The organism is Sphingomonas sp., assembly GCF_051962185.1.
GTDB lineage: Bacteria > Pseudomonadota > Alphaproteobacteria > Sphingomonadales > Sphingomonadaceae > Sphingomonas.
In genome coordinates this window covers 1-43,439 of record NZ_JBQCCN010000059.1, presented here as the reverse complement: position 1 = coordinate 43,439, position 43,439 = coordinate 1, and the positions used below count along the sequence as shown (strand labels likewise).

Annotated in this window: 46 protein-coding genes and 1 pseudogene; 36 read left to right on the top strand and 11 right to left on the bottom strand. The window is 65.0% G+C overall.

Translation table 11 applies throughout. The features are described 5' to 3' along the window. From ACTHJR_RS03950 to ACTHJR_RS03905, 10 genes are all read left to right on the top strand, one after another. On the top strand, positions 1 to 243 hold a 243-nt coding region (locus ACTHJR_RS03950; RefSeq protein ID WP_440521820.1), incomplete at its 5' end, for a hypothetical protein. Positions 244 to 340: 97 nt separating this feature from the next. Then, positions 341 to 535 (top strand): hypothetical protein, encoded by a 195-nt coding sequence (locus ACTHJR_RS03945; RefSeq protein WP_440521819.1) that lies wholly within the window; start codon positions 341 to 343, stop codon positions 533 to 535. A 4-nt stretch (positions 536 to 539) separates the two neighbouring features. Further along, positions 540 to 1,103, top strand: coding sequence for a head-tail connector protein (locus ACTHJR_RS03940; protein WP_440521817.1), 564 nt, complete (start codon positions 540 to 542; stop codon positions 1,101 to 1,103). After that, positions 1,097 to 1,591 carry a hypothetical protein gene (locus tag ACTHJR_RS03935; RefSeq protein ID WP_440521816.1) on the top strand — a complete coding sequence of 165 codons (495 nt, stop codon included), beginning with the start codon at positions 1,097 to 1,099 and terminating at the stop codon, positions 1,589 to 1,591. Before ACTHJR_RS03940 ends, ACTHJR_RS03935 begins: the two co-directional genes overlap by 7 nt. Next, positions 1,588 to 2,016 carry a hypothetical protein gene (locus tag ACTHJR_RS03930; protein WP_440521815.1) on the top strand — a complete coding sequence of 143 codons (429 nt, stop codon included), beginning with the start codon at positions 1,588 to 1,590 and terminating at the stop codon, positions 2,014 to 2,016. The genes ACTHJR_RS03935 and ACTHJR_RS03930 overlap by 4 nt, the downstream gene beginning before the upstream one ends. A gap of 19 nt (positions 2,017 to 2,035) precedes the next feature. After that, positions 2,036 to 2,275, top strand: a complete 240-nt coding sequence (locus ACTHJR_RS03925) for a hypothetical protein (protein WP_440521814.1) — start codon at positions 2,036 to 2,038, stop codon at positions 2,273 to 2,275. A gap of 67 nt (positions 2,276 to 2,342) precedes the next feature. Beyond that, a complete protein-coding gene (locus ACTHJR_RS03920) occupies positions 2,343 to 3,110 on the top strand; it encodes a hypothetical protein (protein ID WP_440521812.1) in 768 nt (255 codons plus the stop codon). 1 nt (position 3,111) lies between these two features. Next, entirely contained in the window at positions 3,112 to 3,486 is a 375-nt protein-coding gene (locus tag ACTHJR_RS03915) for a hypothetical protein (RefSeq protein ID WP_440521811.1), read from the top strand. Between the two features lie 53 nt (positions 3,487 to 3,539). Beyond that, positions 3,540 to 3,797 (top strand): hypothetical protein, encoded by a 258-nt coding sequence (locus ACTHJR_RS03910; RefSeq protein WP_440521810.1) that lies wholly within the window; start codon positions 3,540 to 3,542, stop codon positions 3,795 to 3,797. After that, positions 3,794 to 6,715 (top strand): hypothetical protein, encoded by a 2,922-nt coding sequence (locus tag ACTHJR_RS03905; protein WP_440521809.1) that lies wholly within the window; start codon positions 3,794 to 3,796, stop codon positions 6,713 to 6,715. The genes ACTHJR_RS03910 and ACTHJR_RS03905 overlap by 4 nt, the downstream gene beginning before the upstream one ends. Here the strand turns inward: ACTHJR_RS03905 and ACTHJR_RS03900 are convergent. Beyond that, positions 6,712 to 7,299 (bottom strand): hypothetical protein, encoded by a 588-nt coding sequence (locus tag ACTHJR_RS03900; protein WP_440521807.1) that lies wholly within the window; start codon positions 7,297 to 7,299, stop codon positions 6,712 to 6,714. The two genes, ACTHJR_RS03905 and ACTHJR_RS03900, sit on opposite strands and share 4 nt — an antisense overlap. Positions 7,300 to 7,391: 92 nt before the next feature. Between ACTHJR_RS03900 and ACTHJR_RS03895 the strand changes: the two genes are divergently transcribed. The 13 genes from ACTHJR_RS03895 (at position 7,392) to ACTHJR_RS03835 (ending at position 21,641) form a co-directional block, all read left to right on the top strand. After that, the gene (locus tag ACTHJR_RS03895) at positions 7,392 to 9,026 is read left to right on the top strand and encodes a DUF2460 domain-containing protein (protein ID WP_440521806.1); all 1,635 of its coding nucleotides are present in this window, start codon (positions 7,392 to 7,394) and stop codon (positions 9,024 to 9,026) included. After that, on the top strand, positions 9,023 to 9,883 hold the full coding sequence (locus tag ACTHJR_RS03890) for a DUF2163 domain-containing protein (RefSeq protein ID WP_440521805.1): 861 nt from the start codon (positions 9,023 to 9,025) through the stop codon (positions 9,881 to 9,883). Before ACTHJR_RS03895 ends, ACTHJR_RS03890 begins: the two co-directional genes overlap by 4 nt. Next, on the top strand, positions 9,880 to 10,308 hold the full coding sequence (locus ACTHJR_RS03885) for a C40 family peptidase (RefSeq protein ID WP_440521803.1): 429 nt from the start codon (positions 9,880 to 9,882) through the stop codon (positions 10,306 to 10,308). Before ACTHJR_RS03890 ends, ACTHJR_RS03885 begins: the two co-directional genes overlap by 4 nt. Then, positions 10,308 to 13,322 carry a phage tail protein gene (locus ACTHJR_RS03880; protein ID WP_440521802.1) on the top strand — a complete coding sequence of 1,005 codons (3,015 nt, stop codon included), beginning with the start codon at positions 10,308 to 10,310 and terminating at the stop codon, positions 13,320 to 13,322. The genes ACTHJR_RS03885 and ACTHJR_RS03880 overlap by 1 nt, the downstream gene beginning before the upstream one ends. Before the next feature lie 28 nt (positions 13,323 to 13,350). Continuing rightward, positions 13,351 to 14,595, top strand: a complete 1,245-nt coding sequence (locus ACTHJR_RS03875; protein WP_440521800.1) for a hypothetical protein — start codon at positions 13,351 to 13,353, stop codon at positions 14,593 to 14,595. Positions 14,596 to 14,623: 28 nt separating this feature from the next. After that, positions 14,624 to 14,914: a hypothetical protein gene (locus ACTHJR_RS03870; RefSeq protein ID WP_440521799.1), complete on the top strand. Its 291-nt coding sequence runs from the start codon at positions 14,624 to 14,626 to the stop codon at positions 14,912 to 14,914. Further along, a complete protein-coding gene (locus ACTHJR_RS03865) occupies positions 14,911 to 15,147 on the top strand; it encodes a hypothetical protein (protein WP_440521798.1) in 237 nt (78 codons plus the stop codon). Before ACTHJR_RS03870 ends, ACTHJR_RS03865 begins: the two co-directional genes overlap by 4 nt. Before the next feature lie 31 nt (positions 15,148 to 15,178). Then, positions 15,179 to 15,457 carry a DUF7940 domain-containing protein gene (locus ACTHJR_RS03860; protein WP_440521797.1) on the top strand — a complete coding sequence of 93 codons (279 nt, stop codon included), beginning with the start codon at positions 15,179 to 15,181 and terminating at the stop codon, positions 15,455 to 15,457. Next, positions 15,450 to 15,956, top strand: a complete 507-nt coding sequence (locus ACTHJR_RS03855) for a lysozyme (protein WP_440521796.1) — start codon at positions 15,450 to 15,452, stop codon at positions 15,954 to 15,956. Before ACTHJR_RS03860 ends, ACTHJR_RS03855 begins: the two co-directional genes overlap by 8 nt. A 4-nt stretch (positions 15,957 to 15,960) precedes the next feature. After that, a complete protein-coding gene (locus ACTHJR_RS03850; RefSeq protein WP_440521795.1) occupies positions 15,961 to 16,416 on the top strand; it encodes a hypothetical protein in 456 nt (151 codons plus the stop codon). Next, complete coding sequence (locus ACTHJR_RS03845; protein WP_440521794.1) at positions 16,349 to 16,639, top strand: hypothetical protein; 291 nt, start codon at positions 16,349 to 16,351, stop codon at positions 16,637 to 16,639. Before ACTHJR_RS03850 ends, ACTHJR_RS03845 begins: the two co-directional genes overlap by 68 nt. A gap of 270 nt (positions 16,640 to 16,909) precedes the next feature. Then, the gene (locus tag ACTHJR_RS03840; protein WP_440521793.1) at positions 16,910 to 20,281 is read left to right on the top strand and encodes an autotransporter domain-containing protein; all 3,372 of its coding nucleotides are present in this window, start codon (positions 16,910 to 16,912) and stop codon (positions 20,279 to 20,281) included. A 220-nt stretch (positions 20,282 to 20,501) separates the two neighbouring features. Beyond that, on the top strand, positions 20,502 to 21,641 hold the full coding sequence (locus tag ACTHJR_RS03835) for an SET domain-containing protein-lysine N-methyltransferase (RefSeq protein ID WP_440521792.1): 1,140 nt from the start codon (positions 20,502 to 20,504) through the stop codon (positions 21,639 to 21,641). 10 nt (positions 21,642 to 21,651) lie between these two features. Here the strand turns inward: ACTHJR_RS03835 and ACTHJR_RS03830 are convergent, their stop codons facing one another. Beyond that, positions 21,652 to 22,605: a hypothetical protein gene (locus tag ACTHJR_RS03830; protein WP_440521791.1), complete on the bottom strand. Its 954-nt coding sequence runs from the start codon at positions 22,603 to 22,605 to the stop codon at positions 21,652 to 21,654. A gap of 100 nt (positions 22,606 to 22,705) precedes the next feature. Here ACTHJR_RS03830 and ACTHJR_RS03825 point away from each other — a divergent pair, with 100 nt between their 5' ends. Together ACTHJR_RS03825 and ACTHJR_RS03820 are read left to right on the top strand one after the other, a co-directional pair. After that, positions 22,706 to 23,377, top strand: coding sequence for a hypothetical protein (locus ACTHJR_RS03825; protein WP_440521790.1), 672 nt, complete (start codon positions 22,706 to 22,708; stop codon positions 23,375 to 23,377). Between the two features lie 73 nt (positions 23,378 to 23,450). After that, positions 23,451 to 25,475, top strand: a complete 2,025-nt coding sequence (locus tag ACTHJR_RS03820; protein WP_440521789.1) for an SPFH domain-containing protein — start codon at positions 23,451 to 23,453, stop codon at positions 25,473 to 25,475. Between the two features lie 52 nt (positions 25,476 to 25,527). On the opposite strand, the gene ACTHJR_RS03815 is transcribed toward ACTHJR_RS03820, so the two are convergent. Further along, positions 25,528 to 25,995 (bottom strand): hypothetical protein, encoded by a 468-nt coding sequence (locus ACTHJR_RS03815; protein WP_440521788.1) that lies wholly within the window; start codon positions 25,993 to 25,995, stop codon positions 25,528 to 25,530. 233 nt (positions 25,996 to 26,228) lie between these two features. Between ACTHJR_RS03815 and ACTHJR_RS03810 the strand changes: the two genes are divergently transcribed. The 5 genes from ACTHJR_RS03810 to ACTHJR_RS03790 all read left to right on the top strand — a co-directional run bounded on the left by ACTHJR_RS03810 (position 26,229) and on the right by ACTHJR_RS03790 (position 29,420). Continuing rightward, entirely contained in the window at positions 26,229 to 26,663 is a 435-nt protein-coding gene (locus tag ACTHJR_RS03810) for a DUF983 domain-containing protein (protein ID WP_440521787.1), read from the top strand. Then, complete coding sequence (locus tag ACTHJR_RS03805; RefSeq protein WP_440521786.1) at positions 26,656 to 28,014, top strand: PLP-dependent aminotransferase family protein; 1,359 nt, start codon at positions 26,656 to 26,658, stop codon at positions 28,012 to 28,014. Before ACTHJR_RS03810 ends, ACTHJR_RS03805 begins: the two co-directional genes overlap by 8 nt. Positions 28,015 to 28,130: 116 nt before the next feature. Next, positions 28,131 to 28,265 carry a hypothetical protein gene (locus ACTHJR_RS03800; protein WP_440521784.1) on the top strand — a complete coding sequence of 45 codons (135 nt, stop codon included), beginning with the start codon at positions 28,131 to 28,133 and terminating at the stop codon, positions 28,263 to 28,265. Between the two features lie 126 nt (positions 28,266 to 28,391). After that, complete coding sequence (locus ACTHJR_RS03795; RefSeq protein WP_440521783.1) at positions 28,392 to 28,886, top strand: DUF421 domain-containing protein; 495 nt, start codon at positions 28,392 to 28,394, stop codon at positions 28,884 to 28,886. A gap of 138 nt (positions 28,887 to 29,024) precedes the next feature. Next, on the top strand, positions 29,025 to 29,420 hold the full coding sequence (locus ACTHJR_RS03790; protein WP_440521781.1) for a hypothetical protein: 396 nt from the start codon (positions 29,025 to 29,027) through the stop codon (positions 29,418 to 29,420). Between the two features lie 21 nt (positions 29,421 to 29,441). On the opposite strand, the gene ACTHJR_RS03785 is transcribed toward ACTHJR_RS03790, so the two are convergent. From ACTHJR_RS03785 to ACTHJR_RS03765, 5 genes are all read right to left on the bottom strand, one after another. Further along, complete coding sequence (locus tag ACTHJR_RS03785; protein ID WP_440521780.1) at positions 29,442 to 29,813, bottom strand: hypothetical protein; 372 nt, start codon at positions 29,811 to 29,813, stop codon at positions 29,442 to 29,444. 76 nt (positions 29,814 to 29,889) lie between these two features. Then, positions 29,890 to 31,752, bottom strand: a complete 1,863-nt coding sequence (locus ACTHJR_RS03780; RefSeq protein WP_440521779.1) for a sensor histidine kinase — start codon at positions 31,750 to 31,752, stop codon at positions 29,890 to 29,892. Continuing rightward, the gene (locus ACTHJR_RS03775; protein WP_440521778.1) at positions 31,752 to 33,632 is read right to left on the bottom strand and encodes an EAL domain-containing protein; all 1,881 of its coding nucleotides are present in this window, start codon (positions 33,630 to 33,632) and stop codon (positions 31,752 to 31,754) included. The genes ACTHJR_RS03780 and ACTHJR_RS03775 overlap by 1 nt, the downstream gene beginning before the upstream one ends. Positions 33,633 to 33,754: 122 nt before the next feature. Beyond that, positions 33,755 to 34,633 carry an ROK family protein gene (locus tag ACTHJR_RS03770; protein ID WP_440521777.1) on the bottom strand — a complete coding sequence of 293 codons (879 nt, stop codon included), beginning with the start codon at positions 34,631 to 34,633 and terminating at the stop codon, positions 33,755 to 33,757. Beyond that, positions 34,630 to 35,442, bottom strand: a complete 813-nt coding sequence (locus ACTHJR_RS03765) for an HpcH/HpaI aldolase/citrate lyase family protein (protein WP_440521775.1) — start codon at positions 35,440 to 35,442, stop codon at positions 34,630 to 34,632. The genes ACTHJR_RS03770 and ACTHJR_RS03765 overlap by 4 nt, the downstream gene beginning before the upstream one ends. Positions 35,443 to 35,502: 60 nt before the next feature. Here ACTHJR_RS03765 and ACTHJR_RS03760 point away from each other — a divergent pair. After that, a pseudogene (locus ACTHJR_RS03760) lies at positions 35,503 to 36,687 on the top strand (acyl-CoA dehydrogenase). Positions 36,688 to 36,800: 113 nt separating this feature from the next. Further along, the gene (locus ACTHJR_RS03755) at positions 36,801 to 36,992 is read left to right on the top strand and encodes a hypothetical protein (protein ID WP_440521773.1); all 192 of its coding nucleotides are present in this window, start codon (positions 36,801 to 36,803) and stop codon (positions 36,990 to 36,992) included. Positions 36,993 to 36,997: 5 nt separating this feature from the next. On the opposite strand, the gene ACTHJR_RS03750 is transcribed toward ACTHJR_RS03755, so the two are convergent. Further along, a complete protein-coding gene (locus ACTHJR_RS03750; protein WP_440521772.1) occupies positions 36,998 to 37,369 on the bottom strand; it encodes a protease inhibitor I42 family protein in 372 nt (123 codons plus the stop codon). A 100-nt stretch (positions 37,370 to 37,469) separates the two neighbouring features. On the opposite strand from ACTHJR_RS03750, the gene ACTHJR_RS03745 reads away from it, so the two are divergent. Next, a complete protein-coding gene (locus ACTHJR_RS03745; RefSeq protein ID WP_440521771.1) occupies positions 37,470 to 38,579 on the top strand; it encodes a CaiB/BaiF CoA transferase family protein in 1,110 nt (369 codons plus the stop codon). Positions 38,580 to 38,582: 3 nt separating this feature from the next. Here the strand turns inward: ACTHJR_RS03745 and ACTHJR_RS03740 are convergent, their stop codons facing one another. Then, positions 38,583 to 39,953, bottom strand: coding sequence for a sugar MFS transporter (locus ACTHJR_RS03740; RefSeq protein WP_440521822.1), 1,371 nt, complete (start codon positions 39,951 to 39,953; stop codon positions 38,583 to 38,585). 108 nt (positions 39,954 to 40,061) lie between these two features. After that, positions 40,062 to 40,862, bottom strand: a complete 801-nt coding sequence (locus ACTHJR_RS03735) for a DODA-type extradiol aromatic ring-opening family dioxygenase (protein WP_440521770.1) — start codon at positions 40,860 to 40,862, stop codon at positions 40,062 to 40,064. Between the two features lie 77 nt (positions 40,863 to 40,939). Here ACTHJR_RS03735 and ACTHJR_RS03730 point away from each other — a divergent pair, with 77 nt between their 5' ends. The 3 genes from ACTHJR_RS03730 to ACTHJR_RS03720 all read left to right on the top strand — a co-directional run bounded on the left by ACTHJR_RS03730 (position 40,940) and on the right by ACTHJR_RS03720 (position 43,284). Beyond that, positions 40,940 to 41,479, top strand: a complete 540-nt coding sequence (locus tag ACTHJR_RS03730; protein ID WP_440521769.1) for a (2Fe-2S)-binding protein — start codon at positions 40,940 to 40,942, stop codon at positions 41,477 to 41,479. 141 nt (positions 41,480 to 41,620) lie between these two features. Beyond that, the gene (locus ACTHJR_RS03725) at positions 41,621 to 42,517 is read left to right on the top strand and encodes an RcnB family protein (RefSeq protein ID WP_440521768.1); all 897 of its coding nucleotides are present in this window, start codon (positions 41,621 to 41,623) and stop codon (positions 42,515 to 42,517) included. Between the two features lie 83 nt (positions 42,518 to 42,600). After that, a complete protein-coding gene (locus ACTHJR_RS03720; RefSeq protein ID WP_440521766.1) occupies positions 42,601 to 43,284 on the top strand; it encodes a prolyl hydroxylase family protein in 684 nt (227 codons plus the stop codon). The last annotated feature ends 155 nt before the right edge of the window (positions 43,285 to 43,439 follow it).

Below are 43,439 nucleotides of genomic sequence, written 5' to 3'. Positions count from 1 at the left end.
CCGATCCGCCTGCACCCGAACGTGTCGGCGGGGACGATCCTGGGCTGGGCGGGCGATCTGCCGGTCCAATACCAGTCGAGCGAAGTGCCCAATGTCGCGGAGATGAAGGTGCGCCGCGACTATTACCAGATCGACTGGCCGATCACGACGCGCGCCGAGATGTCCGGGGTCTATGTCGAGGAAACGCTGGCGGTCTACGCCCCGTTCGCGATGGGCGTGATCGCCAATATCGCCAACGGCTGACGCCTCTCCCTCCCGGGCGCCACCCCTTGCCCCGGGCTTTCCTGGCCCCGCCGCGACAACCGGCGGGGCCATTTCATTTCCGATCAGGAGATAGCGCATGGCCGACAATCCTTCCCCGCGTCGCGCGCCCAAAGCGGCCGCCGGCGACACCGTGGCGATGCGTCACGAGGACGGCGCCGGATGCAGCTGGGGCGGCCGATCTTTCGCGCCGGATGCGAACGGCATCGTGACGGTACCCGCTATCGCGGCGGCCGAGCTGATCGAGCACGGCTTCGGCTTCGTGGCGGAGTGAGGCGATGGCAGCAGGCGACCTGACCAATTTGCCGGCGGTCAAACGCTGGCTGAACATTTCGAGCGACAATGACGACGCCTTGCTGAGCGATCTGATCGGCCAGGTCTCGGCGTTCGTCGAGAACAGCATCCAGCGCAGCATCCTGACCGCGACGCATGTCGAGACCTATCGCGGTACCGGCGGATCGCGCTTCCTCCTGCGGAACTGGCCGGTCCAGTCGGTGCTCGCGGTCGAATGGGGCGAGACGCGGATCGACAATGCGGTCGACGCGGTCGGCAACGCGTCGGGCGTCGCGACCGACGGACGCAGCTTGATCCTGATCGGGTCGCGGATGCCGTACGACCGGCCGGTACGGGTGACCTATGTCGCCGGCTACGATACGGTGCCGACCGACCTGATGCTGGCGGCGACCGAATTGGTCGGCGAGGCCTATTCGGCACGTACGCATATCGGCGAGACCAGCCATGCGAGCTCGGGTACCACCACCGTCGCCTTCAGCCGCGAGGCGATGCACCAGGCGGTGCTGGCGCGGCTCAACAATTACATGCCGGGAGCGCCATTATGCTGAGCATGACGATCGACGCCGATGGCGTGCTCGCCGGAATGGAGGCGATGCCATCCCAAGTGACCGCCGCCGTCGTGACGCGGATGGCCGAGCTCACCACCGAGCTGCAACGCCATGTCATCGACGACAAGCTGCAAGGACAATTGCTCCACCAGCGCTCCGGCCGGCTGGCGGCGGCGATCGAGCGGAGTCAGCGGATCAACGGCGACATCGTCGAGGGCGAAGTGTTCGTCGCCGGCGATGTGCCCTACGCTGCGATCCTGGAGCATGGCGGCAGCACGCCGCCGCACGAAATCGTGCCCGACAAGGCCAAGGCCCTGGCGTTCGTCGCGGGCGGCAAGCATGTCTTCGCGCGTGTCATCCATCATCCGGGATCGACCTTCCCCGCGCGACCCTATCTGGAAAGCGCGTTGGCCGACCAGGCGGCGGAGATCAGCGCCTCACTGAAATCGGCTGCGCTCGAGGCGGCGGCGAAGGCGGCGGGCCAATGATCCGCAACCAGGTGTTCGACGCGCTGCTCGAGCTGGCCGACGCGGCCTGGGGCGACAACGAGCGCTTCGCCGAACGCTCGCGCCGATTGAAGATGTGGGACAAGGCCCCCGCCCCCGCGCTCTATCAGGTCGAGGGAAGCGAGACCGTCGCGTCGATCGACGGGCAGCGCGACACCCGGACGTTGCGGGCGAGCTGGATCGTCTATCATCGCGGCGGCAAGGATCAGTCGGCAACGCCGGCGGAAACCAGCAATGCGATCCTCGACGCGCTCGAAGCGGCATTTCGCCCGGCCTTGCCGGGAGCACGCCAGACGCTGGGCGGACTGGCCTATCGCGCGTTCATCGACGGCACGATCCACAAGGACAATGGCGACCTGGATGGCCAGGCCATGCTGATCGTTCCCATCACCATCATCCTTCCCTGACACCAACGGAGACCAACGAATGGCACGATCGCAATCCGCGGCCGATCCCGATTTCCCTACGCCGACGGCGGACGGCGATCCGGCGGCGGCCGTCATGACGCCGAAGCCCGTGCGCTTCACCGCACCCGACCATGTCAGCGCCATCATCCTGTCGACCGGGCGCGACATCGCCGTCGTGGACGGCATGCTGACCGTGCCCGACGACCTGAGCGACGACGAACGACGCCAGATCGTTCGGGCGGGGTTCACCGCCGCCTGATCCGCGGCCCGATTTAACGACGAACGCCAAGCCCGCTTTCCGCGGGCTTTTTTATTGGAGAATTGGCATGGCCATGTACAATTTCGGTGCCGGAGTGCTGTGGGGCACGCCGACCTTTGACGCGACGGGAGCGGCGATCGCCAACCCGACCCCGCTGATGCTGGCGGTGACACAGGAAGTCTCGATCGACATCCAAGGCGACATCAAGGAGCTCTATGGTTCCAACCAGTTCCCGGTCGCGGTCGGCCGCGGCAAGATGAAGATCACCGGCAAGGCCAAATACGGCCAGTTCAACGGCTCGGTGCTCAACAGCCTGTTCTTCGGACAGACCGTGACCTCGAGCCTCTACAGCATCGTCAACGACGTGACGGGCGCGACCATCCCGACCACGCCGTTCGCGATCACGCCGAGCATCCCGGGCAGCGGCTCGTTCGCGCAGGACCTGGGCGTGCGCGACGCGGTCGGCAATCCGATGACGCGCGTGTCGGCGACGCCCTCGACCGGACAATATTCGGTCAACACCACGACCGGCGTCTATACCTTCGCCTCGGCGGACACCGGCAAGCTGGTCTTCATCAACTATGGCTACACCGGGACCTCGACGGTCGCGAAGACGTCGGTCGTGCAGAATATCCAGATGGGCCAGGCGCCGACCTTCCGCGCCGACTTCTTCAACCAGCTGGGCGGTAACGGCCTCGCGCTGACCCTGTTCGCCTGCGTGTCGAACAAGCTGGCGCTGCAGACCAAGATCGACGACTTCCTGATCCCGGAGCTCGATTTCTCGGCCTTCGCCGACCAATCGGGCAACGTCCTGAAATGGGGGTCGGCGCAGTAAGATGGCGACCATCCACCTGCTGGGCCGCGATTTCGCGATCGCGCCCTACAAGCTCGGCGAACTGCGCCGGGCCGCGCCCTATATCGACAACATTCAGCGCAAGACCGACGGCACCGGGTCATTGACCGACCTGATGGATTCGGCGGTCGACCTGCTCCACGTCCTGTCGATCGGGCTGGTCAAGATCGATCCCCTGCTGACTCCCGATTATCTGGAAGCGAACGTGTCGATGGACGAGTTCGTCGGGTTGCAGACCGCATTCCTGGACCTGAGCGAGGAATCTGGGCTGAAGCGCACGGGGGAAGCGGAGGCTCCCCCGGCAGCGACGCCGGCGGGAGCCTCGAGCGCGGACTCGCCGAGCTCGTCCACGACCTGATCGCGGCGGGGATCGAAGGCGGGTCGAAGCGCGCGATCGAAACCGACTGGGGATTGTCCGACGTCGAGGCGCAGCGGCGCGTGTGGCGCCGGAGCGGCCCGCCCCTCAACATCGCAGCAGTCGCGATCGCGCGATCGCTGGGCGTCGATTTGATCCAATCCGACAGCGCCACGGAAACGGAAACCAAGGATATCGATCCCGGACAGCCGACCCTGGCCCGACTGGCCGCGGATGTCTCGATGCCGGTCGCGGGCGGAGATACGCAAGCGGCCTCGCGCGCGATCCTGATGAAACTGAAGGAGACGACATGACCGACGCGGTGTTCATCCGGATCGTCGCCGACACGTCCGGCGTGGGCGCCGCGTTGGATGGGATGAGAAGCGACCTGGGCGAGCTGAAGAGCGTCGTTCAGGCGATGGCCGACAATTTCACTCAGGGCTTCGACGGGATCCGCGATGCGGCGGCGCGGGGCGCGCAGGCGATCGACCAATTCAGCGCCAGCCTGCGCGCCGCCAAACCCGAGGAATTCGCCAGCGCTCTCAACAAGGCGACCGAGGCCGCCGTCGATCATGCCAAGGCCTTGCGAGAAACCGCCGAGACATCACGGGAGGGCGAAAGCGGGATCGCCGCATTTGGCGGCGCGCTGGGCAAGGCGTTCGAAATAGGGGAGAAGCTGTTCGAAGCGGGCAAGAAGGTCGCCGACATCGCCGTGGAAATGGGCAAGGCGTCGGAAGAGACGACCCTGTTGGCCGAGCATCTGGGGTTGTCGACCCACCAAGTGCAATTGCTTCAGGCGATGTCGAAAGCCACCGGGGTCGATTTCGGTAAATTGGCGCAGAGCACGGCCACGCTCGGCAAGAATTTCAGCAAGAGCCCCGAGGGGTTCAAGAAGCTGGGCATCGACATCAAGGCCGGGTCGGATCAGATGACGATACTGGCGGCGGTAGCCGACAAGTTCGCCAAGACCGCCGACGGACCGCAAAAGACCACCATGGCGATCAAGCTGATGGGCAAGGCTGGCGCCGAGATGGTGCCGCTATTGAACCAGGGCGGCGCAGCGATCGCCGGCCTGACCCAGAAAGCCGAGGCCTATGGCGCTGCCAATGACGAGGCGATCGATCGCGGCACCAAACTGGGGGAAACGGTCAACGAAGCACAATTGGCCTGGGCGGGCATGGGCAATGTCCTGACCGATGCCCTGGCGCCGGTGCTGACCGAAATCGTCTCGAGCTTCACCAACCTGGTGAAGGCATGTGTCGAAAGCTATAAGTCGGGCGGGATCGTCGCGACGATCTTTCAGGTCATCACCGATGTGGTCGAGGAAGTCGGCACCCAGATCAACGCGCTGGCCGGCGTGTTCGAGGCGCTCTGGGATGCTGTGGTCGACATCGTCAGTGCGCTGGTCCACGACATCATGGACGCGTTCGGGGTCAAGACACCCGACGCGACCAAGATGGCCCAGCTGGGGCTCAATCTGTTCAAGGACGCCTGGAACATCCTGAAGGACAGCGTCGTGCTGGTCATCGAGGTGTTGAAGGGCGCGATCGTCGGCCTGATCGACGTGCTCACCACGATGGGCAAGATCGCCTGGGATGCTTTCACGCTGAATTGGGGTGCGATCGAAGGCGACTGGTCGTCAGGACTGGCGCGAATGAAGTCGCATGCGCTGAGTACGGCGAAGGAGATAAAGCAGACCTACCAGGATCTCGCCAAGACGATCGCCGCCGCCATGAAGGGCGAGGGCCCGCCGCAGGGAAAGACCGGCGGCGTCAAGGGTGTGGCCAAGGGCGACGGCGACGGGGGTGGAGGCGGAACGCGGAAAGGCGGCGGCGGCGCGGCGGCGAACGACGACCTCGTCCAACGGCTCGATAACGAGCTGAAGGTGAAACAGACCAACTGGGCGATGGAACAGGCCGCCCAGGGCAAGGCCGAGGCCTATTCACTGCAATCCGTGGCGGATTATTGGAAAGGCATCCTGAGCCGGGACGATCTGTCCGCCAAGCAGCGGCAGCAGATTCAGGAACGCTATCTGGCGGCGGCACAGCAGCTGGACGAAAAGGCGTTCGGCAAGGTGCTGGACGGCTATGCCGACCGGATCGAGGCGGCGAAGGACAATGCCGCCGCCGTCCTGGAGATCACCAAGCAGGAAGCGGAAGAGGTCGGCAAGCACTACGGCCGAGAGTCCGATCAATATATCGCCGCCAGCAAGAAGGTCCTCGCCGCGCAGAAGGCAGTGAACGAGGAAAAGAAAGCGCTCGCGGCGGAAAGCGACGCCGAAGTGCAACGCGGTCTGCTCAGCCAGATCGACGAGGAAGAAAAGGCCGCCGAGTCCCGCCAGCAACTCGGCCTGACCAGCGAGAACAAGCTGCTGGCGCAGGAGCGCGTCTTCGAGCAGCAACGTTACCAGATCCGTCATGCCGCCCTGGAAAAGGAACAGGCGGACATGGCCAAGGATCCGCTGCACAATCCAATGGCATACCAGAAGCTGCTCAATTCGATCGCCCAGCTCGATCAGCAGCATCAGGCGAAGCTGACCGAGATCGATCGGAAGGCCATCCAGACCCGCACCCAGCTCGAGCGCCAGGCGATCAACCAGGTGGCCTCTGCCTGGGGCAGCGCGATCGGCAAGATGGTCACGCTGCAACAGGGGTTCGGCGCCACCGTCAAGAACATGTGGCAAGCGGTGCAGCAAGCGATCGGCGATGCGATCGGCAAGATCATCGAGGACTGGCTCGCGAAGGAGATCACCGCCTTCGCGATCAAACACGGGCTGATGAGTTCTGAAAATACGGCCGCGATCGAGAGCGAAGCCGCGGTCGCGGGGGCGAGCGGTACCGCCTCCATGGCGGCGGCGCCGTTTCCCATGAATTTGACGGCACCGGAATTCGGCATGGAAATGGCAGCGGCCGCCGGCGCATTCGCCGCCAGGACCAAGGCGGCAGGCGGTTGGTGGAACGTACCCTATGACGGGGCGCTGACCGAGTTGCACAAGAACGAGATGGTCCTTCCGGCCTGGGCCGCGCAGCCGCTACGCTCGATGCTCGGCGGCGGCGCGCCGGCCAGCGCACCGGTCGCCGCGAACGACAGCGGCGGAGGCGGCTATCATTATCACGACCACACAGCGCGTGGGCTGTCGGAGGCGCAGATCATCGCCAACCGTCACGCCTTCGCGAAGGCCATGAAAATGGCGCATCGCGAAGGAAAACTGGGATTCTCGCTACCGGGCTAGAGCGACGGGCGCTTCGCCGCCTGGGCGTCGTCGCCAGCCTTGTTGGCCGCTATAACCGGCGGAGTCAGGACCTTGACCCAACCGTAGTTGAGCTTGTCGCCAGCGCCCTCGAAGGTCACCGTGTAACCACCCTTGGACCATTTGGCATCCAGGACCGAGACGGTCCGGCCAAACGGCCCGACCGCAGCGGAATGGTTGACACCGTCGGCCGGGCCAAACTTCTTCACCAACTCGACCAGCACATAATCCTGGACGTCCACGCCGTCGGTCACAAACTCGATTCCGGCGACCTTTCCATCGATGACATAGGCATAAATCCGGGCATACTTGACCATGAGCGGGGTCGCGTCGTCGGCAAAATCGATCTCGTTGGTCGGCAGATAATGGTCGTTGAGAGTGACCGGCTTGTGGAAGCACGTTCGCGGCTGGGACACGTCGTACCAGTCCGGATGACCCGCCATGGTCTGGCATTCGGGTACGCTGAGCGAGACGCCCAACTGAATACCGAAGACGCTTGGAAGCGGTCCGCTATCTGTCGCCCCGACCAGCATCCACGCCGCCGGCAGCAATAACCACTTCATCATGCGACCCTCTCCCCTTTGAAATTCCACGAATTGCTCCGTCGTGCAGCGAAGCTAACGCCCGCCGCCCACATCTCAAGAGCGACGGTGGGCGGATGTATCGGAAATGGGGCAAAAAGCTCTCCCAAACGCTCGATAAGGAAAATCGCAAACGACGGCCTCCTTTCAGCGAGCAAGTCCTCTGGAGATTGAATTTGACAATTGGATTCGATTTCACATCGGGAGCGATGCCTCCAGGCGCGTCGCTCGCGCGCGGTAGTACGGGCGCACGAACCAACAGCAGTGGCCTTATTGTTTGGGAGGCGAACAACGGCGCACGATTCGACTATGATCCGGTCAGCCACGTAGCGCTGGGCATTCTGATTGAACCTGCTGCCAGCAATAACATTCTGCGATCGGGCGAGTTCGACCTAAGCAATTGGCAGGTGTCGGGAGCGTCGATATTCGGAAATGCCGGTAACGCGCCTACTGGCATCACCAAGGCGGAGCGCCTAGTCGTCAGCACCGCGAACGTGCCACATTACGTAACCCAGATTTCAACGATTACTGGTCCGCTCGTCGACTCTTTCTACGTCAAATCCGTAACTGCACGCTATATCTACGTAACTGCCTTGGGTCGGTCGCCAACTGATGGCGCCACTCAAGCTATTTGGTTCTTCGACCTAGTCGCAGGAATTGTCATCACCGGAGGCGGCGGCCCGGTTCCTGCGATAATTCAGCCGGCGCCCAACAGCTTTTTCCGGATATCGGTGACGTGCAACTCCGCCTCGGCCGCGAGCGAGCTACGCCTAGGGATCAGCAATAACCTGAACCAGCAGACTTTCGTCGGCAACGGTACCGACGACATCCTGATTTGGGGCGCGCAACAGGAATTCGGAACCCAGGCTACCTCGCCTATTGAAACAACCACCACTGCCGCCACCCGCGCCGCCGACATCCTGACGCTGAACTGGGGTCTGCTCGGCGTCGGCGACGGCACGATCACCGTGCGCTACACGTTCGACGACAACAGCACGCAGGATGTGCCGACGACGGTGGCCGGCGGCACGTCGGTCGTGCCCACGAACCTAGCCCGGCCACGGATCAAGTCGGCTGTCGGACTGGGCGTCACCGTGCCCGATACGCTCAACAACCAGGCGATCTTTCCGATCCTGCCGGGCCAGGCGTTTCCGGTCACCAAGTCTTCGGTCTGGTCGACCCAGGTCGCGACCGCGGCGTCGGGTCGCGAGCGGCGGCGCAAGCAATGGTCGTATCCGCGCTGGCGCTTCAAGATCACGCACGACGTATTGCGCGACACCGCGAGCTTTGCCGAACTCCAGCGGCTGTGGGCCTTTTTCAACGACAAGGCCGGGCAATATGACACCTTCTCCTATTTCGACCCGGCGGACAGCCTGATCGTCGATCAGCCATTCGGCACCGGAGACGGCGTCACGACGGCGTTCCAGCTGATGCGCACGGTCAGTGCGGGATCGATGACCTTCACCGAGCCGGTGAGATCGGTCGCGGGATTGCCGGCGATCAAGGTCGGCGGCGTCGCGACCAATGGCTTCACGCTCGATGCGACGGGTCAGGTGACCTTCGCGGCCGCGCCCGCCGCGGGAGCAGCGCTCAGCTGGAGCGGTCAATTCATGTTTCGCGTCCGCTTCGAGCAGGACGAATTGGAGGCCGAGCAAATGATGCAGACCCTGTGGTCGCAAGGCGGGCTGACGCTGGTCACGGTGAAGCAATGAGAGCGGCGTCGCCCGCGCTCATCGCGCTGCTCAATTCGGGCGCCGATTTCCAGATGGCGGATTTGTGGACGATCACCTTGCGCGGCGGGGCAGTCGTGCGGTGGTCGGGCGCGGACGTGCCGATCGTCTCGGGCGGCCAGACCTTTGCGCTGGGGCCGGCGATCGACCGACAGGACATCAGCGAGAAGATCGGCCTGGAGGTGACCACTACCGACATGACGATCGTCGCCGGGCCGGACGACCTGATCAACGGCGTGTCGATCATCCCGTTCATTCGGGGGCATGGGCTCGACGGTGCCAATGTGACGATCGAGCGCGCTTTCCTGACCGACTGGTCGCTGCCGGTGGTGGGGAGCGTCGTGCGCTTTTCCGGCCGCGTGACCGGGATCAACGCGATCACGGGCAACAGCGCGACCGTCACAGTGTCGTCCTGGACCGTGCTGCTCAACGTCAACATGCCGGCCAATCTGTACCAGGTGGCGTGCCTGCACGCGGTCTATGACGCCGGCTGCGCGCTCGATCCTGCAGCGTTCGCGGTGAACGGGAGCGTCACGGGCACCCCGTCGGTCAAGATGTTCGGGTCGAGCCTGAGCCCGGCGGCGAACGACTTCGCACAAGGGCGCGTGGTGTTTACCTCCGGCCCCAATGCCGGGTTGTCGGCGACGGTGGGATCGAACGACGCCGCGGGCAATTTTCAGCTCGTCTCGGCGCTGCCCAACCCGCCGACGGCCGGCGATGGTTTCACGGCCTATCCGGGTTGCGACCTGACGCAGGACCGGTGCAACCGGCGCTTCGCCAACCTGGGCCGGTTCAAGGCGACGCCTTATGTGCCGGTGCCGGAAACGGCGTTCGGATGACCCGCGCCGACGTGGTGCGCGAGGCACTGCGCTGGGAAGGCACTCCTTATCACCATCGCGCGCGCCTGCGCGGCGTCGGGGTCGATTGCGCGATGCTGCCGGCCGCGGTCTATGAGGCGGTAGGGCTGATTCCGCATGTCGCGCCCGACTACAGCCCGCAATGGATGCTGCATCGCGACGAGGAGCAATTCCTGGGCTGGATCACCCGCTACGCCCGCGAGATCGCGCGCGAGCGGCTCGGCCCCGGCGATCTCGCGATCTGGAAATACGGCCGCTGCTATTCGCACGCGGCGATCGTCATCGCGCCGCCCGAAGTGCTCCACGCGGTGATCCGCGGCGGTGGCGTGCTGCGCGGCAATATCGACCGGGACGAGGAATTGCGTTCGCGCCCGGTCAAGTTCTTCACTCTGTTCGAAGGTGACTGATGGGCGGAAAGACGACCTCGACCTCATCGCCCAAGCTCAACGCGATCCAGGTCCAGTCCTCCACACTCGGCCTGCCGATCTCGCTGGGCTGGGGGCGCGGGCGGATGAAATGCAATCTGATGTGGTACGGTGCGTTCAAGGCGATCCCGCATACCACCAAGACCGGCGGCAAGGGCCTGGGCGGCGGATCGAAGAACACGACCTATACCTATACCGCGTCGATCATGATGGGGATCGGCGAGGGCGGCGCCGGCGGCGTCCGCGGGATCCGGACGATCTACAAGGATACCGCGGTACTGACGACGCTGTCGGCGGCGGGGCTGAGCCTGGCGGCGGGCGCGCCGACGCAATCGACCTGGAGCTATCTCACCTCGCTCTATCCGACCCAGCCGAGCCCGGCGATTCCGTATAGCGGCATCGCCTATGTCTATGTCCAGGATTACGATCTGTCGGACAGCGCGACGCTGTCGAACCACAGTTTCGAGATCGACTTCGCGACACAGCTGGCCGGTGCCGCCGGCGGCGATGCCGATCCGAAGGACGTGATCACCGATTTCCTGACCAACGCTTCCTATGGCGTGCCGGGCTGGACTGGCGGCCTGATCGGCGACCTGTCCGATTATTCGCTCTATTGCCGGGCCAACAATCTGCTCCTGTCGCCCGTGCTGGAATCGCAATCGAGCGCGGCCTCGGTCCTGCAGGAATGGCTGACGGCGACCAATTCCGCCGCCTATTGGTCGGAAGGCGTGCTCAAGATCCGCCCCTATGGCGACGCGCCGGCGACGGGGAACGGGGTAAGCTGGGCGCCGAACATGGTCCCGGCCTACGATCTGGACGAGGACGATCTGATCGCGGGCGACGACGGCGCGCCGGTATCGATCGAGATCCTGGACCAGTCGGATGCCTATAACATCGTTCAGTTCGAGTTCCTGGATCGCGCGAACCAATACAATGTCGGTATCGCCACCGCCCAGGATCTCGACAACATCGTCACTTATGGGCCGCGCAAGCAGGATCCGACCACCGTCCATTGCATCTGCGACGCCGCGATCGCGCGCCAAGCGGTGCAGCTCTATGGGCAAAGGGTGCTCTACACGCGCGAGAAATACACGTTCAAGCTGGCGTGGAATTTCGCGTTGCTCGAGCCCACCGACCTGGTCACGCTGAGCACCGCCAGCGACTCGCTACAGCTCGATCGCGTGCTGGTGCGGATCACCGAGATCGCCGAGGATGGCGAAGACCTGCTCACCATCACCGCGGAAGGCATACCGACCGGCGTCGCCTCCGCGCCGCTGTATCCCTCGCACGCCGCCTCCGGATACCGGCCGGATACCGACGTCGCGCCGGGCGACGTCTCGCCCCCCTGGATGTTCATCGCGCCGGCGAACCTGGCGGGGCTCGATCCCGAGATCTGGCTGGCGGTGGCATCGACCTCGCCGAGCTGGGGCGGATGCCAGGTGTGGATCAGCACCGACGGTGTGGATTATTCGATGGTCGGCACGGTCGATGGGCCCGCCCGTTGCGGCGTATTGACGGCGGCGCTGCCCGCCGGAGCCGATCCCGATACGACCAACATCTTGTCCGTCGACCTGTCCGCCAGCTTGGGCCAGCTGACCGGGGTCAGCGCGTCGGACATGGATGCCGGGGCGACCTTGTGCATGGTCGGCGACGAAATCGTGGCCTATCGCGACGCGACGCTCGACCCTGCGGCCCATCATTACGAGCTGTCGCCGCTGCGGCGCGGGCTACGCGGGACGACGGCGGGGGCGCATGCGGCGTCGACGCCGTTCGCGCGGCTCGACGAGGCGATCTTCAAGATCGGTTATGACGCCAGCAACGTGGGCGGCACGGTCTTCGTCAAATTGCCGTCGTTCAACATCTATGGCCGCGGCCTGCAGGACCTGTCCGGCCTGACCGCCTATTCGATCGCCATCACCAGCGCGCCGGGGCGCGCGGCCTATCGCGACATCAAGTTCAGGCGATCCTATTCGCAACCGACCACGCCGAGCGGCGACAATCCCGCCGGCTGGTCCGACGGGATCCCGGCGGGAACCGAGACGATCTGGTCCTCGACCGCGCTCAAGACGGCGGGGGGGACTTTGGTCGGGGTCTGGTCGACGCCGCAAGCGCGGTCGGGACTGACTCCGCGCGGCGACTATAGCAGCGGCGCGACCTATTATCTGAACAACAGCGTCGGGTACGGCGGCGGATCGTACGTCGCGACGCAGGACAATTTCACCGGCCATCCGCCGAGCGGGACGGCGCAGGCCAATGCCTGGTGGGACGTGCTCGCGGCGCCTGGCAATCCGGGCACGCCGGCGACAGCGCCCGGTGCGTTCAGCGCGTCGATCGCGTTGACCGGCGGCTCCGCGATCAACCTGCGCAGTCTCGCCGATGCGGCAGGCTATACCGGCGCTTCGGACGCGACCGTGACCTTCACCGTGCCGACCGGCGTGACGATAAGAGGCCTGTCGAGCGGCATCGGCATCGATACCGGCACCTGGCCGACGTCGAGCTATGCCATCTCGCTGACCCTGGTCGTGCAATCGGGCGCGGCGGTCGAAGGTGGCGGCGGCGATGGCGGCCGGGGCGGCGGCGGCAATGGCGGCGACGGTGGCGACGCCATCTATGTTCGCACACCGATGAGCGGCGGGATCACGATCAACAGCGGCGGCAGCGTCATCGGCGGCGGCGGCGGTGGTGGCGGCGGTCTATCGACCGGAACGGGCGGCAAGATCGGCGGCGGCGGCGGTGGTGGTGGTGCGCCGAATGGCAACGGCGGCGAGCCGGATGCCGGCTGGATCACGGACGGCAATCCCGGCAACAGCGGAACGGATGCCGGCGGCGGGACCGGTGGGACGCCCGGCGGCGGCGCGGGCGGCGGTTATGCCACGGCCGGCACCAACAGCAGCAACGGCGGCGGGGCCGGCGGTGGTGCCGGATTTGCCGTCCGCAAGAACGGCAATGCGGTGGTCGTGACCAATAACGGCACGATGACCGGTACCGCGGGCTGAGCCCCCTTTCCCAATTCCGGAGATTGAGATGAAGCTTCTCGGCATCATGGCCGCGACGCGCGAATTGCGCTGGCCGATCGGATCACCTTTCTATCTGCGCTTGAGAATCGCCGACGCCGACGGCGTTCTCCAGCCGCTCGACGACCGGGAATTCGCCCTGACGATCTATCGGTCGGTCGTCCTGCTGAGCGTGCCGGGGACGGCTGCCAGCGACGACCGCGGCTCGTATTGCGAATTCCACCTGGACGGCTCGGCCAATGCGGCGCTGGCGGATGGTCCGGCGCCGAGCTGGGAGATCGCCGAATTGTTCAGCGACGGCAAGACGCCGCTGTTGACCGGTTCGGTCTATATCGCTCCGGCTGCGCCACCGATCGGCACCGGCGGCCTGCTCGCCGGCGCCTATGACGAACTGACATGGTCGCCAGCGCGCGCTACGATGGTGGTGACCGAGACGGGCGCGCGCGGCGCGCCGGGGCGAGACGCGCCGAGCGGAGACCGCAGCAGCTCCGCGGTCCATCCCGGCTTCTACCCCAATGCGGCTCATCCGGTTGCACGCACTCACGATGCGCAAATCGGGCACAACGACCTCTACGTCGTGCCGGTGGGCCGCAAGGCGGTATATTTCGAAACCTGGATCACCAACCCGACGGCGGTCACGGTCGGCTGGTATCCCGAGGTGAAGACAAGCGACGGCTATGTGAGGCTGGGCCCGGTCGCGGCCGAGAGCAGCGGCGGGATCGGTCACATGTACGGATCGGGCGGGACGCGAACGATGCCCATCGTCCTCAACGCCGGTGAGACCCTATCGATCAACAGCGACACGGCCCATGCGACATTCTGGGCGCATTTGATCGAATTCGACGCCGCTTCGCCGCTCGCACGCGCCGATATCGGCATTGCGGGGGACCTGAGTTGGGTCGTCGGGGACAATATTCTGCCCGTCCCCGTGGCCGAAGGAATGACGGTCGGCTTCGGCGTTCCGGGGTTCGGCGCATCGAACAACCCGCCGCTGGCGGTCACCGGATTGGGTATCGTCAATGGCAGCACCGCCACGGTGATCTACACCGGCCCCTTCGTCGTTCCGGCCGGCGGTGCCCCCAGCGCCATCCCGGGATCGAACAATCAATTCGCCGGCGCCAATACGTTGTCGGGCTGCGGCGGCACGTTTTGCAAATATTTCCCGGGCGGAATGGCGCCGGGCGACAGCCTGGTGATCAATTCCAATTCCAGCGCACCGGGTCAGGTCGCCTGGACCAATTACTGGTTGCTCTGAGCGCAACCCGCTCTTTGGAGTACCGGCAATGTCCCGAGCCCCCAAACCACCGCCCTGGTTGGCGTGGCTACCCGTCGTCACGACGCTCTTCCTGATCGGCGGCTTTCTCCTGTCGACCGGCGGCAAGATCAACGAACTCGCGGATCACGAGCGCCGGTTGACCGCGCTGGAGGACAGGCGCGACGCCGATGCCGACAAGCTCGACAAGATCAACGAGCGCACCGCGCGGATAGAGGCCAAGCTGGAGGTGCTGGTCCCGACCGGCCGCGATCCCGCCAGCAGGGTCGCCGCGACCGGCAAGGTGGAGGTGAGTCGATGATGGAAGATGTCGGCATGATCCTGATCGCGATAGCGATCGCGTTGATGCTGGTGCCACCGATCCACATGGCGATCGTCGCGCCGCCGCGATGGATCGTCGCCGATATCGCGCCGAGCGCATTGATCGAGCAGCCTCCGCCGGCCGCCAAACCCGATCTGTCCCCAAGCCAGGCCGACGCGACAATCGCGCGCGTTCGGTCCGGCGCGCGCTTGCGCTTTCCCGACCCCAGATAGCGGCGTTCGCCGCCAAGACGGAGACGACACCATGCCTCTTTGCACGTGGCGTGACGCGATACGCGCACGCCTGATCGACGACTGGCGCCGATCGTGGCGCTTCTGGTCGATGCGGCTGAGCCTGATCGGCGCGGTTCTCGCTACCGCCGGCGCCGCTTTTCCGGACGCGATGCTGGAGGCATGGAACGCCTTGCCGCCCGACTTGCGCGCGCTCGTCCCGACCCACGCCGCACGGATCATCGCGGCGACCTTGTTCGTCGCCACCATGGCGGCTCGCCTGTACCGACAAGGCGCACGACACGATGGCTGACGGCATCAAGATCGCGGCCGGCGGCGGACTGGCCGCGGCTACCTCGCTGGCGCTCGTGATGGCGGTCGGTGCGCTGATGCACGACGAAGGGCTGCGCATGGTCGACTATAAAGACATCGCGAACGTTCCCACCGCTTGCTACGGCCATACCGGGGCGGATGTGACGATCGGCCGGCGGCGAAGCGCGGCGGAGTGCCAGGTGCTGCTGGGCCGCGACGCGCGCGCACATCTGGACGGCGTTACCGCCTGCGTGCCGGCGCTCGCGGATCGGCCGGAGCAACTCGCCGCGGCGACGCGCCTCAGCTTCAACATCGGTGTCGCCGCTTTCTGCCGATCGACGGTGGCGCGACGCCTCAACGCGAACAACTGGCATGGCGCATGCGACGCATTCCTGGCGTGGAGCAAGGCGCGCGTAGATGGGCGGCTGGTGGTGATCCGTGGCCTTGCCGAGCGTCGCCAGCGCGAACGGGCGATGTGCCTGACCGGATTGCGGGAGTGACGATATGGAGGTTCTGATCAAACTGGCGCTCGGCTGGGCGTGGCCGCGCTGGGCGGCGCGCCTGTTCGGCTGGGTCATGCCCTTGCTGGTCGTCGCGGCACTGAGCGGCGCGGTCGTCGCGCTCATCTACCGACGCGGCGAAACCGCCGGCGGTACCGTCGCTCGAGCGGCGGCGGAAACCGCCCACGTCCAGACCATCACCGAAGCACGCAGCGACGAGCGCCATGCCGCCGCGGTGGCCGACGCAATCAGCCGGCGCGTCGCAGTCGCCGACAATCAGACCACGACGCTCGTCCGATCGAAGATGACGGAGATCCACGATGACCTTGCGACGCCCACACACGCACGTGCCGGCGGTATTGCTCCTCGCTTGTTCGACACTGGCGGGGTGCGTGCGTCCCTCAACGCCCTCGTCGATCGCGCGAACGGAGCGGCCGACGCTGCCGACGCTGAGCGATGAAGCGACGCGGACCGAACGCCTGCCCGCGCTGACCGGGCGCAAATCGGGCGAGCTGATCCTGATCGACAAGGGCGAATATGGCGAGCAACTCGACCTGTTGGCCGAAGCGATCGGCGCGGTGACGCGGCTGAATAACCGGCAGGGCGCTCGAAATTCCTACGACCGCTGCGTGAAAGCGATCTTCGAGACGGGAGCGGTGCCGATCGATTGCAAGAGCGACTAGCGCGGCGGCCGGATATCCCCTTTCCGCCGTTTGCTTGTCAGACGAGACGTCCCTTCGATCGAGCTTTGTGGCTCGTCGGACACAGCTCGGCGACAATCACGCCGACCGGCGAAGCCGGCAGGCCATTATGTTCGAATTGCTGCCCAATTCCGATTGACCGCATCGCGACCTTTGATAGCCCTGCCCCATCGTCCTGCGGGAAACAGGACCAAGAAGGGGATAAATATGTCGCATTGTTTCGCGCGCCGTGGCGCGCGCTTTCGTTTTGCCTTGAACGCTTCCGCCGCATTGGGTTCGCTGATCATCGCGGCGTCGGCGCATGCGCAGACCGCCAACGCAACCGCCACCGGTCCCACCGGCAATTATTATGCGCGACAGGATGCGACCTCGGTCGCACCGCCCGAAACGTCCATCCGTGAACCGGAAGTCGTCATCTCGCAGCCGGGCAATCCCAATTCGTCGACGCCGCCCAACGGTGCGCTCGACGCCAATGACGTCACCGGCATCGGCGAAATGATCATCGATCAGCAGAACGGTTTCATCGGCCTGTGCACCGGCACGCTGATCAACCCGCGCACGGTGATCTTCGCCGCGCATTGCGTGAACGAGAATCCCGACGAGACCGGCTTTCAGGATCCCTGGGGCTATGGCGCCGCCAACGGCGGCCGGCCGATCGCGTTCGGATTCCGTGCCAACAACAATGCCGCGGGCAATTCGGCCTTCGGCAATTGGCTGTTCGGCGGCTACAAGACCGACGTCGCCAACTATCTCTATAACGTCAATCAGGTCGTTTATAACCCGGCCTCGACGCAGCTTGGCGTGAGCAACAACTTCCTGCAAGGCGACGTCGCGATGGCGACGCTCGATACGCCGGCGGCCAACGTCCCGACCTGGGCGATCCTGCTGTCGCAGCTGCCGGCGCCCGGCTCGATCGATGCCAATCAGGGCACCGGCTATCACGTCACGATCACGGGTTATGGCGATTCCGGCACCGGCAATACGGGTGATACCCGGGCGGTCGATTATCGCCGCCGGGTGGCGGAGAATTATATCGGCCTGCTCGGCTCGCTCGATGATGTCGACGGGTTCCTGTTCGGGGTCAACGACGGCTTGCCGCAGAATCTGTACCAGCTCGATTTCGACGATCCGCGGCGCGGCCAGCTCAACGCGAGCATCTACGATTTCAACCTGTTCAAGGACAATGCGCTGCCCAAGGAGGGCATCACCGCGCCGGGCGATTCGGGCGGCCCGCTGATCCTCGACGAGGCCTATTCCGAAAAGCTGGTGATCGGCGTCCTGTCGGGCGGCAGCCGCTATTTCAATGCACAGCGACCGGCGAGCTACGGCACGTCGGCCTTCTACCAGCCGCTGTACCTCTATTGGGATTGGATCGCAGCCAATAACAATTACCATTATGTCGGGTCGAAGGCCGGCGACGCCAACTGGACCGATCCCTCCCATTGGGTCACCAACATCGATCCCAGCTACATGACGATCGAGGGCGGCAACCTCGTCAATGGCATCCCGACGTCGCTCGGCGACGGTGTCAATGGCACCTCGGGGAAGTTCGGCTCGATCTGTATCGAGCAGGGTGGCAACAGCGATTGCTACAATACCACGACGGGCGTCGAGACCTATAACGGCGTCGACTATCAATTCACGCCGGCGGGCGGTCAGCCCGGCATGCTCCCGATTCCCGATCCGACACTCGACAACGGGCTTCCCGGCGCGACCAATTTCGTGCCCAACGACCGCGACCCGGACGCCGCGACGCACACCCGAGCCGCGTATTTCGACGTGACCCTAGGCGCGGCCGGCACCACCACGCTCGATACCAACGTAACGGTCGATCGCCTGTCGGTCGTCGGATCGGGCGCGCGATTGAACATCGCGAACGGAGGGTCACTGACCAGTCTGATCGATGTCACCCAGGCCAACGGCCGGATCACCGTCGACGGCACGATGAACTCGGTCGGCGACTATTTGCTGTTCTCGGGCGCGCTGGACGGCCACGGCCGGATCAACACGCCGTTCATGACCAGCGTGACCGGCATGATCGCACCGGGCACCGCGGGTTCGATCGGCACGCTGACGGTCGGCGGCAACCTGATCCTGTCGTCGGGCAATGTCCTGTTGGTCGATCTCGGCGCCAACGGCACATCGGACAAATTGGCGGTCGTCGCCAATCAGTTCAGCGCGCCGGGCGTCGCGGTCGACGGTCTCGCCTCGGTCGGCGGCACCGTGCTGTTCTCGCCGGTGTCGGGCTATATGATCCGCGCCGGCGACACCTATCAGATCCTGACCGCGCAGAACCAGTTGGCGGGGACGTTCAACACGGTGCCGCTGAGCGCGATCCTGACGCCGACGTTCCTCTATTCGGCCAATGACGTGAAGGTGAAGATCGTCGCCGGCAGCTATGCCGGCGTCGTATCGGCCAATTCGCCGGTGCAGACGGCCTATGCCAAGCTGCTCGATGGCGATCGCGCCGGCAGCTACAACATGCTGGCGGGACTCTATGGGCCGCTCGACCTGCAGAACCAGGCTACGATCCGCTCGACCCTGGAAAGCTGGGCGCCGCGCACCGAGACACTGAAGACCGCGCTCGGCACCGCCGCGACGGACAATATGGCGCGCTTCTATCGCGACCGGCTCGAGATGCTGGGCAACAACGATGTCGGCGGTACCGTCGCGATCATCGGACAGCCGCTCAGCGTCACGGCGAACCTGAACAATGTCGGCCCGATGGGCTCCTATGAGCCCGGCGCCGCCGGCACGCCGCAGGTCACCAACGTGTCGACCGGCAAGGTCCCCGATGACGTCAGCGTGTTCTTCGCCGGGGGGTATTTGAACGGCAACAGCGCGCCGATGGCGACCGCCATTCCCGCCGGCGGCCGCGACACGTTCGACGGCTGGTACGGCGCGGCAGGCATCGAGAAGCAGGTCAGCTCGGCGTTCAAGCTCGGCTTCGCTTTGTCCTACACCAGCGCGCAAGGCACCGCGACGACCGGCGCGACCGCCAAGGGCGATCTCTACCAGGGCACGCTCTACGGTAAGCTCGACCTGTCGCACGGCGCGGGCATGGACGGCGTGTTCTCGGCCGGCTTGTTCGACACGCACATGGTGCGCTCGGCGAGCCTGATCGGCACGCCGTACACGTTGCGGTCGAACGACCAGTCGCTGGCGGTGAGCGGCGAGCTGGGGCTGTCGTGGATGGCCGATCTCAACGGCCTGAAACTGGGGCCGCGCGCAGCCATCCGCTATAGCGACATCGGCTTCTCCGACACCGCCGAGGACGGCGGCCCGATGGCGTTGCGCATCGACCGCAAGGGCGTGCATTCGACCCAGGGCCGGCTCGGCTTGGTCCTGGGCGGGGCCAAGGGCAAGGTGCGGCCGTATCTGACCGGCTATTACGTCCATGACTTCGGCAATCAGCCGGGGTCGTTCGGCGCGAACTTCGTCGGGGGGGTCGGCCCCGCAGCGCAATTCGCGCTGGCCGGCCGCGATAAGGATTGGTGGGAAGTCTCGGGCGGCCTGGGGATCGACATGAAGAATGTCACCCTGTCGGTCGGCGCCGACACGACGATCGATCGGACCGACGTCAAAAACCAGAGCTATCGGGGAACGATCACCTTCCGCTTCTGATCGACCAGTTCTCAATCTCACAGGCCGCCCTCCCCCTCGGGGGAGGGCGGTTTTTTTGTATCTGGCGCAACGCGAGCGTCGTTCTCTCGCTTGCCGTCAACAGGAATCGAAACTCAAGCACTTGGCGACTCGCGGTGAGTCCTAGGGTTTCGAATAGACGGATTCCTGACACCATGGTAAATGGTGCGTTAGGCATAATGGATGCCGCAGACGGGGTGGCATGGTCCAGGCATTGTTCCTGCTGGCATTGGCGGCGAGCTTCGCGGGCTATGCGACATACCTCACCGGCCTCAGGCGCAACCTGGTCGAGCCCAATCGCGCGTCGTGGCTGATCTGGTCGGCGGCGACGGCGGTCGAGGCGTCGACCTATGCCGCGGTGAACCCCGACGGACTCCAGCGCTGGGTATTCCTGTTCGCGACGATCGCCTGCATGGCGATCACCATCGCGTTGTGGCGGCGTTCCGCCTGGAGCCTGCCGACGCGCACCGAAGCCTTCTGTATCGCCGCCAGCCTCGGCGCGCTGGCGATCTGGGCGATGTTCCGCGACGCCTTCTGGGCGCACATGCTGGTGGTTGCCGCGGTCCCGGTGAGTTTCTGGCCGACCTGGGCGAGCGTCGTCGCCGATCGTAGTCGCGAGCGATCCCCCGCCTGGGGATTGTGGACGCTGGGCGACCTCGCCACCTTGATGATCGCGGCGCGGACGCCGGGCAGCGCGCTCGGCGAATATGCCTACATCCTGGTCGAACTGGCCTGTCACGCCAGCGTCTGGTTGATGGTCGGACTGACGACGATCAACCCGCTCCGCTCGCTCGGGTTCAGGAACGGGCGCTTCTATATTCTCGACGCCATCCGGACGCCGGCGAACTTGTTCGCGGTGGCCGACACCCATCTCGGCAAGGCGGTATTCGCCGCGGTGGCCTTCGCCGAAGGCGACCGGCTGATGTCGTTCACCGGCCGGCGATTCCGCGCCGACCGGATCCCCAGCCTGATGCGCGGCCAGTCCGATCGCTTCGTCCAGGTCACGCCCGAACATTATATGGGCCCGTCGGGGCGGATCGACGACCTCGTCAACCATAGCTGCGCGCCGAACGCCGGCCTGCGCTTCACCGATCAGGGCGTGTTCCTGGTCGCGATCCGCAACATCGCGCAGGGCGAGGAAATCTGCTGGGATTATTCGACCACGCTGGCGGAATCGAACTGGCACATGATCTGCCAGTGCAGGGCTCCGGACTGCCGGCGCGTGATCGGCAATTTTGCGACGCTCAGCCCGGAACGCCAAGAATGGTTCCGCGCGCGCAATCTGGTCGCGCCTTATCTCCGGCGGAAGGACGAGGTCGGCAAGGGGCAGCGAGCGGCCTGAGGCGCAAGGTTCAACCGCCGCATTCGCGGTCGATCACGACCTCTGCGCGCTTTATTCCCTTGATCGCTTCGCTGTCCCGCCCGGGCTGCCTTACCCCTTCGATCGATATTGCTATGTTCAGTTTCCCCCGCTCGCGCATGAACAACGTATCGCTGTAAGCTGAGCCTGGGCCCTCGTATTTCGTGGACTCGTTGCGAACCTGGACCAAGTCGGTCAACGCGAACCGCCGCAGGACGGCGAGCGCATCGCAGGCTTTAATATTTTTCGGCGCGTAGATGACACTGCAGGAAAGCGGGAATGGCGGCTTCGCGTTTCCGCGTGCGATCGTCAGCAGGGCATCAAAGACCACGGCATCGCGTTCCACCGTGAGGGAATCGTCCGCACTGAAGGTATGTTCGAAGTCGCGATAGGCGGCGCAGGCGCTACGAGCATCCGCGTCGGACCGGTCGGGTCGCGATGGACTAGTCCAGATCGCGTAACGCCGTTCGATGGCGAGGTCGTCGGTCCAAGAATCCTGGTCAGGCGCTCCCCGAATATTTTCGCTGACCGCGTACATATTCACCCGGCACAATGAATCGCCGAACGGCTTCGGCGTGTCGAAAAACAAGCCGTCGCGCTCGTCGAGGCCGACAAAGCGCGCCCCCACCTTTCGCATCAGATCAGCGCCCAATTTTGCGGCACGCGCCTGGTCGCGCGCGACTGTCGCCGGATTCAATGCGGGCGTGGGTGTGGGCGACGGAGACACGTCGGACAGCGGATCGACGATGTTTCCGGCGTCCAATATCGCCGCGGCGTCGTTCAGGTCGACGGCACTCGGCCTCTCGATCGCATCCCGCTTGACTAACGGGCGACCGAAAAAACCGATCGCGGCACCCGCCGCGAGCATGACGGCGAGCATGAGCGGGCGCATCGGATGAATTCTCATCGGGCGGATCGTTGCCGGTGGGCACAACAGGTCAATCATCGTTCTCGACGATCTTGCAGCTACCCCTTGCGCACCGCTTTATATCGTCCACATTCCCAATAACTGGTCGTGAGCGTAAAGGAGCGCCACAAACGTCGCGGTGAACATCGTGTCAGGCCACCCTCTCCTCGCTGCCAAACCCCCGATCCGCGCCTGGCGCATCGTCGGTGGCGCTTCGCTGCACTTCGCGGTCCCGGCCTATGTCGTGACAGTCGCGACCACGACCCTGTTCAACGCCCCGGCGGGCGCTTCGATCACGGCGCTGGCGCGCTTCGCCCTGGCCTATAGCGGCTGGTTTTTGGCGATCTATGCCGGACTGAGCATCGTCTTGATGCTGATCGCCGCAGGAAGCGAGCCGGTATTCGGTGCGCGCCGCAATCGACACCGTGCGAGTGACCCCGGCCGTGACGCGATGGATTCCCGCCTGCGCGTCACCCAGGCGCTGGCCGGTGCCTGTAGGCTGCCCGGAAGCGGCCTTCCGCGCCTGATCGACTCAATCGGCGCGCCCAGATGGGACCATGACGACTCGCGCTTCCAGGCGCTTTCGCAAGATCTTTTTCAAATCGTCCATGCGATGACGACGGCAAACGCGACAGCTTCGGCCAAGTCCCGCCCGGAGATCGCCGAGCTCGCGACCCGATCTTTACAGCGGATCGACGAGGAACTGAGCGAGCTTGCGGCCGAGCGAAGTCGACTCGACCATGGCGACGCGCAGGCTGTCGCCCGCTATGTCGAAAATCGTTACGGCTCGTCCGATTTCGCTGGCGGCTAGTCTTGGGCAGCATTAAATAGAGGGCGAGCGCGGATCGTGCGCTCTTCTTTAGGTCCCAAGGACACCCACACAGATGACAAATATGTATGTGCTCGGCGCTTCGGCCGTCGTGGCCCTCGTCGTCGCTTGTCTTTTCGTCCTCTCTCGCTGCGTCCGCTATGTCGGCAACAACCGCGTCGCGATCGTCGAGAAATTGTGGAGCCGCAACGGCTCGATCACCAGCGGCCTGATCGCGCTCAACGGAGAGGCGGGGTACCAGCCCGTCGTCCTGCGCGGCGGCTATCATTTCTTCACGCCTTTCCAGTATCGCGTCCACTCGCAGCCGCTGGTGACCATTCCCCAGGGCCAGATCGGCTATGTCTTCGCGCGCGACGGCGCGCCCCTCGGTCCGACCCAGACGCTGGCGAGCAATTTGCGCACCGCCGACTTCCTCGACGTGCGCCGCTTCCTCGAGGACGGCGGGCAAAAAGGCCCGCAACGCGCGATCCTGCGCGAGGGCACCTATGCGCTCAACCTCGCCCAGTTCGTCATCATCACGCGCGAGCATCTCTATGGTCTGATGCTCGAGGCGAACGATTTCGAGCTGTTCAGCAACATGCAGCGCGTGATCGAGGAACGATCGGGCTTCGAGTCGGTCGTCATCAAGGACGCGTCGGACATGATCGGCGTGGTCACCGTGCATGACGGTCCGGCGCTGACGGCCGACCAGATCATCGCGCCGGAGGTCGGCACCGACCAATCGGACACGACGACCTTCCACAACAGCTTCCAGGATCCGGAGAAATTCATCGCGGCGGGTGGCCGGCGCGGTCGACAGCTCCAGGTGCTGGTCGAGGGCAGCTATTTCATCAACCGCCTGTTCGCGACGGTTGAGATGGTCGCCAAGACGGTGATCGAAGTCGGCCATGTCGGCGTCGTCATCAGTTATACCGGCGACAGCGGCGCCGATACGTCGGGCGACGACTATCGCCATGGCGAATTGGTCGAGCGTGGCACGCGCGGCGTGTGGAGCGAACCGCTGCTGCCGGGCAAATACGCGTTCAACACCTATGCCGGTAAGATTCTGGTCGTGCCGACCACCAACTTCATCCTGAAATGGGATCAGGACGTGACCGGCCAGCACAAGTTCGACGAGAATCTGTCCGAGGTGTCGCTGATCACCAAGGACGCGTTCGAGCCGACGTTGCCGCTCTCGGTCGTCGTGCACATCGACTATCGCAAGGCGCCGCTCGTCGTGCAGCGCTTCGGCGACATCAAGAAACTGGTCGAACAGACGCTCGACCCGATGGTCTCGGCCTATTTCAAGAACGTCGCGCAGAAGAAGACGCTGATCCAGCTGCTCCAGGAGCGGTCGGACATTCAGGAGCAGGCCGGCGACCAGATGCGGGCGAAGTTCACCGCTTATAATCTCGAGCTTCAGGAAGTGCTGATCGGCACTCCACGCGCTGCTGCTGGCAACGACCAGATCGAGAAGGTCCTGCAGCAATTGCGCGAGCGTCAGGTCGCCGAGGAACAGGTCACGACCTATGCCAAGCAGAAGGTCGCGGCCGAAGGCGAGAAGGACCTGCGCGAGGCCCAGGCGCGCGCACACCAACAGACCGCGATCACCGAGTCCGAGCTGTCGATCACCGTCCAGGAGAACCAGGGCAAGGCCGCGGTGAAGCGCGCGGCGCAGGAAGCCGAGCAGACCCGCACGCTGGCCAAGGCCGAGTCCGACCGCATGCGCATCGTCGGTGAGGGCGAAGCGGCGAAGGTAGTGGCGTTGGCGGGCGCGGAAGCCGATCGCATCACCAAGACCGGTCTGGCCACCGCCGAGACCATCGAGAAGCAGGCGGCGGCGTCGGGCGGCGCGCAATATCAGCTGACGCGTCAGGTGATCGAGCGGTTAGCCGAAGCGCTCGAAACGTCAGGCGTCGACATCGTGCCGAGGATCCAGATCAATACCGGCGGCGACTCCGGCGCGACTGCCGGCGGCGGGGCGCTCCAAGCGCTGATCGGGATGCTGTTGTCCGAAAAGGGCATGTCGATGCTGGCCAATCCAGCGGCGAACGATCAGGGGCCGGCATCCAACCCCGAAACCGAAGTCGCGGCGGAATAACCGCACTGCCGCGGCCGGGCGCACGTCCCGGCCGCGGCAATTTTTCAGGAATTTATCGTCGATCGTAAATGCGAACGGTGCCCGTCGACGGCACTGGCACGATCGCCGGGAAAAACATCGGTGATGATGTCCGCGCCAGTGGAATATGGATCAGGTCGGCCATCACGGACAGCAGCATGATTCGCGCGGAATGCAAGGCGATCCGCATCGTGCTCGCCAGGCTGGGGTCGAAGCGATCGATCGAGTTCGCCCCGCCGTCCTCCAGCAAGGCCAGCAGATAATGTTCGTCGTGCGTGAACCCGGCGTCGGACAGATCGCCGGCGTGGAAGCGCTGGCGAAAGCCCGCCTCGAACAAGCTCATGACGCTATCCAATACCGGCGCAAGCAGGCCGGCTCCCCAACGCTCCAGCCTCTTGTAGAGACTCGGCTGAACCGGCTCACCGGCGTCACGAGCAAGGCGCCAGTACCGCGCACCATCTATGACGGACCAGATTGCGGCGGGGGAAAAAGCGAAACGCATAGGGAATCCTTCCTGGCATCCCCTTCGTCCGCGTCGCTTTTTGCGATTCGCTCGCAATCGTTAGGACCAGCTTGTTACGGGGACAAGACGATTGCGGCGAACCGAGTCCGATTGGACGACGGGTGCGTTGGGCAACATCATGTGACCCAATTTTGCATGCCGAACCCTATGGCGTTCCGAATGCCGAGGGATTATGTATGGACTATCATCCATACATAAGTTCGGACTTAGCAATGCCCTCCATACAAGCGAGCGACAAGCTGCGCTGGATCATCGAAACCGGCTGGAAAGGCCTGTGTCCGCGCTGCGCCAAGGGACAAATGTTCAAGTCCTGGCTGAAGGTCACCGACACTTGTGAGTGCTGCGGGTTGGATTATCGTTTCGCAGCGCCGGACGACGGCCCCGCTTTCTTCTCCCTGTGCCTGATCGCTCTGCCGCTGATCTTCATCGTTGTATGGATTCAGGTAGCATACAACCCTCCTGTCTGGGTCCACCTGCTCACGTCGGTGCCGATCATGGTGCTCGGCTGCCTATTGCCGCTTCGGCCGATCAAGGGCTGGCTGGTCGCCTCGCAATATGTGAACCGGTCGCAGGAAGCGGGAACCGAGCGCCTGTGGGATCAGCTCCATGGCCGGGCCGACGGGCGGGGCGGCAATTTCGATGACTGAGGATTGGCTACCAGACTTCACCCGGTCGAGCGGCCCCAAATACCTTGCGATCGCCGATGCGCTCGACGCAGCGATCGAGCGCGGAGAATTGAGCAGCGGCGACCGCGTGCCACCGCAGCGCGAGCTCGCCGCGCACCTCGGGGTCGATCTGACCACCGTCACCAAGGCTTATGACGCGGCGCGGCGGCGCGGGCTGATCGAGGCGCGGGGTCGCGCCGGTAGCTTCGTGCGCGGGGCCGCGCTGATCGATGCGGAAGATATCGCGCGCATCGATGTGGGCATGAACATGCCGCCCGAATTGCCCGGCGACCTGTTGGGTCGGGCGATGCGCGCCACGATGGCGGCGCTGCTGGCCGACGGATCCGGTTTGCGGCTGCAATATCAGCCGGCTGGCGGCGGGCTCGCGGATCGAGCGGCGGGCGCGCGACTGATCGCTCGTGCCGGGCTGGCCGCATCGGACGATCAGGTGGTCGTCACCGCCGGTGCGCAAAACGCGCTCCACGCCATCCTGTCCGCGACCTTACGGCCGGGCGACGCGGTGGCCTGCGGCAGTTTCGTCTATTCGGGGTTCAAGGCACTGGCGACGCGGTTGGGCCTGCGGCTGGCCCCCCTCCCCACGGTCGATGGCGAAGGCCTGGCCGCGGCCTGCCGTACGGAAAGGATTCGCGCGCTCTATCTGGTGCCGACCAACGACAATCCGACCACGACGACACTCGACACGGCGACGCGATGGTCGCTCGCCGACCAGGCGCGAGCCCACGACTTGATCGTCATCGAGGACGACGTCTACGCCGCCTTGTGCGCTGCGCCGCTCCCTCCGATCGCGACCTTCGCGCCGGAGCGAACCTGGTATGTCGCGAGCGTCGCCAAGACGCTCTCTCCCGCGCTTCGCGTCGCCTATGTCCAAGCGCCGAACATTGCCGGAGCATTGCGTCTGGCGGCCGACGTGCATGAAACGGCGATCATGGCCCCGCCACTTAACGCGGCCCTGGTGCGGACGTGGCTGAGTGACGGCCAATATGATCGCCTGGTCGCAGCGATGCGCCGCGAAGTCGCGCGGCGTCAGGCGGTGGCGGCGGATATTCTGGCCGGGCTGCCCGTCGAGACGCATGCCGAGGGCTATCATCTGTGGCTATCGTTGCCGACGGGCCTCGATGCCACCGAACTCGCCGACGCGATGCGCCCGAGCGGTTTGTCGGTCGTTCCTGGCGACCGGTTCCGCGTCGCGCTCGGGACCGATCAGGCGGTTCGGGTGTCGCTCGGCGGGTTGATCGATCAGAACCGCATGGCGCGCGCGCTCCGCTTGATGCGTGCGCTCGTCGACACACGCCAGCAACGCTCGCTCGTGTAGCGGCGCAGCGCGGGCAAACGCAGCGAACCCTGTGTTAACCTCTGACCGCTGCCTCAGGGACTGGAACCGGTCGCGTTACGACCGCGTTCTATGGCGCCAGATGGAGGTTCAGAGAGATGACGGACATTCGCAGCGACGATCGAACCGTGGTCGAACGCAGCAGCTTCAACGTCGCGAACGTGATCGTCGCGATCGCGCTGCTGTTGCTGGTTCTTGGCCTGCTCAAATATTTCCACGTATCGCCGTTCTAGAACGGCGCGTACCGCGCGACCGAATAGCGGCGCGCTTCGCACCATCGGAGGATGACGGCGTCATCTTCGATGATCACCTCGACGTTCGGCGGCGCAACCGCCGTCGCCGCACGGCGTTGACGAATCGTGGATATCTTTCGCACGCTGATCGGTCCCGACGAGGGGGCGGACGCCGCACAATTATGCGTTCGTGCCGTCCTCCTGTTCGCCTTCGGCATCCTGTGCGTCCGCATCGCGGGGCGGCGTACCTTCGCCCATTATTCGCCGCTCGACATCGTCGTGGCCCTGATCGTGGGATCGAACATCAGCCGCGTGATGCTGGGCAAGGCGGCGTTCTGGCCCGGGCTTGCCGCGACACTGACGCTGGTCGTCCTGCACCGGATCATCGCGTCGCTGACGCTGCACTGGGGGCCCTTGTCATGGCTGACCAAGGCGCGGCCGATCGAAATCATTCGCGACGGCGTGCTAGACGAACATCGCATGCGCCGCGCTGGGCTGAGCCGCGGCGATTTGGACGAAGCGTTGCGCCTGGAACAAGTGGAGAAGGTAGAGGACGCCGCGCTGGCGACGCTGGAGGCGGGCGGCAAGGTCAGCGTTGTTCGGCGCAAGCGCGAGGACTGACTCGGCTGCCGGCGCCACCGGGTTACGCGACGTCGGCTGATTCAAATTATGGCGCGTGCAAGTCTCTTGTTGAAAAAAAACAAATACTTCTTGTTAGACAGCGTCATAGAATGATCGACCGATGATGGACCCCTACGCATGCTCGCTCGCCTGAAGGCACGTCACGCAGCACTCGAATCCGCGCTCGATGCGCTGGAACGACTGACGCGCAACGCAACGCCCGACCGGGCCCAGGTCGCTGCGGCTCGCCTGGCCCTCAGTCAGGCGAGCGCGCAACGCACCCGCTATCTGAATGACGAGGTCTATCCGAAAGTGCTCGCCAGCGACGATCCGGTCGCGAGCGAGGCCGTCCGCGCGCTGCGGAGCGAGGGCGCCCAACTCCGCGCCTTGTCCGCGGAGCATGTCGCGGCTTGGAACATCGATCGTGCGGTCAGGAACTGGCCGGATTATTGCCGGGCCTCGGCCGAGGTGCGTGCGACCATGCGCGGCCGGGTGCGCCGCGAACGGGCGTTGCTATACCCGTTGCTCGATTGACCCTCCCACGGCCATAAGAGACTATCGTCGGGGTACCGAGCCGCGACCCGTTTGCGGATAACCGTCGCCCGCCGCAGGATCGCTGGCGAAATCCTCGCCCGGATTGCCGCCCCCCGCGCCGGCACCGCTGCCGTGGACTTCGCCGGTACGTTCATCAAAAAAAGCGCGGCGGCCGTTGTCGGGCGGGAAACGAGGGTCCTCGTCATCGGGTGCGGACCGCGGCCCTTCGGCGCTTTTGTTCAGCGCTCGCTCGATCGCGAAATCCTGGGCGTCATATTCCTGCCCCGAATAGCCGGGGCCAGTGCCGATCGCGCCGCTTTGCGTATCGATTTCCGGGCTGGCGATCGTCGTGGTGGCCGGGGGTTCCGGCTGGCGAGCTTTGTCGTCGGTCATGAGCGGTTCCTCTCACGCCCTGAACGCACGAAAGCGGCAAGCGAGCCATATCCGCATTGGCACGCTCGATCAGCGGTCAGGCCGCGAGGTCCGCCTGCGCTTGACCATGCTCCGGTGCCTTCAACGTCAGACGCGCGATCGCGCCGCGGCCGACACCGTCGCTTTCGAGGCTCAGCGATCCCTCCATCGCAGTCATCGAATTGGCGCACCAATGCAGGCCCAGGCCGCCCGACTTATGCGCGCGGGTAGAAAAACCGCGCTGGAACAATTGCGGGCCACGCGCGGGATCGAACCCTTCCCCGGTATCCTGGATCGCGATCTCGACGCAGCCGCCGGCGGTCGCGGCGACCGTCACATTGATGCTGCCCGAGCCGCCCGACGCGGCGATCGCCTCGGCAGCGTTGGAAAACAGATTGCCCACCACCTGGCTCAGCAACACGCGATTGGCCATGACCCGATGCGCCTTGGCCGGGAAATTGAACGCGATCGACGCGCCACTGCCGGAATGAAGCGCGATCGTCGCATTCTGGGCGATGATCTGGGTCGCGTCGCATTCCTCGAGCGGCGGGCGCTCGTGCGCGAGCTGTTGCTGCGCCCCGATGATCTCGAGCACCTGGCGCATCGCGTCGCGTCCGACCTCCAATTGGTCGCGCCGCTCACTGCGCTGTCGGTCCTCGGCATCGAGCGCCGCGGCGACGAACGACGCCAGCTTCTCTCGCCGGCCCGAAGCGACATTGCCAGCCGCCAGTTCGGCCAGCGCTCGGTCGATCAATTTGCGGTCGACGGGCGCCGCCTGGCCGATTCCCGCCGACAGGATGGTCGACACCGGGTTCAGCGCGTTGCGCACATTGTGCATCACCGCGACCGCGCTTTCGGAACGACCGAGCGCGAAGCTCTGCGCCTCGACTTGTTCGCGCAGGTCCTTGAGCTGGACCAGCATCGAATTGAAGCTGCGTCCCAAGGAAGCGATCTCGTCGCTGCGCTTGCCGTCTTCCGGCAACACGCCCAGCGACCCCGAATCCCGCACCTGCTGCATATGGCCTTCGACTCGCCCCAACGGTTTGAGGACGAGCAGCGAGATCATGCGGCTGAGCACCGCCAGGACCAGCGCCAGCAGGATGGTCGAGCCCAGCACCGCCAGCCACAGCATGTGGCGGCCGAGCGCCGAAACGTCGCGCGGCACCACGAAGCTTGCCACCGCGACCGGGCGATCGTCGGGTCCCACGACCGGGACGGCGATCTGCATCATCGTCGAGCTGCTGGTGATCAATTTGCCGTCGGGCGCGCCCGGGTCGACCCGCGCCGGCACCTGAAGCAATTGCGCGAGCTGCGCCGAGGTGATCCGGCGCACCATCACGACATAGCCGCGCGAGACCCCGGTGCCATCGCTTTTCCTGACCTGCGCAACGCCGACCGCGGCGACGGTCTGGCCCAGGCGGACGTAGAAATGCCCGGCATTGTCGCCCTTCATCGCGGCATCGAGCGGCGCCTTGCGAATCGCCGCGACCATCGCGTCGCGCAACGCGTCGTTCTCGGCATGCGACCTAGTGTCGATCCAGCGCGCGATCACAAGGCTGTGGTCGGGGCGCAGGTAGGCCATGCCGTCGACGCCGAGATTGGCCATTGCCTTGGGCGAAAAGCTCTCCTCCTCGAACGCCCTGGTCGGCTTGGCGACATAGTCGTAGCTCGCATTCCAATCGCCATAGTCGCGTACCGAGCTTTCGACCTTGGTCGCGAATTCCTTCAACGCGGCGCGGGTGCGCTCGACATGGCCGTCGATCGCCTGGCGTTCCAGCGCGTTGAAACTTGGCGTGATGACCGCGGCGAGTAGCACGGTCAGCGCGATCGAACCGACCAGCCCGACCGAGGCCAGGATCAGGAGCAGCTTGCCGCCGAGCGATGCGAAGGACAGGCGGCGCCCGGTCGCGGCGCGGGCCATCAGCCGTTGGTCCCGTCGCCCGCCCGGATCGCGAATTCGTCGCCGGCGAGATCGTCCTCGCCGCCGATATAGCGCTCATGCGCGATCTCGCGCGCGACATCGGCCGGGACCGGCCGCGAGAAATAATAGCCCTGCAGATGGCTGGCGCCGGCGAGGCGCAGCGCATGGACCTGGGCCTCGGTTTCGACGCCTTCCGCCACCACGCCCAACCCCAAGGCATGCCCGAGATGCACGATCGACTGGACGATCGCCGCGGATTCGCGTTCGCGGCCCATGCCGTCGATGAAGCTCTTGTCGATCTTCAGGCAATCGAGCGCGAACTTGCGGATGTTGTAGAGCGACGAATAGCCGGTGCCGAAATCGTCGAGAGCGATGCGGAAACCCATCTGGCGCAGCTTGTAAAGCGTGTCGGCGGCGCGCTCTGCATTGTCGAAAATAGCGGTTTCGGTGATCTCGATCTGGACGCGGCTGGGCTCGATCCCGGCCCGCATCACGCGCTCGACGACCTGGCCGACGAAGTTCAGCCGGCGGAATTGGCGCGGGCTGAAATTGATCGAGACATATTGGCCCGGCCATTGCTCGAGCACCTTCAAGGACTCGTCCAGCACCCAGTCGCCGAGCTCGTGGATCAGGTTCGATTCCTCGGCGATCGGAATGAACAGCGCCGGGCTGATCGGCCCGAATTCCTCGGTATTCCAGCGCAGCAGCGCCTCGAACCCGACGACCTCCATGTCGTGGCCCGCGACGATCGGCTGATACGCTAGGCTCAATTCGCCGCGATCGATCGCCTGCCCCAGCCCGCCTTCGATCCGCCGACGGAAGCGGACGCTTTCGTCCATGCTCTCGTCGAACGCACGGACCGCACCGCGGCCCGATTTCTTGGCGTCGTTGAGCGCGAGATCGGCCTTGCGCATCACATCGATCGGATCGCGATTGCCGTCGACTTCCGCGATGGCGACCCCGATCGAGGCCGATGCCTGGACGGAATGGCCGATGATGCGGAAGCTCGAGGTGCAAGCGGCGATGACATGATCGCAGGCCATGACCGCGGCTTGCTCGCCGAGGGTGTCGAACAGAATGCCGAATTCGTCGCCGCCCAGCCGCGCGACCACGGCGCCAGAGGGAGCCGATTGCTGGAGGATAGCGTAGATGGCGCGGATCAACTCGTCGCCCGCCAGATGACCCAGCGTGTCGTTGACGATCTTGAACCGGTCGAGGTCGACCATCGCGACGGCGAACATCCCGCCCCCGCGCACCTTGTCGGTCAGCGCCTTGAGAAATGCCAGGCGATTGGGCGCTTCCGTCAGCGAATCGTGCGTCGCGAGATGCAGCGCCTTCGATTCGTTGGCAGCGAGTTCGACCGCCTGTTCCTCGAGCTTGGTCATCGCCGCGGCGAGTTCGCGATCCGCCTGCCAGCGATGTGCCAGCGCGGTCGCGGTCTGCACGACCTCGGCGATCTCGAACGGCTTGGCGATGTAGAAGATCTTGTCGGCCGGCCCCGCCGCTTTCGAAATCTCGATCGGCGAGAAATCGGAGAAGCCGGTGACGATGACGAGGTTGATGTTAGGGTCGAGCGCGCGGATCCGCGCCGCGGTCTCCTTGCCGTCGATCCCCGGCGGCATGCGAACGTCGATGAATGCCACCGCGAACGGATTGCCCTCGGCCACGGCATCCTCGACGGCATGCACGGCGTCGAGGCCCTGGTTGCAATGCACCGTATCGAAGCTCGCGCCGGTTTGGCCCGCTTCCGTCGCGGGGGCATCGTCGAACAGCTCGGCCGCCATGTCGCTCAGCGCGCCATCGACCGGCGCCACCGGCTCGAAGCAGTGCCGGTAGGACTCATGCATTGCCGGTTCGTCGTCGACGATCAGAATTCGCACCGCGCGCTGTCCCTCGCTTGGTGGAGCGCATACGACGCCCCAATGTCCTTGCGCGGAGGTAAGCGGACGAAGTTAAAGCGCCGTAAACGATCTTTGTCGGGATACCCGTTTCGGCCTTCTTGCTATCGACCGAGCGCCTGCTCACCCAGCAGGATCGCGCCCATCGGGCCAGCCTCGGCGCCGAGCGCCGCGCAAGTGATATAGGCGTCGAGATCGCCGAGCAGCGAGCGGTCGCCATAGCTACCTAGGCTTTCGTCGAGCATCCGGCGGACCATCGGCAGCAGCCAGGGCACGCCTAGCCCTACCCCACCGCCGAACACGATGCGCCGGGGCACGCCAGTCAGCACCAGCGTGTGGCACAATTGCGCGATCGGATGCGCGACCTGCGGCCAGATCGGCGAATGCTCGGCGATCTCATTGGCGGCGACGCCCGCTCGCGCCTTGATCGCCGGTCCGGAGGCGAGGCCTTCAACGCAATCGCTGTGGAAACTGCAAATGCCCGGCCAATCGTCGCCCGCCATTCGCGTCGGGCGGATGTGCCCCAATTCCTGGTGCGTCAACCCGACCACCGGCCGGTTGTCGCTGATCAGGCCGATGCCGACGCCGGTGCCGATCGTGACATAGGCATGGTCAGCCAAACCCTTGGCGGCGCCCCATTGTCCTTCGGCCAGCGCCGCGCCGATGACATCGGTGTGAAATCCCGTCGGCACGCCGTAGCGGCGCTGGAGCCGGCCAGCGACATCGGTATTGGCCCAACCCGGCTTGGTCGTGGCCGTGATATGGCCATAGGTCGCGGCCTTGGGATCGATCCCGACCGGCCCGAAGCTGGCGATGCCGATCGCGTCGAACCCGCGCCATTGGTCGAGCGCCTGTTCGATCCCCGCCATCGTCGTCTCGGGGTCGAGCGTGTCGATCCGCTGTGCCTCGACGATCGTCACGCCGTCCTGCGACAGCACGCACACGCATTTGGTCCCGCCGAGTTCGACGCCCGCAATCTTCATATCGCCATTCCCAATATCCGTTCGGCCTGCACCAGATGCAGCGCCTCGACCATTTTCCCGTCGACCTGGATCACGCCGCCGTCGCCGCTCGCAAAGGCGTCTCGCACTCTTGTCGCCCAGTCGATCGTCGCGGCATCCGGACTGAACGCGGCATTGCAGATTTGAATCTGGCGCGGATGGATCAGCGATTTGCCGCCATAGCCCATCGCCGCGGCAGCATCGCATTCGGCCCGCAGCCGCGCATCGTCGGAGAAGTCGTTGCAGACACCGTCGAGCGCGACCAGTCCGCGCGATCGCGCCGCCGCCAGCACCGCCGTCTGGATCGGCGCCAGCCACGCCCGCTCCGCCCCCGGACGCGCGCCCAGCTCGAGTGCGAGATCGTTCACGCCCAGCACGAATCCCTGGACCGCGGCCTCGGCGATATCCTGCAAACGGCCAAGCGCCTCGCAGGTCTCGATCATTACCCAAAGCGGCGTTTCGGAACCCAGGTGCTCGCGGCAAGTTTTGATGTCGCCCGTGTTGCGTATCTTGGGCACCAACACGGTCGCGCCCGTCGCCCGTACCGCCGCCAGGTCCGCCGCGCCCCATTCGGTGTCGAGCCCATTCGCCCGGATCACCAGCTCGCGCGTGCCGAATCCCGCGGTCGCCGCCGCGACCGCCGCTTCGCGCGCACTCCCCTTCGCGTCGGGCGCGACCGCGTCCTCCAGGTCCAGGATCACCACGTCGGCGGCAAGCTCACGCGCCTTTTCGATCGCGCGGGCATTGCTCGCGGGCAGAAACAGCGCGCTGCGGCGAGGACGAAAGCTCATCCCGCCCCCTTGCCTCAAGCCGCCGGTCGGGACAATGCGGGCGCAGGCAAGGAGATTGATATGGCTGGCATGGCGCATTTCGATTGGGCGGACCCGTTCCAGCTCGACGATCAGTTGAGCGAGGACGAGCGGATGATCCGCGACACCGCGCGCGCTTATGCCGAGGACAAGCTCGCGCCGCGCATCATTGATGCCTTCGCCAACGAGACCACCGATCCCGAGATTTTCCGCGAAATGGGCGCGCTCGGCCTGCTCGGCCCGACCGTGCCGGAGGAATATGGCGGCGTCGGCGCCAATTATGTCGCTTATGGCCTGGTCGCGCGTGAGGTCGAGCGGATCGACTCGGGCTACCGCTCGATGATGTCGGTGCAGTCGAGCCTCGTCATGTACCCGATCTATGCCTAAGGCTCCGAAGATCAGAAGCGGAAGTACCTGCCCAAGCTGGCGACCGGCGAGTGGATCGGCTGTTTCGGCCTGACCGAGCCCGATGCCGGCTCCGATCCCGGCGGCATGACCACGCGGGCGACCAAGACCGCCAATGGTTATTCGATCTCGGGCGCCAAGACCTGGATTTCCAACGCGCCGATCGCCGACGTGTTCGTGATCTGGGCCAAGTCCGATGCGCATGGCGGCGGCATTCGCGGCTTCGTGCTCGAAAAGGGCATGAAGGGTCTCTCGGCACCCAAGATCGAGGGCAAACTCTCGTTGCGCGCGTCGATCACCGGCATGGTGATGATGGACGAGGTCGAGGTCGGCGAGGACGCGCTGCTGCCCGAGGTGCAGGGCCTGAAGGGCCCGTTCGGCTGCCTCAACCGCGCGCGTTACGGCATTTCCTGGGGTTCGCTCGGTGCCGCCGAATTCTGTTTCCACGCCGCGCGCCAATATGGGCTCGACCGCAAGCAGTTCGACAAGCCGCTCGCCGCCAACCAGCTCTATCAGAAGAAGCTCGCCGACATGGAGACCGAGATCGCGCTCGGGCTTCAGGCATCACTGCGTGTCGGGCGGTTGATGGATGAGGGCAAGTTCGCGCCGGAGATGATCTCGATCGTCAAGCGCAACAATGTCGGCAAGGCGCTCGATATCGCGCGGATGAGCCGCGACATGCACGGCGGCAACGGTATCTCGGGCGAATATCAGGTCATGCGTCACCTGATGAACCTCGAGACGGTCAACACCTATGAGGGTGCACACGATGTCCACGCGCTGATCCTCGGCCGCGCCATCACCGGCATCGCCGCTTTCTAGGCCGGCGAGTCTCGTGCGAACGCCATCCCCGCGAAAACCCGGAATGGCGCGCTTGCGGACCGGCCGCATCGGGCGCAATCTCCACCTCCCACGATATGGGAGGAGAGTTGCTGATGCTTCGGATCTCTTTCGCGCTTGCCGCCATCGCGATGATCGCGACACCCTCGATGGCCGCCAACCGCTGCCGTGACGCCAAGGGCCATTTCATCGCCTGCCCCAAGCCCAAACCTGCGAGCACCGGCAAATGCCGCAATGCCAAGGGCCATTTCGTGAAATGCGGAACGCCGGGCGCGAAACCGGCTTGAGGCGATCACACGATCCGGACGCGGTAGATCAGCGTCCGGATCGCTTTGCCTTCCCAAGGCCGTAGATAACGGAACACGACCCGGTACGTCCCGCGCTTGTTGCCGACGATCCGATAGGTCACGAGCGACGGCGCGCCGGCCATGCCCGGCCGCGTTGGGACCGTCTTGTCCAGCGTCACTGCGATTCCGCGGGGAGCATGGACCTTCCACGTATAGCCGGTGCTCGCGTTGGTCTGGAGATCGACGCTGCCGGGCTGGCCGCGATGGAGCGTCATGACCGTCGGCTTGGCCGCCGGCAGCGGCTTTCGGGCCGGCGCGGTGATCGGCAGCAACATCGCGAACGACGCGGCGATCGCCAGGCGCCCTATCCGGAGCATTTGTCCCTCCTTTGTCCGTCGCCCCATCGTGTCATGGGCGCCACGCTGCCGCAAGCATCGCGCCCTTGACCAGAGCGGCGCCTTGCCGCAGCGCTCGGCCATGACACCATTAGGCGGCCTGAAGGTACTCGAACTCGCCCGCATCCTCGCCGGCCCCTGGGCCGGGCAGGTCCTCGCCGACCTCGGCGCCGAGGTGACCAAGGTCGAAAGTCCCGCGGGGGACGACACGCGGACCTGGGGCCCGCCCTTCATCGAGAATCCCGACGGCACGCGCGACGCGGCTTATTACCATTCGTGCAATCGCGGAAAGTCCTCGGTGGTGATCGACTTCACCACGCCCGAAGGCCAGGCCGAGGTCCGCCGGCTGGCGGCGGAAAGCGATGTGCTGCTCGAGAATTTCAAGGTCGGCGGCCTCGCCAAATACGGGCTCGACTACGCCAGCCTGTCGGCGCTCAACCCGCGGCTGATCTATTGCTCGATCACCGGCTTCGGCCAGGACGGCCCTTATGCGCCGCGCCCGGGCTACGACTTCATCATCCAGGGCATGGGCGGGATGATGGACCTGACCGGCGAGCCCGACGGCGCGCCGCAGAAGATCGGCGTGGCGATGGCCGATATCGCGACCGGCCTTTATTCGGTGATCGGCATCCAGGCGGCGCTGATCCAGCGCGAAAAGACCGGGCGCGGCCAGCATATCGACATGGCACTGCTCGACACGATGACCGGGGTGCTCGCCAACCAGGCGGCCAATTATTTCGCCAGCGGCGTCACCCCGCCGCGCGTCGGCAACGCGCATATGAACGTGTCGCCCTACGCCGTTTTCCCGACCGCCGACGGCTGGTTCATCCTGGCGGTGGGCAATGACGGCCAATTCCAGCGCTTCTGCGGCGTGGCCGGGATCGAGCCCGAGGAACGCTGGGCGACCAATGCCGGCCGCATCGTGCATCGCGAACCGCTGTTCGCGGCGATCACCGCGGCAACCAAAAGGTTCGAGCGCGACGATTTGCTCGCCAAGCTCGAAGCGGTGGGCGTCCCGGTCGGCCCGATCAACACCGTCGAGCAAGCGCTCAACGATCCCCAGGTCCGCGCGCGAGGCATGGTGGTGAAGGGCAAGCGGCTCGACGGCCTGCGTACCCCGATCCGCTTTTCCGACGCCGAGCTCGCGCTCGGCCGCCCCGCGCCTCGCCTGGGCGAGACGCTAAGCGATTGAACCTTAGTCGAAGGCCACCGCTACGGCGGGCTCGTCGGCATAATCCTCGGCAGGCTTGCGCGCATAGATGCCGAACGCGCCGATGATCAGGTAGCAAACTACCGGCAGGATCAGTGCCATCGGCAGCGTGACCGAGTCGGCGAGCGCACCGGTCAGGACCGGGATGATCGCGCCGCCGCAAATCGCGACGTTGATGATCCCCGAGCCGTCGGCGGCACGCGCACCGAGTTTTTCGCAGGCAAGCGTGAAGATCGTCGGGAACATGATCGAGTTCATCAGGCCGACCGCCAACAGCGTGTTGGCCGAGATCGTGCCATGCGTGGAGATCGAGATCAGTACGAGCAGGATGGCGCCTGTAGCGACGCCGGCCAACACCTTGCCTGGGCTGATCACGCGGAGCACCGCCGAGCCGATGAAGCGCCCGATCATCGCACCACCCCAATAGAAGATCAGCTGCTTGCCGGCCGACTGGTCGGTCAAGCAAAGCGTGTGTTCCGACTTGAGATAGTTGACCATGGTCGAGCCGATCGCGACCTCCGCGCCGACATAGAGGAAGATGCAAAGTGCGCCGAACGCGAAGCGCGGGCGCTTGAGCAAGTCGAGGCCGGCCAACGCGCCGCTCGCTTGATGTGCTTCACCCTTGAGCTGATTGCGGAACATCCACACCGCTGCCGCGATCAGCGCGAGCGCGATCGCGAGTCCCAAATAGGTGTGCGCGACCACCTGCGATTCCGCTATGCGATAGGCATCCGTGAGTGCCGTCGTCGCGTTCTTCGCACCCTTGCAGGCGGGATCGACCACGCGGGATACGTCCCAGAAAGATTGGGCGGTGCCGCCGAGAATCAGAATCGACCCGACGAACGGAAAAATCGTGGTACCGACCGAGTTGAACGCTTGCGCGAAAGTGAGGCGACTGTGCGCCGTTCGCGGACGACCCAGTAGGCTGATCAATGGGTTGGATACGATCTGGACCAGCACCACGCCGGTTGCGAGAATGAACAAGGCGATCAAGAACAAGGCATAGATCGCCGTGCCCGAAGCCGGAATGAATAGCAGGCAGCCGACCATCATCGTCAACAACCCCAGCACTGCGCCACGCATATAGCCGATCCGCTTGATCAGCATCGCGCCCGGGATTCCGATGATTGCGTAGGCCGCGAAGAAGCAGAACTGAATCAGCATCGCCTGCGTGTAGTTGAGCGTGAAAAGCTCCTTCAGCTTCGGGATGATGACGTCGTTCAGGCTGGTGATGCCGCCGAAGATGAAGAACAGCGCGAAAACGAAGACCTGCAACCCGGGCGCGTTTATCCCCTGGTGCGTGTCACCTGTTCCAGCCGGGCTGGTCGACGCCGCGGCGCTCGTATCCATGACCATCGATTGCACTCTCCCTGGGGTGTCCGGTCTGAAGCCGGTTTCAAGGTGCCTTGATGGCGTAGCTTCAGCCCAGCCGCAATCGACGAATACGTATTACTGTGAACGTTCTCAGCCAAAACGATAGCCGGAGACCGCCCAGCCGAGCACGTTGCTGGCGTGATCGCGCGTCGCCTGCCCGGCCCCGCCCGCGCCCAGCGCAACCATCAACGGCAACAGATGCTCTTCGCGAGGATGCGCGAAGGACGCATGCGGAAGCGTGCGCCAGGCGGCGACCCGCTGGGCGCGGCGCGCGGGATCGGGATCGGTCACCGCGTCGGTCAATGCGGCATCCCATTCGGTCGACGGCGCGACCGCCGCCGCACCGCGAACCCGCAGATTGTGGAATCTCATGCCCGACCCGACGATCAGCACGCCCTCATCGCGCAACGGCGCCAGTGCGCGGCCGATCGCGATATGGTCGGCCGGATCCAGATCTGCCCGCAGCGACAGTTGCGCGAGCGGGATGTCGGCCCCCGGGACGGCGACCTTCATCGGCACGAACACGCCATGGTCCCAGCCGCGCGCACTTTCCTCACGCGTGCCGAACCCCGCTTCACGCAACAGCGACGCCGCGCGTCGCGCCACGTCGGGCGCGCCCGGCGCATCCCAGCGCAGGCGATAGGTGTGTTCGGGAAAGCCGTAATAATCGAACAGCAGGTCGGGATGGGCGCCGGTGTGGACCGCGATCTCCGCCTCTTCCCAATGTCCCGATATCATCAAGATTGCGCGCGGCCGTTCGGGCAGGCTGTCGATCAGTCCGACGAGGTAGCGCTCCATCGGCCGCCACATCGGGTCCGACGGGCCGCCATCGGGGTCCATGAAGAAGCAGGGGCCGCCGCCATGCGGCACGAACAAGGTGGGAAGTCTCATGGCAGGGATATCGCCCCACCCGCCGCAGGCAACAATGCCGCTGGCGGAAACACGCCGTTTCCGCCTAAACCGGCCCCGTGACCAAGTTCACCGTCAACAACCAACCGGTCGAATATCGCATGGACCCGGCGACGCCCCTGCTCTGGGCGCTGCGCGACGCATCCAATTTGACCGGCAGCAAATATGGCTGCGGCACCGGTCATTGCGGCGCCTGCATCGTCCATGTCGACGACGTGCCGAGGAAATCCTGCCTGGTCCCGATCGGATCGATCGAGGGCAGCGTCGTCACCACGATCGAGGGCCTGTCGCACGACCGCAGCCATCCGGTGCAAGTCGCCTTCCTGGCCGAGAATGTCAGTCAATGCGGGTTTTGCGTCCCCGGCATCATCATGGCGGCGGCCGCTTTGCTCAAGGCCGATCCGCGCCCGTCGGAGGAAAAGATCCGCCAGAGCATCACCAATATCTGCCGCTGTGGCATTTATCCGCGGCTGGTCGAGGCGATCCAGCGCGCCGGCCGCATCCAGCGCGGCGACGACACGGTGGCGACCGGCCCGCGTCCCGGCATCGACCCGAAAGATGCCGCGCGTATCGTTCCGGCGCTGACTCCCAATCCGTAAGAATAGATGGCTGCTCTCCGAACGCTCAGCCTGAATCCTTTCAATTGGCTGTCAGGCCAATTCAGAAACCGGTCAGCGCGACTCGCCTAGAAGCGAGCTATCGTAGGGCCGGCATGTGCGCCGGCGAGTGGAGAAACGAGAATGCGTAGGTCTATCCTTTTCGCGCTGATGGCCGCGGTGTCGATGACCCCCGCGATCGCCTCGGCCGCGGATCGCGACAATTGGCGCGGTCGCGGCGGCGACGCCAGCGCGAACGCTGGCCAGTCGCGTGGCGATCGCGGCGGGTGGCGTGGCAACAACAACGGCAATGGCGGCGCTCCGGCCGCTCGCCCGGCCCCTGCTCCGGCTCCCGCCCCGCGCTGGAACGGCGGCAATAACAACGGCGGCTGGCGGGGCTTCCGCGGCGGTAACGGCGGAGCGGTCACTCCGGCCGTCCCCAATGTCGCGCCGCAAGCACGCGGCGACAATCGTTGGAACGGCGGCGTCAATAATGGCGGCTGGCGCGGTTTCCGCGGCGGAAATGGCGGTGCGGTAGCCCCGGGCCCCCAGGTCGACGTTCAACGCGATGGCAACCGCGACTGGCGTAACCGTGGCGGCACAACCGACAATCGCGGTTGGCGCGACAATAACGGCGGCGACCGCTGGCAGGGCAACCGCAACGACGGCCGCAATTGGAACGACAACCGCCGGCGTGACGATCGCTGGCGCGGCAACGATCGCGGCGGCAACTGGAACCGCAGCTGGCGCAACGACAATCGTTACGACTGGCAGCATTATCGGTCGTACAATCGCAACGCCTATCGCCTGCCGCGCTATTACGCGCCTTATGGCTGGAGCTACGGCTATCGCAGCTTCGGAGTCGGCGCGATCATCGACTCGATGCTCTTCGACCAGAGCTATTGGATCGACGATCCGTACGATTACCGCCTGCCGGACGTGTACGGGCCGTATCGCTGGGTGCGCTATTACAACGACGCGCTCCTGGTCGACATCTATACCGGCGAAGTCGTCGACGTGGTCCACGACATCTTCTGGTAAAATCGTCGTCGCGCGAGGTGGGGGCCCGGGAAGCAATTCCCGGGCCCTTGCCTTTTTTGTCGGGGACGCGAAAAAACCGCCCCATGTTCGGCAAGAAAAAGAATATGCCAGGCGGCCCGTCGAAGGAACGCGCGCGCATCGGCAAGGAGGTGGCCGCTCGGCTCGCCGCCCACCCGCGCGTTCAGGAAGCGATGGTCGGTGCGGCCCAGGCCTATTACCATCTCGACTTTCTCGATCCCGTACAGTGCGACCGGCTGATCCGGATCATCGATGGCAATCGTCGACCGTCCACCATCCTGTCCGACCGCGAGGATTATGGCTTCCGGACCAGCGAAAGCTGCGACATGGACCGCTATTCCGCTGATGTTGCGCCCATCGACACTTCGATCGCCGACCTTCTCGGCATCCCCCCGGCCAAGGGCGAGACGATCCAGGGTCAACGGTACGCGCCCGGCCAGCAATTTCGCGCGCATCACGACTTCTTTCATGAAAATCAGAAATATTGGGAAGATATGAAGCGCAGCGGCGGACAACGCACCTGGACCGCGATGATCTATCTCAACAATGTCGAGGAAGGCGGCGCCACCTGGTTTCCGCAGGCCGGTTTGCGCGTCGCGCCGCGCCGTGGCTTGCTGCTCGCCTGGAACAACATGAATCCCGACGGCAGCCCCAACACGATGACGCTGCACGAAGGGATGCCGGTGGTGAAGGGCGTGAAATACGTCATCACCAAGTGGTTCCGGGAGAATAATTGGACCATCTATTGAGGTAACGGGCCATTCGGCGCGAATAGCGCGCCATTCTCCACCCTTGCGATCGTCTCCGATAGGTCTAAGGCCGGCACCACATGCAGCAGGACGCAACCCGATCCGACGAGCGCTCGGGGGGAGCGAAAATCGTCCTCGCCACGGTGGGGACGCTT

Coding starts and splice junctions, on each gene's coding strand:
- ACTHJR_RS03945 (WP_440521819.1), top strand. CDS start 341: ATGGCCGACAATCCTTCCCCGCGTCGCGCGCCCAAAGCGGCCGCCGGC.
- ACTHJR_RS03940 (WP_440521817.1), top strand. CDS start 540: ATGGCAGCAGGCGACCTGACCAATTTGCCGGCGGTCAAACGCTGGCTG.
- ACTHJR_RS03935 (WP_440521816.1), top strand. CDS start 1,097: ATGCTGAGCATGACGATCGACGCCGATGGCGTGCTCGCCGGAATGGAG.
- ACTHJR_RS03930 (WP_440521815.1), top strand. CDS start 1,588: ATGATCCGCAACCAGGTGTTCGACGCGCTGCTCGAGCTGGCCGACGCG.
- ACTHJR_RS03925 (WP_440521814.1), top strand. CDS start 2,036: ATGGCACGATCGCAATCCGCGGCCGATCCCGATTTCCCTACGCCGACG.
- ACTHJR_RS03920 (WP_440521812.1), top strand. CDS start 2,343: ATGGCCATGTACAATTTCGGTGCCGGAGTGCTGTGGGGCACGCCGACC.
- ACTHJR_RS03915 (WP_440521811.1), top strand. CDS start 3,112: ATGGCGACCATCCACCTGCTGGGCCGCGATTTCGCGATCGCGCCCTAC.
- ACTHJR_RS03905 (WP_440521809.1), top strand. CDS start 3,794: ATGACCGACGCGGTGTTCATCCGGATCGTCGCCGACACGTCCGGCGTG.
- ACTHJR_RS03900 (WP_440521807.1), bottom strand. CDS start 7,299: ATGATGAAGTGGTTATTGCTGCCGGCGGCGTGGATGCTGGTCGGGGCG.
- ACTHJR_RS03895 (WP_440521806.1), top strand. CDS start 7,392: ATGTATCGGAAATGGGGCAAAAAGCTCTCCCAAACGCTCGATAAGGAA.
- ACTHJR_RS03890 (WP_440521805.1), top strand. CDS start 9,023: ATGAGAGCGGCGTCGCCCGCGCTCATCGCGCTGCTCAATTCGGGCGCC.
- ACTHJR_RS03885 (WP_440521803.1), top strand. CDS start 9,880: ATGACCCGCGCCGACGTGGTGCGCGAGGCACTGCGCTGGGAAGGCACT.
- ACTHJR_RS03880 (WP_440521802.1), top strand. CDS start 10,308: ATGGGCGGAAAGACGACCTCGACCTCATCGCCCAAGCTCAACGCGATC.
- ACTHJR_RS03875 (WP_440521800.1), top strand. CDS start 13,351: ATGAAGCTTCTCGGCATCATGGCCGCGACGCGCGAATTGCGCTGGCCG.
- ACTHJR_RS03870 (WP_440521799.1), top strand. CDS start 14,624: ATGTCCCGAGCCCCCAAACCACCGCCCTGGTTGGCGTGGCTACCCGTC.
- ACTHJR_RS03865 (WP_440521798.1), top strand. CDS start 14,911: ATGATGGAAGATGTCGGCATGATCCTGATCGCGATAGCGATCGCGTTG.
- ACTHJR_RS03860 (WP_440521797.1), top strand. CDS start 15,179: ATGCCTCTTTGCACGTGGCGTGACGCGATACGCGCACGCCTGATCGAC.
- ACTHJR_RS03855 (WP_440521796.1), top strand. CDS start 15,450: ATGGCTGACGGCATCAAGATCGCGGCCGGCGGCGGACTGGCCGCGGCT.
- ACTHJR_RS03850 (WP_440521795.1), top strand. CDS start 15,961: ATGGAGGTTCTGATCAAACTGGCGCTCGGCTGGGCGTGGCCGCGCTGG.
- ACTHJR_RS03835 (WP_440521792.1), top strand. CDS start 20,502: ATGGTCCAGGCATTGTTCCTGCTGGCATTGGCGGCGAGCTTCGCGGGC.
- ACTHJR_RS03830 (WP_440521791.1), bottom strand. CDS start 22,605: ATGATTGACCTGTTGTGCCCACCGGCAACGATCCGCCCGATGAGAATT.
- ACTHJR_RS03820 (WP_440521789.1), top strand. CDS start 23,451: ATGACAAATATGTATGTGCTCGGCGCTTCGGCCGTCGTGGCCCTCGTC.
- ACTHJR_RS03815 (WP_440521788.1), bottom strand. CDS start 25,995: ATGCGTTTCGCTTTTTCCCCCGCCGCAATCTGGTCCGTCATAGATGGT.
- ACTHJR_RS03810 (WP_440521787.1), top strand. CDS start 26,229: ATGCCCTCCATACAAGCGAGCGACAAGCTGCGCTGGATCATCGAAACC.
- ACTHJR_RS03805 (WP_440521786.1), top strand. CDS start 26,656: ATGACTGAGGATTGGCTACCAGACTTCACCCGGTCGAGCGGCCCCAAA.
- ACTHJR_RS03800 (WP_440521784.1), top strand. CDS start 28,131: ATGACGGACATTCGCAGCGACGATCGAACCGTGGTCGAACGCAGCAGC.
- ACTHJR_RS03790 (WP_440521781.1), top strand. CDS start 29,025: ATGCTCGCTCGCCTGAAGGCACGTCACGCAGCACTCGAATCCGCGCTC.
- ACTHJR_RS03785 (WP_440521780.1), bottom strand. CDS start 29,813: ATGACCGACGACAAAGCTCGCCAGCCGGAACCCCCGGCCACCACGACG.
- ACTHJR_RS03780 (WP_440521779.1), bottom strand. CDS start 31,752: ATGGCCCGCGCCGCGACCGGGCGCCGCCTGTCCTTCGCATCGCTCGGC.
- ACTHJR_RS03770 (WP_440521777.1), bottom strand. CDS start 34,633: ATGAAGATTGCGGGCGTCGAACTCGGCGGGACCAAATGCGTGTGCGTG.
- ACTHJR_RS03765 (WP_440521775.1), bottom strand. CDS start 35,442: ATGAGCTTTCGTCCTCGCCGCAGCGCGCTGTTTCTGCCCGCGAGCAAT.
- ACTHJR_RS03755 (WP_440521773.1), top strand. CDS start 36,801: ATGCTTCGGATCTCTTTCGCGCTTGCCGCCATCGCGATGATCGCGACA.
- ACTHJR_RS03750 (WP_440521772.1), bottom strand. CDS start 37,369: ATGCTCCGGATAGGGCGCCTGGCGATCGCCGCGTCGTTCGCGATGTTG.
- ACTHJR_RS03745 (WP_440521771.1), top strand. CDS start 37,470: ATGACACCATTAGGCGGCCTGAAGGTACTCGAACTCGCCCGCATCCTC.
- ACTHJR_RS03740 (WP_440521822.1), bottom strand. CDS start 39,953: ATGGTCATGGATACGAGCGCCGCGGCGTCGACCAGCCCGGCTGGAACA.
- ACTHJR_RS03735 (WP_440521770.1), bottom strand. CDS start 40,862: ATGAGACTTCCCACCTTGTTCGTGCCGCATGGCGGCGGCCCCTGCTTC.
- ACTHJR_RS03725 (WP_440521768.1), top strand. CDS start 41,621: ATGCGTAGGTCTATCCTTTTCGCGCTGATGGCCGCGGTGTCGATGACC.
- ACTHJR_RS03720 (WP_440521766.1), top strand. CDS start 42,601: ATGTTCGGCAAGAAAAAGAATATGCCAGGCGGCCCGTCGAAGGAACGC.